We start from the raw sequence: 57,298 nt of genomic DNA, 5'->3' as shown, positions 1-57,298 counted from the left end.
CACGAGCCCTCTCGTCACGTACTGCCAGAAGATCGGCATGTTCATCACGCTCATACCGTTGACGATGCTCGCCATGATGAGCGACCCCACGAGGGCGCCGAAGATCGTCCCCTCGCCGCCCATGAGGCTCGTGCCGCCGATGACGCACGAGGCGATGGTATCGAGCTCGTAGTTGATACCGCCGTTGACCGTTCCCGCCGCCACGTATCCCGTGAGCACCACGCCCGCCACACCGGCGAGCAGGCCCATGAGGACGTGCACCTGAAAGACCGTCTTTCGGATATTAATCCCCGAGAGCCTCGTCGCCTCCCTGTTACCACCCACCGCATACACGTAGCGTCCGAAGCGGGTATTGTTCGCCACGTAGGAGATGATGAGCGCCACCACCGCCAGGAGGAGCACAGGGAGCTGGACCCCCCGATACATGTTCATGAGCACCACGTAGAGGATCACCAGGAAGGAGAAAAACCCCGCCTTTGCGAGATCCTTCCAGAGAGGCGGCACCTCGAACCCGTACTCCACCTTCTTGCGCCTCGAGGTGAGGGTGGAGAGGAAGATGAGCACCACCACCACCGCTGCCAGGAGGAGGCCCACCGTGGGCGAGAGATACCCCTGCGCGATGTAGACCAGGGACTCCTCCACCGGCACGATGGTCTTCCCCTCGGTCACACCCAGCACACCACCGCGAAAGATGAGCATGCCTCCCAGGGTCACGATGAACGCGGGGATCCCGCCGTAGGCGATGAGACCTCCCTGGAACAGCCCTATGACGATCCCCACCAGGAGGGCCACCACGATGGCGATCACCGTGGAGAGGATCCCGATCGTCCCCTGAGGAAGGGACGGGAACAGGGAAGGCAGGACGTTCGCGAGGATACGCGCCTGGAGAAAGGCGGTCACCGCGCTTATGAAACCGGTCACCGACCCCACCGAGAGGTCGATGTTCCCCAAGACGATCACGAGCACCATACCCGTCGCGAGGAACGAGATGATCGTCATCTGTCTGAAGAGGTTGGAGAGGTTTCTGGGAGAGAAGAAGATCCCCCCGGTGAGCACTCCGAAGAGGAACCAGATGAGGAGAAGGGCGATGATCATGGTGTAGGTCTTGGCATTCACCTGCACCGCCCGCTTCAGACGATTCATAAGGTCATTCATTCCTTACGTCCTCCTACACATCAATGGAATAGCTTCGTCGCCAGGCTCATGATCCGTTCCTGGTCGAACTCTTCCCGTTCGAGGATGCCGGTGGCATGCCCCTCACACATCACGAGGATCCTGTCGCTCATGCCCATCACCTCCTCGAGCTCCGAAGAGATGAGTATGACGGAGACTCCTGACGCCACCAGTTGGTTGATGAGCTTGTAGATCTCGTACTTGGCCCCCACGTCGATCCCCCTCGTGGGATCGTCCAGGATGAGCACCTTCGGCTCCTTCATGAGCCACTTGGAGATCACCACCTTCTGCTGGTTTCCGCCGCTCAAGGTGTCCACCGGCGCGTGGAGCGAGGGGGTCTTCACCGTGAGCCGGGTGGAGTACTCGCTACAGAGCTTGAGCTCCTTGTTCTTATCGATGTAGCCGAACCCGGAGAACATCTCCATGTTGGGAAGGGCCATGTTCTGGAGAATGGTCTGGCGGAGGATGAGCCCCTGCTTCTTCCTGTCTTCCGGCACCAGGCTTATACCGTGAGAGATCGCATCACGCGCCGACCTTATGAAGAGTTCCCTTCCCTCGAGGAACACACGCCCCCTCACCACGCGGCCGTATTCCCCGAAGAGCGACATCACCAGCTCGGTCCGCCCTGAGCCCATGAGCCCCGCGATCCCGAGCACCTCGCCCTTGCGGAGGGAAAACGAGACATCGTGTATCACCACCTTGCCCGGACGCTCGGGATCCTCGACCGTCCAGCCTTCCACGGAGAAGATCTCCTCACCGGGGATCACGCTCCTCGAGGGGAACCGTTCCTTCATCTCGCGCCCCACCATCAGTGAAATGAGATGCTCCACGTTCGTCTCGCTCGTCTTGAGGGTGTCGATCACCTTGCCGTCCCGGAGCACCGTGATGGAATCCGTGATCCTGAAGAACTCGTTGAGCCTGTGTGTGATGAAGATACACGTGACCCCTCGTTCCTTCAACGTGGCGAGGATACGCATGAGGGTCTCCACCTCGGCGTCACTCAAGGCGGAAGTGGGCTCGTCGAGGATGAGGACCTTGGCGTTCTCCGACAGGGCCCGGGCGATCTCAACCATCTGCTGCTTCCCCACGCTCAGGTCCTCCACCTTGGCGGAGAAGTGGATATCCAGTCCGAACTCGTCGAGCAGGGCCTTGGTGTCGGCGTAGAGTCTGTCCCAGTCGATAGTACCCGCCGGTGTACGCGGTTCTCTCCCGAGAAAGATGTTCTCACCCACCGTCATCTTGGGTACCAACGCGAGCTCCTGATAGACGATCGCGATGCCCTTCTCTATCGCCTGACGGATGGCCCCCTGTTCGAACCGGATCTCCTCTCCATCGAGAAAGACATTCCCCTCATACGTACCGTGGGGATACACCCCTGCGAGAATCTTCATGAGGGTCGATTTTCCGGCCCCGTTCTCCCCGCACAGTCCGTGGATCTCTCCCCGCCTCACCGAGAACGACACATCGTCCAGGGCTCTCACCCCCGGGAAATCCTTGGTCACATGCTCTATTCGAAGAATGTAGTCGTCACCCATACCGCATTCCTCCGGAAATGAAGAGGGGGAGAGCCCCTCGAGGGGCTCTCCCGGTGTACTCACTTAGGGACGGGGCGGCCGCTGATCCTCGGGGATGTCGCGGTAGACCTCGTCGTAGGGCTGGAACCCGCTCTTTATCACTTCCTCGTACACGTTGGTCTTGTCCACTTCCACCACAGGGAGGAAGTAGCAGGGGACCTTCTTGCCGCGGAAGGACTCGTCGAGTGTGAGATCGGCGAGATCGTAGTCCTTGATCTCAGGATACTTCTGCCTGATGTCCTCTCCCTTTGCGAGGGCGAGGGCAAGCTCGAAGGCGAGCGGGGTGAGCTTACGGATGTCCTTGAACACCGTCATGGTGAGCTCACCCTCCACGATGGACTTACAGCCGGCGAGCGTGGCATCCTGCCCGGAGATGGGCACCTTGCCGGCGAGCCCCTGGGCCTTGAGGGCCTGGAGCGCACCCAGCGCGGTTCCGTCGTTGGAAGCCACCACCGCGTCGATCTTGTTGTCGGTGGCGGTGAGGATGTTCTCCATGATCTTCAGGGCGTTCGCGGGATCCCAGTTCTCCACCCACTGATCAGCGACGATCTCGATCTGACCCTTGTCGATGTACGGCTGAAGGACCTCCATCTGGCCCTTGCGGAAGAGGATGGCGTTGTTGTCCGTGGGGCTTCCGCCGAGGAGCACGAACCGACCGCGGTCTTTCACCTTGAGCACGCCGCGGGCCTGAGCCCTACCGACCTCCACGTTGTCGAAGGAGAGATAGGCGGCGATCTTGTCGGTCTTCACGAGCCGGTCGTAGGCGATCACGGGCACCCCTTCACGGGCCGCAGCCTCGGCGGCCGTGGCGGCGGCGTCCCCATCCTGGGCGATCACCACGATCACGTCGGCGCCCTGGAGCACCATGTTCTCGATCTGATCGTTCTGGAGTTTGGGATCCTGGTTCGCCACCTGGACGATCACCTGTACACCGTTCTCCTGACCGAGCTTGGTGAAGAGAGCGGCCTCGTTCGGCCAGCGCTCGGTCGCGAAATCGGAGAAGGACACCCCGATGACGATCCTGTCGTCCCCCTGTCCCTGCCCCTGGGCGAAGAGCCCGGTCACAGCGATCAGAAGGATGAGCGCGGAAAGTAGAATACGCTTCATAGGACCTCCTGAAAAGAGTATGTATGTGTATACCATATAGCAACAGGCATGCCATCTTGCGCATCATCGACTATAACTTTACCATGTAAACAAAAGGAGACTCGGCGGACTCCACGTAACGCCCCGGAATGTGCACTATCCGCCACGTTTTCCTCCCCGATCGTGCACGAATCGACACATTCCGGGCTGCACCCGAAGAATCTCCACAAAATCCCATTCTATGCTATAATCTTCGTAATGGGAGAACAGAAACGATTCTCGCTCCTCATCGTGGACGACGAGGCTGCCCTCTGCGAATCGCTCAGCGAGTACTTCTCCGCCCTCGGGTACGAGACATACACCGCCCAGCGGGTCGAAGACGTACGACGGATCCTCTCCCGGATCCATGTGGACCTCATCCTCATGGACATCCGGATGCCGGAGAAGGACGGCATCACCCTCCTTCGGGAACTCAAGACCTCCCACTCGTCCACCCCCGTGATCATGATCTCCGCCTATGTGTCGGTCGAGAACATCGTGCGCTCCATGAAGTACGGGGCCATCAACTTCTACGAGAAACCCCTCGACCTCAGGCGCCTGTCTCGTGAAGTGGCGCAGATCGCCGCCGCCCGTGCGGCACGGGCACCCCAGGGCCCCACGGTGCCGCTCATCCACGAGAGCGCGGCCATGCAAGACATCCTCGCCACCATAGAAAAGGTCGCGCCCACCGACGCCCCGGTCCTCATCACCGGAGAGAGCGGCACGGGCAAGGAACTCGTGGCCCATGCCATCCATCACAGAAGCGAGCGGGCCCGTGGCCCCTTCCTCAAGCTCAACTGCGCCGCCATACCCGAGACGCTCCTCGAGTCGGAGCTCTTCGGCTACGAGAAAGGCGCCTTCACCGGAGCGGTGACCCAGCACAAGGGAAAGTTCGAGCAGGCCCAGAGCGGTACCATCTTCTTCGACGAGATAGGGGACATGCACCTGGGGACCCAGGCGAAGCTCCTGCGCGTCCTCCAGGAAAAGGAGTTTCAGCGCCTCGGCGGATCGGAGGTCCTCTACGCCGACGTACGCATCATCGCGGCCACCCACCAGTACCTGCCCGGCCTCATCGAAGAGCATCGCTTCAGGGAAGATCTCTACTACCGCCTCTCGGTGATCACCATACACATCCCCCCCCTCCGGGACAGGAGGGATGATATCCTCCCCCTCACCCGTTACTACATCGACTACTTCTCGAAACTCTACGGAAAGAGGGTGGAAGGGCTCTCCCCCGAGGTGGAGCGACTCTTCCTCTCCCACTCATGGCCCGGGAACGTGCGGGAACTCAAGAACACCATAGAACGGGCCGTCATCTTCACCGAGGGCGAGCGTCTCACCATGGACGACCTCCCTCCTCAGTACCGGGAGACCGTATTCCTGGAGCCCGTACCGGAGGGTGACCTTTCCACCGCAATGGATCACCTCTCCCGGGAGATCATCCTCAAGGCACTCGAGAAGGCCGGAGGGAAGAAGCAGAAGGCGGCCGAGCTCCTGGGTATCCACCGGAAGACCCTCTACAACAAGATGAAGAAACTGGGGCTCCTCTGATGGAAGACGAGATCCGCCTCCTCATGCGCACCATCCACTACCATGAAGGGAACCAGGAGATCCTGAAGGGAGTGGACTTCGAACTCAGGAAGGGGGAGATACACGCCCTGGTGGGTGAGCACCGGTGCGGGAAGAGCACCCTCATGCACCTCCTGGTAGGCGAGAAACGGCTCCAGAAAGGGGAGATCCTCTTCAACGGGAGGCGGATCCAACCCCAGGACCCCTCCGATGCCTACAGGCTGGGCATCGCCATGGTGCACCAGACCCCCCAGGTGATCCCCTCCCTCAATGCCGTGGAGAATATCTTCGCCACCAGGCTCCCCCCTTTCTGGTCGGGCCTTCCACAGTACTATCGTTACATCAGGGAGACGAGACGTCTCCTCGCACTCCTCGGCAAGGAATTCGACGTCCTCATCCCTCTCAAGCTCCTTCCCGCCACCGACCAGCAGGCCGTGGACATCGCCCGCGCACTCTCCTACGATCCGGACATCCTCATACTCGACGAGATCTCCAACAGGCAGACCCCCGAGGAACTGGAGAGACTCTTCGCCATCCTCAAAGACATGACGAGCAAGGGCAAGAGCATCATCTACGTGACTCCCCACATCGACGAGATCTTCTCGATCGCGGACAGGGTCACGGTCCTCAAGAACGGCTACCGGCAGAGCACCGAGGACGTACACCAGATAAGCAGTCTCAGGCTCTTCAGACTCGCCTACTCCCTCATTTCAGAGATCGAACCGGACGAGAGTGCAATCTCGCACCCCCTCATCTCATCCCGACTCTACAGCGAACACTTCCTCCGGGAGCTGCCGGTGGGCATCATCCTCCTCAACGAAACCCATTCGGTCTACTACCTCAACCCTGCGGCCGAGTCCATACTCGACCTACCGGCACACGACGTCTCGGGCCGCCCCATCCACACCGTCATCACGCCCGAACAGTGCCCTCACGCCACCGCCCTCCTCAGCGCCGTCTACCACGGCAAGAAGAGGAAGTGGCGGGGTGTCCCTTTCGGCAAGGCCCTCTATTCCGAGGTGCACATCTACCCGCTCCGCGAAGGGGACGAACTGGTAGGAACGGTGATCATGATCGAGGACAGGTCCCTGGACCACCACATAAAGGAATACCTCTCCTCCACCGAGAGGCGGATCGCCACCGCCGAGGTGGCGGCGGAGGTGGCCCACGAGATCAACAACCCCTTGGGCATCATCTCCGCCTACATAGAGGTACTCAAGCTCCAGGACCTCTCCCCCGAGATCTCCAGGAAGCTGGAGAAGATACAGAACGAGATCACCCGTATCCAGAACTTCGTCTCCTCGCTGGGGAGACTGGCGGACGCCTCACGGATGGAATGGGGGACGGTGGACCTGGTGGAGATGGTGAAGGACGTGCTCCTCCTCTTCCAGCACCTCTTCCAGGAGAAGCGGATCACGGTGTACACGGACCTGCCGGAAACCCCGGTGAAGATCGAAGGGGATGCAGGGAGGCTCAAACAGCTCCTCATCAACCTGGTGCTCAACAGCGTGGAGGCCCTGCTCCACGGTGGGTGGATCCGCATCCGGCTGGAGCGAAAAGAGGGGAAGATCGTCCTCTCGGTGAGCGACAACGGGCACGGGATCCCCAAGGAGATCCAGGACAGGATCTTCCGACCCTTCTTCAGCACCAAGGCCGGGAAGCAGAGCACGGGGCTGGGCCTCGCCATCTGCGAGCACATCGCAAAGCTCCACGGAGGAGAGATCGGCTTTACCAGCACACCGGGCGAGATCACCACCTTCACGGTGACCTTTCCCGCAAGGCCTGTCTTGTCCCCTCCGGGGAAGGTGGGTTACCATCGGCCTGATGAGTGACCGTTTCCCCCTCAGGCGCTACGGTGCGGCCGTCTTCTCCGCCGTGCTCTTCTCGCTTGCAATACCGAACGAGGTCTTCCAGTGGGGGATGCCGCTGCTCTCCCCCTTCATCCTCACCCCCCTCTTCTGGGGCCTTGAGGGGGCGTCCCTCCCCCAGGCCCGGAGGATGCTCGTGCTCTTCGGGCTCGTCTTCACCCTCACCTCCAACTACTGGCTCGCCTTCTTCGGCGACTACAGCATCTGGACCATAGGGGGCGTGACCCTCGGCTACATCCCCTACTACCTCTTCCTCTCGCACTTCCTCTGGGACGCGGCGAGGCGCCCCCTCCCCCTCCGTCCCCTCCTGCTCGCGGCGGTGTGGACCGTCTTCGAGTACTGCAAGTCGTCGGGGTACCTGGGCTACCCCTGGGGGCTCCTCCCCTACCCCCTCCACGGGATACTCCCCCTCATCCAGGTGAGCGACCTCCTGGGGATCTGGCCCCTCACCTTTCTCCTCGCCTGGATGAGCGCCCTGCTCGCCGACATCCTCTCCCCCCCTGCCCCCCCGACCCCCTCCCGCCCCACCCCCTCACCCCTCCCCCAGCTTGCCGCCGCAGGGCTGCTCCTTGCGGTCTTCCTCGCCTACGGCCTCGTGCGGATGTACCTCATCCCCCTCCCCGAGCGGGGGGCCTTCACTGCAGCCCTCATCCAGCACAACGCCGACTCCTGGGACGAATCCCCCGATGCGGACGAAGAGAGCATCCTCACGGCCGAGCGCCTCTCCCTGGAGGCGATCCGCACGACGCCGGAGGTGGACCTGGTGGTCTGGAGCGAGACCGTGCTCACCTACCCCTACAACTACCGCCCCGCCTTCTACGAACGCCGCCCCGCGGAGAAGCCCTTCTTCGCCTTCCTCGTGGAACTGAACAGGCCCCTCCTCACCGGGAGTCCCTACCGTGAGAAGGTGGGCGAGGAGGTACGCTACTACAACAGCGTCCTCCTCATCGGCCCGGACGGTGCCATACAGGGCGCCTACAAGAAGAAACACCTCGTCCCCATGGCCGAGCACATCCCCTTCTGGGACGTGCCGCTCATCCAGCACTTCTTCCGCGGCACCATCCGGCTCTACGGCACCTGGGAGCCGGGCAAGGAGAACACCGTCTTCACCCTCCCTCTCGAGGACGGCACCCTCGTGCGCTTCGGCACCCCCATCTGCTTCGAGGACGCCTTCACCGTGATCAACCGGGCCCTCGTGCGCGCGGGTGCCGAGGTCCTCATCAACCTCACCAACGACAGCTGGTCGCGCACGGTCTCCGCCCAGGTCCAGCACTTCGTGGCGGCGCGGTTCCAGGCCGCAGCGCTCAAGACCACCATGGTGCGCAGCACCAACAGCGGCTACACCTGCGTGATCGACCCCTGGGGGAGGGTGCGCGCAGACCTGCCCATGTTCACCCCCGCCTACCTCACCGCCCGGGTACCCCTCTACGACCGTCCACCCACCCTCTATGCCCTGGCAGGCGACCTCCTCCCCCGCCTCCTCTTCCTGTGGGTCATCGCCCTGCTCCTCTGGGAGCGAGGAAGGGGAGGGATGAGGACTCCCCACGGGTGAACACCCTTCCCACAAAAAACCGCCGCCGGAGAGGCGGCGGTCGCTCGGCTCATCGTGATCAGTTTATCTTCGTCGCCCCTGCGAGGGCCTCGTCCAACTCATCGGTGGACGAGGGTTCGCACGTGTAGCTCACCTCCACCAGTACGTCGGTGAGGTACTCCTCCACCGTGAGTACGAGGTTCTCGTCCTCGAAGGTGTACGAGGCCTCGCGTCCATCCTCGAACGTGATGCGCTTCATCGACTTGTCGAGGTCGCTCACATTCTCGGAACGGATCGTGTAGACCACCTCACCCTTCGTGTACATCCCGCCGTCCGAGGAGTCCTCCAGCAGGGTGTAGATCTCGTAGTAGGCCACGGTGAGGAAGGAGATGCGGATGTACTCCTCCTTGAGGACATCCTCCCTGGTACCGTCCCCATCCACGTCCTTGGTGGTCATCTGCGGAAGGGACGTGACAGAGGAACCGATCTCCACCTCGGTCACCTTCCAGACCCCCTCGGGATCGTAGAAGAGGAGCTCACATCCAGCGAGGAGGACAACGGCCACCATACCGAACACGAGCGCGCGCACATACGCCTTCATACATCACCTCCACTCAGATTCGAGATACATCACTCTTCTTCAAGTATAGCCCACGAACAGGAATTATTCAGGGTCATCCGGAGGGATCAGACGCTCTCCCAGCCTGCCACACCCACACGGCCTCTTCCATGATCGTCCGCCACATCCGCGCCCCGCCGGAGGAGAGGGCCTCCCACTCCTCCAAGGTGTACACAAGCACGTCTGCCGGCACGGGAAGGTCGAGCACATCCCACTCCGTCCCCCGCCGCTCATACGGGAGGGAGGAGGCCTCCACGATGACCACGATGTCCACATCGCTCCCCACGCCCCAGTCCCCGCGTGCATAGGAGCCGAAGTAGCCGATGCGGACCACTCCCTCCTTCTCCCGCGCCACACGGTCTGCCCACTCCCTCACCGCCCGGTCCACCTCATCCTTCGAGGGCCATCGCTTTACCGACGAACGCGAGTATGTCACGGGCATACCGTATCGCCTCCTCGCTCTGGAGCGGGCCGTAGTGCTCGAAGGGTGCCCCCTCGGGATGGCCGTTGGGGTACCGGGTGGGGATGTAGAAGTTGTCGAGCACCTTTGCCTTCTCTATGAGCTCCTCAGGCACGGCGCAGAGAGGCGGAAGGTCCTCAAGGAGCTTCGCCACCACGTGGCCCCACCCTTCCTGGTGGTGGTAGAGGTGCAGGGCCTTCACCGCCTTCTCCGCGGCCTGGTGTGCCGCGAAACAGGCCCACTCGTGCCGCTCCGCCTTCCGCGAGTCCTCTGCCTGCTCCAGATCCCGCTTCGCCTGGACGAACCAGTCGAAGGCTCTGTTCATGGGCCTCAGTATACCGACTGGCTCACGAGCCTCACAAGCCCCTAGCCTTCCAGCACCCGCTTTATCCTCTCGGGCTCGAGCCGGAAGGGCGAGCCCTTGCCCTCGAGGAAGTGGTAGCGCTCGAGGAGGTGGAGGTTGAGGTCGGTGAAGACCAGCGTCTCGCCATTCCTCAGGTTGGTCACCTCGGTGTTCACCTTGCGGAAGATCCCGTCCTCGAAGGGAGAGGGGAGGTGGCCCCTCGCATCGTCCACCCTCACGAGCCACTTCCCCTCCACGGTGACCGGTTCTCCGAGGCCCTTCTTCCCCTCATCGCGGAGGGCCTTGAGCCGTGCGGCCACCTCCTCGAACGAGAGCCCCAGCCGGGCGAACTCCTCTTCGTCGGCCTCGATGATGTCGGCCAGCGTACGCGGGTCGTCTCCCAGGAAGCCCTCCGCGGTGATCACCCCCGGCTTCATGTTCTCGTATGCCTTGGCATAGTGCGGGTCGGTCTTCATACACCCTCCTTCAAGCGAACTTGTCGAAGTAGATCTTGTCCTCGGGTATGCCGTACCGGCGCATCACGTTCATGCACGCGTCGAGCATGCCCGGACTCCCGCAGAGGTAGCCCTCCTTGGGCGCCTCCCTGTCCATGGTGGTCTCGATATAGCGTGCGAGCACCTCGGTGATGAGCCCCTTCTCGCCCTCGTAGTCGGGGTCTTCGGAGAGGGCGGGGACGAACCTGAAGACCGGCCACTTCTCCTCGAGGTCCCTCCAGAGGTCCACGTAGAATAGGTCACGCCGGGTACGGGCCCCGAAGAAGAACCACACCTGTCGGTTGTTCACCCCCCTCCGGTACATGTCGAGGAGGATCGACTTGAAGGGGGCCATGCCGCTCCCCCCCGCCACACAGAGCATCACCGCGTCGGTCTCCCTGAGGTAGAAGTCGCCGAACGGGCCGATGAGGGCGAGGCGCTCCCCTTCCTTCATGTGTTCGTGGACATAGGTGGTGGCGATCCCGCCGGGTACCTTGCGGATGAGGAGCTCGATCTCCTCCTCGTCGGGGAGGGAAGAGATGGAGTAGGCCCGCTGGGTGGGTTCCTTTATCTTGGCGTAGGGCGGCACCTCCAGCTGGACGTACTGGCCGGGCTTGAAGGGGATCCGCTCTCCCTCGGGGAGGCGGAAGCGCACCTCCTTGATGTCGTGGGTGAGGTCGCGGATGGAGGAGACCTCCGCCACTACCCGCCGCACGAGGAAGAGCTCCTCCGGCACCTCGATCGAGAGGTCGTGCTTCACCTTGACCTGGCACGAGAGCCGCACGTTGCGGGCCCGCTCTTCCTCGGTGAGGTAGGGGACCTCGGTGGGGAGGTGCGGTCCTATGTCGGTCTCCACCCTCACCTTGCAGGCCCCGCAGCTCCCCCTTCCCCCACACGCGGAGGGGATGAAGATCTGCTCCTGGGCGAGGGTGAGGAGGAGCGGGCTTCCCCCTTTGACGGTGAGGGTCTTCTTGCCGCCGTTGATGGAGATGGTGACCGTGCCGTAGTTGTTGACCACCCTGTCGGTGAGCCAGATGAGGAGGGCCAGGGCGGCGGTGATCCCTCCTACGGCGAGCGGTGCGATGACGAGTGCGCTCATCCCGTTCCTCCTTACTGAACCGCGACCATGCCGGAGAAGCCGATGAAGGCCATGGCCATGAATCCTATGGTGATGAGGGTGATCCCCGGGCCTTTGAGGCCGGCGGGTACCGGGGCTCGTTCGATCTTCTTGCGTATGGCGGCGAGGAGCATGATGGCGAGCCACCAGCCGAGGCCGGAGCCGAGGCCGTAGACCACGGACTGGAGCAGGGAGTAGCCGCGTATCTCGATGAAGAGGGCCACGCCGAGGATGGCGCAGTTGACCGTGATGAGGGGGAGGAAGATCCCCAGGGCCATGTAGAGCGAGGGCGAGATCCGGTCGATGATCATCTCGAGTATCTGGACCACGGCCGCGATCACGATGATGAAGACGATAAACCTGAGGTAGACGAGGTCGAGGGGGATGAGGACATAGTGGAGCACGAGCCAGTTGATGGCGCTGGTGATGGTGAGCACCACGGTCACGGCGAGACCGAGGCCGTTCGAGGAGGAGAGGTCCTTGGAGATGGAGATGAAGGAGCACATCCCCAGGAAGTTGGCGAGGAGGATGTTGCTCGTGAAGATCGATGCCACGAAGAGGGCGAGGGGAGAGATGTCGGGGGTCATGCGGCCTCCTTGTTCATGAGGGTCTTTGCGGCCCAGAGGACCATGGCGAGGATGAAGAAGGCGCTGGGGGCCATGACCATGATGGTCCAGGGTTCGAAGCCTTCAGGGAGCACCCGGATGTTGAAGAGGGTGCCGAAGCCCAAAAGCTCACGGATCAGGGCGATGAGCATGAGGACCCACATGTACCCGAGGCCCGAGGTGAGGCCGTCCCAGAGGGAGAGGAGGGGCGGGTTGCTCTGGGCAAAGGCCTCGGCCCGGCCCATGATGATGCAGTTGGTGATGATGAGACCCACGTAGGGTCCCAGGCTCTTGTGGATCTCCGGGAGATAGGCCTTGAGCAGGATGTCCACGATGATGACGTAGAAGGAGATGATGAGGGTCTGGGTGATCATCCTCACCCGGTGGGGGATGAGGGTCTTGAGGAGCGAGACGGTGAGGCTCGAGAAGCCGGTGACAAAGGTGACGCCCAGGGTCATGATGAGGGTGTTGGTGAGGTTGTTGGTGACGGCGAGGGTGGAACAGATGCCGAGGATCTGGATGAAGATGGGGTTGTTGGTCCAGGTGTTCTCGGCGAGGATCCGACGGGGTGTGGCTGCCATCAGCGGCTCCTTTCATCGTCAGGGGATGTCCGAGGCCGAGGGGCCTCGACAGGGGCGAAGTCCTCCTCGGAGAGGGTGGGGAGGGCCTCCTTGAGGGTGATGACGGCCCGGTCAACCAGGGTCTCGATGGCCTGGCTCGTGCGGGTGGCGCCGGTGATGCCGTCCACCTGGCTGTTGTCGGGGTCGGGGTCGCCCGAGCGGCCGGTCTGGCGCACGGCGATGCCGTCGGGACCTATGCGTTCGGCTTCGAATTGCGAGAGGAACCAGGGCTCGGTGATGCGGCCGCCGAGGCCCGGGGTCTCGTTCTGCTCGAGGATGGCGAGGCCCAGGATGCGGGAAAGGTCGCCCGAGATGCCCACCACGGCGCGGATGGTGCCCCAGAGGCCGGGTCCTGAAAGCTCGACGGCGTAGGAGCGGGGCTCGGGGGTGCGGTAGATGCGGGTACCGTCGGGGAGGGCGGCGACGGAGAGGCGGGCGAAGGTGCGCCGGGCCTCCTCCCCGGAGGCGGGGGTCTTGAGGGCGTGGAGCACGGCTTCCCGGAGCCGGCGCTCCTCGGCGAGGAGGACGCGCTCCCTGGTGCCGAGGTGGGCGGCGGCGAGGATGGTGACGAAGAGCGCGGTGACGATGAAGGAGAAGAGCACCACGTAGGGGAGGGAGTTGCGGTTCATGCGGCGCCTCCTTTCGGGGCCGGGCGGCGGGCGGCCGCCGGGCGGCGTGGGAGAAGCTCGTCGAGGAGCGGGGCGACGGCGTTGGCGAGGAGCACGGCGAAGCTGGTGCCCTCCGAGAAGAGGGAGAAGGTGCGGACGAGGACCACCACCGCACCGATGAGCAGGCCGTAGAGCCAGTGGGCGCGGGGGTTGTTGGGGGCGGTGACGGGGTCGGTGGCCATGAAGACCGCCACGAAGAGGAGACTGCCGGCGAGGAGGGTGTAGTGGGGCGGGACGGCGCCGGGGACGCCGGCGTAGTAGAGGCCGGCGGAGAGGAGGAGGGCGCCTCCCAGGGTGGAGAGCATGATCCGCCAGCTCGCGGTCCTGGTGGCCACGAGGTAGATGCCCGCGAGGAGGATGAGGGGGAGGGCCGACTCGCCCATGCTGCCGGGGTGCAGGCCGAGGAGCATGTCGGGGAGCGGGGGGAGGGTGCCGGCTCGGAGGGCGTCGAGGGGGGTGGCCGAGGTGAGGGCGTCGGGGAGGAGACCGAAGGCGCCGGGCTTCAGCCAGGAGCGGGTCATGAGGGTGGGGAAGGTGATGTAGACGAAGAGCCTGCCTGCGATGGCCGGGTTGAAGACATTGCGGCCGAACCCTCCGTAGACCTCCTTCGCCATGAACACGCCGAAGGCGATCCCGATGGCCGCCACCCAGAGCGGGACGGCGGGCGGGAGGGAGAGGAGGAAGAGGCTGCAGGTCACCAGGACCGCTTCACTCACCTTCCTCCCCCTCCGCCTCTCCATGAGGTACTCCACCGCCACACCCACGGGAAACACCACCAGGGCGAGGGCGGCGAGCCGTACGCCGTAGAAGTACGCGGCCCACAGGAAGATGGGAACGAGCGAGAGGAGCACCTTCCTCATGGGCGGCTGTTTCTGAAAGATCTTCAGGTCCACAGGGCCTCCTTACTACTACCATCATGCGACATCCGCGCGCATGGTGCAATACCAATCGATATGATAATAGCAAATATTACGTTTTTAGTCAGCTATCTCCCCAAAAAAACCCACCCCGAAGGGTGGTTCACGCCGGACCGACGTCCCCCAGCATCCGGACGGTCTCCTCGGCGTGGTAGCTCGAGCGGACCTTGGGGCCCGCGCTGCAGGCGATGAACCCCAGGGAGAGGGCGTAGTCCCTCAGCCGGTCGAACTCCTCGGGGCTCCAGTAGCGCGCCACGGGGAGGTGCTCCTTCGTGGGCTGGAGGTACTGGCCTATGTTCACCATCTGCACGCCCGCGGCCCGGAGGTCGCGGAGGGTCTCCTTCACCTCCTCCTCGGTCTCCCCGAGCCCCACCATGAAGCTCGACTTGAGGAACCCGCCGTACGCCCTCACCCGCAGTCCCGCCTCCCTGAGGAAGGCGAGGGAGCGCTCGTAGCTCGCACCGGAGCGCACCCTGGGGGTGAGCCTGCGCACGGTCTCCACGTTGTGGCTCATGATCTCGGGCCGGCTCTCGAGCACCGTCTCGAGGGCCGCGAGATCCCCTCTGAAGTCCGAGGTGAGGATCTCCACCCTCACACCAGGAGAGGCCTTCCGCACCTCTCTCACCGCGGCCGCCACATGCCCCGCCCCACCGTCCGGCAGGTCGTCCCTCGTCACCATGGTGAGCACCACGTGCCGAATCCCGAGCCGGGCCACCACCTGTGCCACCCGGGCCGGCTCCTCCGGGTCGGGCGGGCACGGCCTGCCGTGGCCCACGGCACAGAACCTGCACCGCCGGGTGCACACCTCTCCCAGGAGCAGGAACGTGGCCGTGCGGTAGCGGCCCCAGCACTCGTGCAGGTTGGGGCACCGCGCCTCCTCACAGACCGTGTGGAGCCCGTGCCGGGCGAGCTCACGCCTCACCTTCTTGTGCTCGGGCGACAGGCCGAGCTCTATCTTGAGCCACTCGGGCTTTCGTCTCTCGTCCATCTCGTCCTCCCACCCCCATCATGCCCCACCCCCCACCCCCCGTGCAACCCCATCCCCCTTGCCCGCCCCCACCCCCCTGGGCTACCCTTACCCCCATGTCCGGCCCCCTCATCGTACAGAGCGACGGCACCATCCTCCTCGAAGTCTCGCACCCCGAGGCCGACGAGGCCCGGAACGCCATCACCCCCTTCACCGAGCTCCTCACCTCCCCTGAGTACATCCACACCTACCGCATCACCCCCATCTCCCTCTGGAACGCCGCCTCCGCAGGCCTCACCTACGACCAGATCACCACGCGCCTCTCCCGCTACGCCCGCTACCCCGTGCCCCCCACCCTCCTCGACACCATTCGCCACACTCTCAAACGCGCCGGCACCCTCACCCTCCTCCCCACCCCCTCACCCCACACCCTCCTCCTCAGCATCCGCCCCCCTGCGAGCCGCCAAGAACTCCTCTCCTACCGGCAGCTCGCCCGCCTCCTCGAACCCTCCACACCCGACCTCCCACCCCGGGACGACGCCCTCTACGTGCCCCTCATCCACCGTGGCACCATCAAGCAGCTCCTCATCGACCTCGGCTACCCCGTCACCGACCTCGTCCCCCTCCAGGAAGGCGAACCCCTCCCCCTCTCGCTCCGCACCACCACCCGCTCCGGCCGCCCCTTCGCCCTCCGCCCCTACCAGGAAGCCGCGGTCAAGGCCTTCACCGGCGACGACGGACCCGGCACCGGCTACGGCACCATCGTCATGCCCTGCGGCGCAGGCAAGACCGTGGTGGGCCTCGCCCTCATGGCCCACTACCGGACGAGCACCCTCATCCTCACCCCCAACGTCGCCGCCGCCCACCAGTGGATCGACGAGATCCTCGACAAGACCACCCTCACCGAGGACCAGATCGCCGAGTACACCGGCGAGTCCAAGGACATAAAACCCGTCACCGTCGCCACCTACCACATCCTCACCTGGCGACCCGACCAGACCCAGGAGCACTACCCCCACTTCGACCTCTTCCTCGCCCGCAACTGGGGCCTCATCATCTACGACGAAGTCCACCTCCTCCCCGCCCCGGTCTTCCGCATCACCGCAGAACTCCAGGCGAAACGCCGCTGCGGCCTCACCGCCACCCTGGTGCGCGAAGACGGCAAGGAACGCCACCTCTTCGCCCTCGTGGGACCCAAGCGCCACGACATCCCCTGGAAAGAAGTGGAAGCCCAGGGCTGGATCGCCGAGGCCCTCTGCTACGAGATCCGCATCCCCCTCCCCGAGGACCTCCGACTCGCCTACATCGCCGCAGACCAGCGGAAGAAGCACACCATCGCGAGCACCAACCCCCTCAAGGACCGCGTCGTGGCCGTGCTCCTCGAGCGACACCCCGACCTCCCCACCCTCATCATAGGCCAGTACCTCGACCAGCTCGAACGCATCGCCCGCACCCTCGGCCTTCCCCTCATCACCGGCCGTACCCCCAACAGGGAACGCGAACGCCTCTACCGCGAGTTCAAGGAAGGCCGCATCACGCGCCTCGTGGTCTCCCGCGTCGCCAACTTCTCCATCGACCTCCCCGACGCCGCGGTCGCCATTCAGGTCTCCGGCACCTTCGGATCCCGCCAGGAGGAGGCCCAGCGCCTCGGCCGCATCCTGAGACCGAAACACCACCACGCCTACTTCTATACGATTGTGACGCGTGATACACTGGAAGAACACTTCGCCGCCAACCGGCAGCGATTCCTCACCGAACAGGGCTACCGCTACCAGATGGAGCTATGGAGCGAAGACGAGCTGACATAGACCGTTTCACCGCCTACCTCCTCACCCTTCCCGACAGGGACTTCCTCCGCCTCATACGCAACTACCTCGGCAGGATCGAGACCCCCTACCACAAACCCCAGCTCGTCGAACGCCTCTACCGCTTCCTGGAATCGCCTCGGATACAGGAGGCGATCCTCGCCCTCCTCACCCCTCACGACAGGGCCCACCTCTCGCTCATCGCGGCCCTCGGCGAACCCCCACCCGAGGTCTTCACCTCGTTCCTGGAGGAAGAAGGGGAGGAAGACCCCCACCTCATCCTCCACCGCCTCAGGGACCGCCTCCTCGTCTACCTCGACACCGCGGACGAGCCCCCACGCATCCGCTTCACCCCTCCCCTCCGTCCCCTGCTCGAGACCCGCGTCCTCTCGCTCGAGGCCGTCCTCCCGCCCGAAGGCCCCACCCCCCCCTCCTCCCCGCCCCACCCCTGGCTCACCGACCCCCTCCTCGGCGCCCTCCTCTCCCTCCTCACCGACGACCCGTCCCTCCTCGACACCAGGGACGGCACCCCCACCTCGCGGGCACGCACCCGCATCGCATCCCGCATCCCCCACTTCTCCCACCACCCCGACCACCTCCCCCTCCTCGTCCGGGCCCTCACCCGCCTCTCCCTCATCCCCGCCCCCACCCCGGCCGCCCTCCTCGCCCGGTTCCGCGCCCTCGCCGACCTTCCCCCCTCCACCCGCCTCCCCCTCCTCTGGGCTGCGGCCATCGCCCCCGACGGGGCCGACCCCCACCCCCTCGCCGCCGCCCTCCTCGCCCTCCCCGACCTCCTCCCCCCCACCCACACCTACACCCCCTCCACCATCACCCGTGCCCTCCGCCTCGCCCTCACCCTCCACACCCAACCCCACACCCAACCCCACACCCCCCCACCCATCGAGGACCTCGCCTCGCTCGGCCTCCTCGTCCCCCACGAAACCACCCTCTCCCTCACCCCCCACATCCCCACACTCCTCAACCCGCCGGAGACCCCTCCGTTCAAGGTGGAGGCCTCGGGCCACCTCATCGTACATCCCCACGCCGTGCTCTCAGACCTCCTCGTCCCCTGTGCGGCCCTCTCCCTCATACGCCACGACACCGTCTCCCGCTACGAACTCACCAAGCCCGCCCTGCGCCGCGGCCTGGAGACAGGGATTGAGATTGCCGAGCTCCGCCTCGCCCTCACCGTGGGAAGCGGCCACCCCGTCCCCCAACCGGTCGCCGCCACCCTCACCCTCTGGCAGGAGGAGGCCGAGCGGGCCCGCCACCTCCGGGGAATCGTGGCGATCCTGGAACCCGAGTACGCCCGGATCGTCCGACAGAGCCCCCAATTCTCCGCCTGTGTGTGGGAGACCCTCGGAGAGACCATCTTTCTCGTCAGGGAGGAACGGTGGGAGGAGTGGAAGACCCTCCTGGAACACGCCGGGATAGGCCTCCTCGGCCCCGTGGAGGAAGAGACCCCTCCCTCGGAGGGGCCGCTCCCCCTCCCGACCCACCTCGCCCCCCCGGTGGTACCCGTGCTCCCGGAAGCCCTCACCGCCCCGCCCCCCGACCTCAGGCCCGCCCTCCTCGAGGCCCTGGAACGTACCCCCCTCTCTGAGGAGGCGCGCCACCTCCTCAAGGCACGCATCGAGGAAGGCTACATCCTCACCCCCGCCCAACTCTCCGGAGAAACAGCGGACACCGAGCTCCTCGAATCCGACGGACTCGACTACCACGGCAAGCTCAGGGTCCTCGAAGAGGCACTCTCCCACGCAGGCGACCTGGTGGAGGTGTGCATCCTCGGACACAAGGACCCCACCACCCTCCTCGTGCGCCCCCTCGCCCTCAAAAAGAAGGGGGCCTCCCACTACCTCGAAGCGATCCCCGAGGGAGAAGAGGCCCCGCTCCACATCCCGGTCCGCACCATCCAGCACGTCCGCCGCATCCCTCGCACACTCACGGGCTAGCTTCACTCCACCATCACCCGCATCCCCATCCCCAGCCCCCACTCGGTGCTCTCCATACCGCTCTTCCCGTCCGCAGCCTGGTACCACGTTCCCTCTTCCTTGAAGTACGAATCCCCCTTTGCCATGGAGACGAGTCTGTACCACCCCCTCCCGTAGAGGGAAAGACCTTTCCACAGGAAGACCTGGAGCTCACCGGAGACATCGAGGAGCACCCCCCCCGCCATCTTGTCGAGAAAGAGAATATCGCGAAGCACGTGTTCGTCGAGGGTCACAGCGAGGGGATACGGCGACCACATCACCGAGGTTTCGGCCTCGAGCCGGGTGCTCGGCCGCATCCCGCACCGGAAGAGGAGCACCGGACCCATCACCTCCTGCTCATAGGTGATGACCTCGCCGTCGAAAGAAGACTTCGGCTCATCCCCTGTCCACTCGGGGTAGGGCCACCCCGTACCGGAGGAAGGATCATAGGGGTCCCCCACCCCACTCGGGTACTGGGCGTAGCCGTCGTGGGCCGACCAGTACCGGTGGAGGTACTCCCACCCGGCTCCCAGCGAGATCCTCACCGCCGAGCGGTCCACGATCCGGAACGAGAGGCCCCCTCCTATCTCGCGGTACGGGCCCAGCTCCACAGGGTGGGTGGAAAAGTGCGTGGGATCGGGATCACCCAGGTTCATGTAGTCGTAGTCCTCCATCCACGCACCGGGCTCACGGCCGCCCACGAGGAAGGCATACCAGCCCTCGATCCCCACCCTCCACCAGGAGAGGCCGGCCTCTGCCTCGAGGAGCCAGCCTTCCGCCGGCCACACGAGCCGGCTGAGGAGGTGATCCCCCTCGTCCCACTTCTGGTAGACCAGCTCGTGGGCCTCTCCGGTGAACCACGAGGTCTCAAGAGAGGACGAGAAGGCCCAGCCGTCAAGGGCCCAGAGCCCACCCACCCCCACACTCACAAGCCACACGAACACGCAGAAGGGACGCATAACGGGAAGTATAGCACACAGGGCACGATCCTTCTATAACGCGCACCGGTCAACGCATCCCCAGCTCCCGCATCCTCCTCATGAGGTTCGAGGGGGCCATGCCGAGCTTGCGCGCCGTCCTGGAGACATTCCCCCCACACCGGGAGAGGTGATAGGCGATGTAGGCCCGTTCGAACTCCCGCCGCGCCTCGCCGAGGGGGCGGGGAGCGAGGAGGAGGTCCTCTACGAAGGCCTTCCTCCCCTCATCCCTCACCTTCCCCACCACTTCGGGCCCGATCACCGGCCCCTCGGAGAGGAGGGCCGCCCGCCATACGAGGTGCTGGAGCTCCCGCACATTGCCCGGATACTCGCCCTCCATGAGCACCGAGAGGGTCTCCCGGGAGAAGCTCCGCCCCTGCCCCAGCTCCTCGCACACCCGTCTGAGAAAGACCTGTGCGAGGAGCGGGATATCCTCCCTCCGCTCCCTGAGTGGGGGGACGTGGATCCTCAAGACCCCCAGCCTGTAGTAGAGATCTGCCCGGAACGATCCCTCCCTCACCATGGCTTCGAGGTCCCTGTTCGTGGCGCACACCACCCGCACATCGGCCCTCCGCGGCCTCTCGGCCCCCACGGGATAGTACTCCCCCGTCTCGAGGACCCGCAGGAGCTTCGCCTGCTGGGAGGCCGGCAGCTCCCCCACCTCGTCCAGAAAGAGCGTCCCTCCCCTCGCCTCCTCGATCCTCCCCTTGCGCCGCCTCTCGGCCCCGGTGAAGCTCCCCTTCTCGTGTCCGAAGATCTCACTCTCAAAGAGATCCGCAGGGACTGCAGCGCAGTTGAGGGCCACGAGCGGCCCCCGGGCTCGCCTGCTCAAGAGGTGGAGGAGTCGCGCCACGTGCTCCTTCCCCGTGCCGCTCTCACCGGTGACCAGCACGGGGACCTCCACCCGGGCCGCCTTCTCGACGAGCCGCCGCACCTCCCGAATGGCCTCAGATTCCCCGAGGAGGGCGTACCGCTCCCTCTCCTGCTCCACCACCTTCCGGGCGAAGACCTCGCTTGCCGTCCGCTCGGCCACGATTCTCACCTTCTGTAAGGAGAGCGGCTTCTCCAGGAAGTCCACCGCCCCCCGCCGCAGTGCCTCCACCGCTCGCTCCACCGTGCCATAGGCCGAGATCATCACACACGGAAGCTCCGGCCAGCGCTCCTTTATACGCCCCAGGAGGGCAAGCCCGTCCTCTCTCCCGAGCCTCACGTCGAGGAACACCAGGTCCACGGGCTCGGCCTCCAGCACCCTCAGGGCCTCCGCACCAGACCCGGCCCCCCTCACCTCCCACTCGGGGAAGGCCATGCGGAACCCCTCCACCACGTCGCGCTCGTCGTCCACCACCAGTACCGTCATACCCCCTCCCACCCGGGAAGCCGCACCTCCACCCGCGTCCCCTCCCCCACACGCGACCACATCACCACCCTCCCCCCCATCTCCCCCACCAGGAGCCGCACCAACGCCAGTCCGAGCCCCATCCCCCCCTCCTTCCCGCTCACCCCCGGCTCCCAGACCCGCTCCTGCTCCTCCTCCGGGATCCCCGGTCCCCTGTCCCACACCTCCACCACCCCCTCCTCCCCCTCACCCCACACCCTCACCCCTGCCGGCGCCCCCGTATCCCTCGCGTTCGCACACAGGTTGCGTACCACCTCGGCGAGGAGCACCCCATCCGCACGCACCACCACCTCCCCACACACCTCGCACCCCATCCCCGGAAACTCCCCCACCACCTCCCTCACCACCTCGCCCACCACCACCCGACCGGGCCTCGCCTCCGGAAGGTGCGCCAGGTCGCGCAGGCGGGCGAGCACCCCGTCCACCTCACCCAGCTTGCGGAGCACGAACCCCAGCCGCTCCCCGCAGAGCCCCTCCCCCACGGAAAGCCCCTGCTCCACCACCATACGGACCGGCGAGAGGAGGTTCCGCACCTCGTGGACGCAGACCCGCGCCATCTCCTTCCAGCCCCTGAACCGCGCCAGATCCCCCACCTCCTGCTCGTACCGCTCGAGCCTCCGGAGCATCCCCGTATAGGCCGCAACGAGCCGCCTCACCTCGTACACCCCCCCTCCCGCCGGCACCTCGCCCCCGCGGAACTCCTCCATGAGCCGGGCGAGCTCCAACACCGGCCTCCGCACCCTCCTCACATAGAAGAAAACCACAAGCCCACTCAACACCACCTCACCGGCGAGCACCGCGAACATCGCCCGAAGCACCTCCACCCTTCTCCGCTCCTGTAGGAGTCGCACCCCCTCGAGCACCCCACTGAGAAGACGCGCATCCTCATCCGAGAACCGTCCCTTCACCCCTTCTATCGCAGACATGAGAGCACCCTCCACCCGATCGTACACCGCCACCACCACCCCTGTCGCCATCACCCAGAGGAGGAGGACGAGCACCACCACCAGCAACATCCACACCCATCCCCTCACCGCTCATCCCCCCTCACACGGAGCCAGGCCCCCACCGCCCCCACAAACCCCACCACACACCAGACCACAAGCCCCCAGGCGGCACGCCCCCATCCCACCTCACCCCTCCACGCCCCCTGCAACACCACCACCAGGTGCCGCATCGGGAAGAGCTCCCCCACCGCCCTGAGCCCCGGGGGCACCATATCCCACGGGAAGGTCGCGCCCGAGAGAAACAGCTGGGGAAAGAAACACACCATCCCCACAATGGAGGCGGTGCGTGCCCGCCTGAAGACCAGTCCCACCACCGCCCCCCACATGAGGAAGCAGAGCGCCCCAAGGAAGAACCCCACCCCAAACCCCACACCGTTCACCGGCCCCCTCATCCCGTAGCCCACCATCGCCACCACGTAGAGGAGGAGTCCGCCCAGCACGGTCACCACCAGGTACACCACACTCCAGGCCACGGGATACCCCCACGAAGGAAGAGGCGTCATCCGGAGCCGCTTCAGAACCCCCTCCTCCTTCTCCTGCCCAATCCCGGAAGGGATCCCCATCATCCCCATCGTGAGAATCACCATCGCAAAAAGCGACGGCACCTCATACTCCAGATACCCCTCGTACGAGCCGAACATCGCACCATAGAGCACGAGCAACAGAGAAGGAAAGACAAAGGTAAAGAAGACCGCCACCGGTTCCCGAAGGAACAGGGACAGCTCCACCTTTGCAAGCTCATACACCCCTCTCATCCTCATACCTCCCCGTGAGTGAGAGAAACACATCCTCAAGAGAAGGACGGCGAATCGAAAGCCCGCCTATCCCCTCAGCGTGCACAAGCCGACGGACCACCTCCACCACCTGCTCCTTCCCACCCCTACAGACCACCACCCCATCCCGCCACTCCACCCCATCCATGCCCATCCCCTTGACCACATCCCCCACCTCACCTTCAGGCGCTATCACGTAGCCTCCCCCGTACGCCTCCACCAATTCCCCCGGACTCCCCATGGCCACTACCCTTCCCTGGTGGAGGAGGACCACCCTGTCACAGAGGACCTCCGCCTCCTCCATGTAGTGGGTGGTGAGCACCACCGTGGTCCCCATCTCCTTCACCCTCCGGATGAGGTGCCACACCTCCCGCCTCCCATGAGGATCAAGCCCGGAGGTCAGCTCATCCAGGAAGACCAGGCGCGGCCTATGCAGGAGCGCGAGCGCGAGGAGGAGACGCTGTCGCAACCCTCCCGAGAGCTCCTCCCACCGCGCATCCTCCCTCCCCCCAAGACCGCACACCGAAAGCACCTCCTCCCACCACGCCCGGTCCTCACTCCCGTAGATCGCGGCAAAGAGCCTCACCGCCTCCCTCACCTTCATCCCCCTGGGGAGCGCATCATCCTGGAGCTGGCACCCTATCGTGCTCCGCACCCCCCTCCCCTCCCTGCTCCAGGGAACCACCCCCCACACACGGATGAGCCCCCTCTCGGGACGACGAAGGCCCTCCATACACTCAAGGAGGGTGGTCTTCCCCGCCCCGTTCGGCCCCACTATACCACACACCTCCCCCTCCTGCACCATGAGGGAGACGCCCGCGAGTGCCTCCCTCTCACCGTATCGCTTCACCACATCACGGACCTCAATCACCACCATCGTCACCTCCCTCTGGGACAACCCACCTTCCCTCGGTCATCGGGTTGTTCCCCCAAAGATCCTGCACAGGCGAGAACACAGAAGAATAGAGCGCGAGGGAGATCCTCACCCGGACCTCACTCCCCCGGTACCGCTCGACCTCCTCGAGCACCCTCACCTCACACAGAGAAAACACATCCTCCACATCCTCGCGAGAGAGAGGCCTCTCCCCCTCCACCGCGTAGAACTCCCCCACGCGCTCCACCCTCTGGGAGACGGCAAACCGCCTCACAAGACGCTCATCCACCCATACCTCCACCCTGGTCACCACCGTCACAGGGACATAGGCATCGATGAGCGAGAAGAGCTGATCATTGATCACCCCGGAGGCACGAACCTTCACAAAGAGCCCTCCTTCCTCCATATGGAAAGAGGGCTCCGAAAGCCACACCTCGGGAAACGGGCTCGCCAGTCCCAGCACCAACCCGAGGATACGAATGATACGCTGCACGCACCCTCCTTATACCTTCACTATACCACACCGCCGTGCGTGCTACTCCTCCTCCCACTCCGCCCAGCCCCGGTCGTTCACCTTCCCCCTCTCCGAGAACACGCCACCGAAGCCCACCCCTACCCCGAGGAAGAACCGGTGAGGAGAGGAGGAGGGCACGCCCTCCACCGGATAGGTGTACTCACCCGGCCCCATGATGCTCCAACTCTGGTACGGCACGTAGAAGTAGTAGGCCTTTACGAGAAACCCTGCCACACCGGGCATCCACAGGAACTGAAGACCTACCCCTACCCTGATCTCGGAAGAGGTGAGCCGTACCCCTACCCTGGGATCATCGAGCAGATCATCGAACGAGGCCGAACCGCCCGGAGGATCGATGAGCTCGATCTCAGTTCCTCCTGCACCCACCGTTCCCACCGGCATGAAGATCACCTGACCAAGGCTGAGCGGCACGCCGACCTCCAGCCCCCCATAACCGCTCGTCCGACTGAGGAGCTTCCCATCAGGCCCTTTGCTCTCGGCAAAGAACCCCTCACCACCACCCCATCCCCCGATATACACGCTGCCGAGAAAAGCACCGCCACCTCCCCCCATACCGAACGTGAACGGCGAGAGCTCATCGTACCCATGTGCGCTCAAGGTACCATTGAGGGGAAGCGTGTCACCGGGAAGCCCCTCCATCACACCTGAGGCCATCACGTACCCGACCCCCCCCCACGCTTCGGCGGTAATCACCGAAGAAGCCAGGCACAAGAGGAGCAGAGAGAACACAACCCTTTTCATGTCTTACCTCCACACGTCGTAGTCTTCCAAGGAAGACTAGCAAATACCGTACCATATCGACCGGAGAAGACGAAATCGACTCCTCGACATAACATCCTTACAGGGAAGGACTTGAGACACGCACCTCTCCTCCCCGGAAGATGGGATGCAGGGAGACCGCTCATGCTGTATCACTTTCGATATATCGATTTCGACAGATTCCTAGCCCGTCTGCCTGCCGTTCCCGTCCCGCTGCCTGGTATAGAGGAAACGGCGGATCTTGTGGGTGGCCGTCTTCTCGAGCGGCTCCTCCCGGATCTCGACCTTCCGTATGCGGGAAAACCCCGGCAGCCGGCGGTTCACCATCGCGACCAGCTCCTTCACCACGTCCTCCACTCCTTTCCTCACCTGCTCCGTCCCTTCCTTTGCAGCCGAAGCCACCTGTTGGACAAGCTCACCCACCTCCCTCGTCACCTCGTGCACCCCCTCCTGGGCCGCCCTCCCAGCCTCCTTTATCCCGTCTTCGAGCGCGGCGTAGAGGGTCTTCGCCCTCTCGCTCAACACGATGAGGGCCACGAGTTCTCCCTTCTCGCCCTCGTACACCAGGGATTCTTCCACATAGTCGGAGAGGTTGAGGAGCGACTCGATCTCCTCGGGGTAGATGTTCTCCCCGGAAGGCCCCACGATCACCGACTTGAGCCTCCCCTTGATGAAGAGCCGGCCCTTGCGGTCCATGGCCCCCAGATCCCCGGTCCTGAACCACCCGTCCTCGGTGAAGGCCTCTCTGGTCCGCTCCGGATCGCGATAGTAGCCCTTCATCACGTTGGGACCCCGGACCTGGATCTCTCCTTCAGCACCGGGCCGGGCATCCCTCGGCGCCCCCACGCCCCCCACGACCCTCCCCTCTTGATCCACGATCCTCACCTCCACCCCTTTGAGGGCAGGTCCGGTGGACCGGAGCACCGTCTTGCCCACCGAGGAACCTGCCACCAGCGGGGCGGTCTCGGTGAGCCCATAGCCTATGGCATAGGGGAAGCCCGAGGCCTTCAGGAACGCCTCCACATCCGGGGCGAGCGCCGCCCCCCCGATCCCGAAGAACCGGATCGCCCCGCCAAGGGAGGCCAGGAGTTTCCGGCCTGCGATCTTCGTCGCGAGCGGACGGGTGAGGGGAAACCGATAGAGGGGATGGGACTCGAGGGATGGTTTCACCTTGGTGCGGTAGATCTTCTCTATGATGAGAGGCACGGTGAGCATCACCGTGGGACGCACCTCACGCAAGGCGGGGAGGAGGACGCTCGCCGTGGGTGGCCTTCCGAGATAGGTGGTACGCGCCCCGCTCGCCGTGGCGATGAGCATCCCGATGGTACACTCGTAGGTGTGAGCGAGAGGAAGGACCGAGAAGAACCTGTCCCTGGGATACACCTTGAAGATGGAACGAGAGGCCTCCACCTCGAAGATCAGGCTGGCGTGGGAGAGCATCACACCCTTACTGTGCCCCGTGGTGCCCGAGGTGTAAATGAGGGAAGCGGTCTCATCCGGATCGGGGAAGACCGGAGTGAAGTCTGGCGCGTACTCCCTGTGTTTCCGGTCTCCTCCTTCGAGGACTTCGAGGCCGGCATCGTCCATCCTGTCGATGAGGAGCACGGGGAGATCACCCTCGAGGAGGCCTGCCTCACGCAGCTTCTCGAGTGACCGCTCCGTGGCACACACCACGCGTACCCCTGCGTGGGAGGCCACCTCCCTCACCTGGTCGGTGGAGAAGTCGAGGAGCACCGGCACGGATATCCCGCCTGCCAAGGAGATACCAAAATAGGCCACAGGCCAGCCCGGCCTGTTCTCGGCGAGGATCATCACCCGGTCCCCCGGCCCGACGCCCAGGTCACGGAGCACAGAGGCCACCCCCGCGCTCCTCGCACCCAGCTGGGCGTACGTCACCGGCTCCTCGATGCGCCCGTTCCAGAACAGGTCGAAGGCCGGCCGCTCCGCGTACTCCCTCGCTGCTGCGAGGACCAGGTCGCTCAAGGTCTTTCTCTCGATGTGCACCATCAAGGAACCCTCCGCGCTCTTTCCCCATATTGTACTGAATCCCGGCCGATAAAGCAAACCGCACCGGCCTACCGCCGGGGCGGATGCCGGAAGACGATCCCCATCACCTGGTAGACCAGGCGCGCGGCCACGAAGGCGCCCACGTGACTCCCCTTCGCAGGGGCCAGCTCGACCACGTCGAAGCCCACGACGGTGTGGGCCTCGGCCACCCGCTCGATGAAGTCGAGCACCTCGTACCAGAAGAGGCCGCCCGGCTCAGGGGTACCGGTCTCCCACACCACCGAAGGATCGAACCCATCCACGTCGATGGTGAGGTATACGTTCGAAGGGAAGTCGGGAGGAAGCGCGAGGGGCGCACCGGTCCTTCTCAGTTCTGGAGCGTCCTTCCAGAACACCTGCCTCCCCGCCAACTCTCTCCGGAGCGCCACCTCCCCGGGAGAGAGGCTCCTCACCCCTGCCTGGAAGATACTGAAGCCGTGGTCGAGCGCCCTGCGCATCACGCACGCATGACTGAAGCGGGATCCCTCGTAGGTGTCACGCAGGTCGGCGTGGGCGTCGATCTGGACGATCCCGACCTGTCCGGGACCATAGACCTCCTTGAGGGCCTCCCACGCCCCCACCGAGACCGTGTGCTCGCCTCCGAGGAGGACGGGCACCCGCCCCGAACGGAGAACCGGCCGCATCCGAGCCGCCACCTCCCGGGCCATCCGCTCAGGGGTACGGGCCTTCACGGGCCCGCCGGTGTGGATCCCCACCTCTGCCGGGATGCCCCGCCCGTCCCACACCTCGAGCTGGCCGGAGGCCTCGAGGATCGCAGACGGCCCCCGGGCCGCCCCCTTGCCGAAGGATGTGGTGCGCTCATAGGGCACCGGGATCACGTGAAAGAAGGCCTCCTCCGGTGAGGCATTGGGGATCTCGCTGTGGAGGAAGTGGGGATACCGCATGAGGCCTCCTGTACACGTCGCCGAGGTCTTACGAGAGGCGCCGCTTGAACTCCTCATACTCGAACGAACGGACGAGGGTGAAGGACTGCTCCTTCGAACTCCATATCCCGATCGAGGGGAGCTTCACACCGTTGAACGTGGTGGTCTTCACCATGGTGTAGTGGGCCATGTCGTCGAACACGAGGCGGTCGCCCACCTCGAGGGGCCTGTCGAAGCTGTAGTCCCCTATCACATCGCCGGCGAGGCACGAGATGCCACCGAGGCGGTAGGTGTACGGCCTCTCGCCGGGGAGTCCCGCGCCCCACACCTCGGGTCGGTAGGGCATCTCGAGCACATCGGGCATGTGGGTGGTCGCCGAGGTATCGAGCACCGCGATCCGCATCCCGTTTTCGACGATATCGACCACCTCGGCGACGAGCACCCCCGTCCCCAGGGCGATGGCTTCACCGGGCTCCAGATAGACGTCGACCCCGTAGCGGGATCTGAAGTCCCTCACCAGGTCGATGAGCCTGTCCACGTCATAGTCGGGCCGGGTGATGTGGTGTCCCCCTCCCCAGTTCACCCACCTCATGCGGGGCACAAACTCGCCAAACCGCTCTTCAAAGGCCTGGAGCACCGCCTCCAGGGCGTCCACGTTCTGTTCACAGAGGGTGTGGAAGTGGAGCCCGCTGATCCCATCCAGGAGCTCAGGCCTGAACCGGCTGCGCACCACCCCAAGCCGTGAGTTGGGGCCGGAGGGATCGTAGATGGCGGCCGGGGCCCCCGAGCGCTCGGGGTTCACCCTGATCCCCGCCTCCACCCGGCGGGGAGCCGACCCGACGAGGGGGCCAAACCGCTCCCACTGGGAGAAGGAGTTGAAGATGAGATGATCGGTGAGGGTGAGAAGCTCCCTCACCTCGTCCTCTTTGTAGGCAGGACCGTAGGTGGACACGATGCCCCCGAAACACTCCCTCCCCAGACGGGCCTCCCACACCCCTGAGGCGCACGTACCGGAGAGGTACGACGAGACGAGAGGCGCGAGGCTCCACATCGCAAACCCCTTCAGGGCGAGGAGCACCCGCGCCCCGCCCTCCCTCTGCACCCTGTCGAGGATCTTGAGATTCTCCTCCACCGCATCGCGGTCCACCACAAAGCACGGGCTCGGGACCGCCTGCGGATCGAACCCCTGGAATGCCCCCTCTCTCATGCCTCGGGATCCAGCTCCACCACCTTCCAGGGAAGGCCGTACTCGCCGATCCTCTCCATGAAGGGATCGGGATCGAACTCCTCAGGGGTGTACACCCCCGGCTTCTTCCAGGCGCCATCGAGGACGAGGGCGGCGCCGAGCACAGGAGGCACGCCCGCGGTATAGCTCACCGCCTGAGCTCCCGTTTCCTTGTAGGCCTCCTGGTGGTCGCAGATATTGTAGATGAAGATCCTCCGCTTCTTGCCGTCCTTGATACCGGTCATGATGTTCCCGATACAGGTCTTCCCCTTGGTACGGGGCCCGAGCTCCGCAGGATCGGGGAGGACCTTCCTCAGGAAGTCGAGAGGGGAGATCTTCACCGGCCCGAGGTCCACCGGCTCGATGCTCGTCATGCCGATCCTCTGGAGGGTCCGCAGGGTCTGGAGGTACTCGTCCGAGAACTTCATCCAGAAGGTGGCCTTCTTGATCGTGGGGAAGTTCCTCACCAGGGTCTCGAGTTCCTCGTGGTACATGAGGTAGACCGGATAGGTGCCCAGTCCTTCCGGACACTCGAAGTCCCTCTTCTCCGAGAGCGGAGGGGTCACCTTGAACTCCCCACCCTCCCAGTGGCGGGCCGGGAGGGTGATCTCCCTGATGTTCACCTCGGGGTTGAAGTTGGTGGCGAAGGGAAGACCGTGGTCACCGGCATTCACGTCCACGATCTCGAGTTCGTGTATCTCGTCGAAGTAGTGCTTTGCGGCATAGGCCACGTACACGTTGGTCACCCCTGGGTCGAACCCGCAGCCAAGAAGGCCCACGAGCCCCTGCCCTCGGTACGGCTCCTTGTACGCCTTGAGCTGCCAGTCGTAGGAGAAGGACTTCTCATCCTTCGGTTCGTAAGCCGCCGTATCCACGTAATGCACGCCCTCACGCAGGCAGGCCTCCATGATGGCCATGTTCTGATAGGGAAGCGCCACGTTGATCACGATGTCGGGCTTGAAGTCCTTGATGAGCGCCTGCACCTGTTCCGGGTAGTCCGCATCAACCTGGGCGGTGCGAATGGGCCTCTCGATCTCGCTGGCGATCTTCTCGCACTTCGAGACCGTCCTGCTCGCGAGCATGATCTCGGAGAAGATCTCAGGATACTGCGCACACTTGTGCGTGGCCACACGTCCTACACCGCCTGCCCCGATGATGAGCACCCGTGCCATGAGCGTCCTCCTCTTGTCCTGGGATAGCGAGACTCAAACAGGAACAAGAGTATAGCAGATCGGGCCGCGGGGGGGAACCCCCGTCCTCCTACCCCCGCAACTCCCTGTATCGGGCGGCGAAGAGCCTCATCTGTTCCTCGGCCTGTGCCTCGAGCATCCTGTCGCCCGTGATGATCCGGCATCCCGCCCGCCGGGCAGCTTCGAGAAAGGGGGTGATGCGAGGGGTGTAGACGATGTCGTAGCAGATCTCGTCGCCCTCGAAACGATACCACGGGACAGGGCTGGCCGGTTCCTTTCCCTCCATACCCACACTCGTGGTCTGGACGATGAGCCCCCTGAACTCCCTCATGCGCTCCGCACTCTCCGGGGAAAGGGCCCCCCAGTCCACCCCGAACTCCCCGGCGAGGACCCGCGCCCGCTCCTCCGTGCGATTGAGGACGAGGACCCTGAACCCTTCCTGGACGAGTCCGTACACCACCGCACGGGCGGCGCCCCCCGCCCCCAGCACCACCGCCGCCTTCATCACGGGATCCCCACCCCGAGCGATCTCCTCGCGGAGCGGCCTGAGGAAGCCCTCCACGTCCGTGCTCGTCCCGAACCACCCGCCGTCCCTCCTCACCATGGTGTTGCACGAACCCACCGCCTGGACCACGGGGTCGCAGACGGTCAAGAAGGGAATCACCCCCTCCTTGTGAGGGATGGTCACCGAAAGGCCCTGGAGGGGAAGCTCGTCGGCGAGGTCCATGAACGACGCGAGCTCGTCCACCTGGATGGGGAGGTACACCGCATCCATCCCCTCTCTCCTGTACACGGGGTTGTGGAGGTGAGGAGAACGGGAATGGAGCACAGGGTTCCCGATCACGCCGAAGAGCACCGTGGATTCGGAGAGTTCCCGCACCCGGTAGAGATCCGCCATGACGCCGGGGTCGAGGTGCCCCGGCGCCGCGGTCCTCCCCGGATCAGAGGTGAAGGTGAGGAGACTCCCCCATGCGAGGGAGAGGATCCGTGTGGGCACACCGTAGGGACCCATGCCGAGGAGGATGTAGGAACCGGGGGGAAGCCCCCTCGCAGTGAGGCGCCGGTGGAGCCGCACGAGGCGGAGCAGGTCCTCCGTGCCCCCGAGCATGCAGGCCGCCTTGGGGACGAGCCCCTGACCTACCGTCTCGACCATCCAGTCCTCGAGGTCCTCCGGCACCCCATCCATCACGTGCCGCGATCGTATCACGTACATCCCACGCCGTCGGGCCTCGTCCACCAGCCAGTCGGCCGCCCACGCCTCCACGTCCACGTACGCCCATCCCCCTTGACGGATGAGCTCCCCCAGGGCCTCGTCGTGCACGTCCTCCGTGCCCTCGAAGAACCCACCGTCCCTGTCGGACCTGAGCGTGAGGATGGCGGGGAGCCCGAGACCGGACGCCCACTCCCCCAGCCCCTCCCACTCGCCCTCGTCCATGCAATCCGCCCGCACTTCCAGGAGATCCACTTCCTCCCGCCAGCGGGCGAGCTGCGTCTCCGCCTCTTTCCTCGTTCTCCCGGTGAGAGAAAGACAGACGCCGCCCCTCATCAGGCCTCCTTGCGCCGGATGTTATCGCAACCGGTCATCCATGACCGGACGCCATGCTAGAAGTCCGCCCGATAGACGTACACACCCTCGATCCTCCCCGCTTTCCGCAGCACCTGCATCCTCACCGGGAAGCCCCTGTCGGGGAGCTCGAACACCGCGATCTCCCCCTCCTCCTGGAGGAGTCTCCCCTCCACCGAGGCCTCCGCCTCTTCCCACGCCATCCCCACCTCGATCCCCGCCACTCCACCCCCGTACCCCTCCCCCACGAACACCTGCCACACCCTCTCACGCCAGAAGAAGAGGACAAGGCCCTCACCGTACACGAAGGCCACGTCGTCCTGCCAGGCCTCCTCGCCCCTCACCGCCTCCACCCGCTCCGGCACGCCCAGTTCCTCGAAGGCCCGGGCGAGATCCCAGCCAAGCATTCCCACCGGGTCGGGGCCTCCCTGTGCCCACGCCCCTGCAACACCCACCACGAGGAGACAGATCACCCACGGGCTCCGCACGCTCATCACCTTAACCACACCACGGACCCGGCCTCGAGGTCAAGCCCGAGCGACGCGGACCCCTTCCCTGAGAAGCCGCTCGAAGTCCTCGGGCGGCACCGGTCTCGCGAAGTAGAACCCCTGGAACATCTCGCACCCCTCGGCCATGAGAAAGTCGAGCTGCCGTTCGTTCTCCACCCCCTCGGCGAGGGTGCTGATCCCCAGCGCCCTCGCCACTCCGATGATGGCCCGGACGATACCCTGCAGCGAGGGATCGTCCTCCACCCCCACGACGAACGACCTGTCTATCTTGAGGGTATCGAAAGGGAACCGGCGCAGGTACCCGAGCGACGAATATCCCGTACCGAAGTCATCGATGCACAACTTCACCCCCATGGCCCGAAGCTCGTTCATCTTCTCCACCGCCTCCTCGGGGTGATCCATGAGCACCCCCTCGGTGACCTCCAGCTTGAGAAACTTGCCTTCGAAGGCGAGGGACTTGAGGATCCCGGCCACCCGGAAGGCGAGGTCGTGAAGCTTGAACTGCGGCGGCGAGAGATTCACCGAGATGAAGAGCTCCCTGAAACCCCGGGCGTGCCAGAGTGAGAGCTGCTTGCAGGCCCGGTAGAGCACCCATTGTCCGATCGCCATAATGTCCCCCGTGGACTCCGCGAGGGGTATGAACCGGGCCGGCGAGACACTCCCCAATGCGGGATTGTCCCACCGTATGAGGGCCTCGGCTCCCACGATGGAGAGAGACCTGTCCACGATGGGCTGGTAGGCGAGGTGGAACTCCTCGAACCCATCCCTGAGGACCCGGCGCATGTGTTCGAGCACCAGTTCCTCCTCGAAGTGCCGTCGACCGATCTCCCCCGTGTAGAGGACCGCGCGCTCCTTCTCCCGCATGGCCTCGGCGACGGCGATGTGGAGCATCTCGAAGAGGGCGGGCCACTCCTCCCCGTGATCGGGGAAGAGCACGATCCCCACATAGCAGCCGAACTGGATGTCCTCCGCCGGAGGATCCTGGGGCACCATCACCACATCCGAGATCTCCTTGCCCAGGCTCACCGCCTCCTCGCCCCCGCTCACGAGCCGCGCTCCCAGGAACTCCTCCGGCCTGTCTCCCTGGTAGAGTCCGGGGAGCACCCTCCTTATGCGACGGGCGGTCTTGAAGAGGAGGACCCTGCTCCTGTCCCTGCTGTTCTCTATGCGCTCGTACTTCTCGTCGAGCCGAATCAGGAAGAGGGCGAGCTTCTTCCCCTCACGGGAGGCCTCCTCCGTGAGTCGCGAGAAGTCCTGTTCCAACCCCTTCCGCACGGGGAGCCCTGTATCAGGGCTCTGATCCACCAGACGCCTCACCTGGCGATATTCCTCCTTGAGTTTCTCGAGGGCGTCCTTCGTCCGTTTCGCCGCCACCAGGGTCTTCAGGATGTGCTGGACCACGGCATCGGGGACCCCGTGATCCCTGAGGGTCTGTTCCACCTCGGAGAGTGTCATACCACACAGTATAACAGGTGATCCGGAGGATTACAAATGAACGGCGACACCTGCGCCTTCCGAGGTGTGAGGGATTTCCTTGACTTACCGGGTGTAAGACATGATAATGGTCTCATGGGTGCGCTACCTCTCCTGCTTCCCGCGGCCATCGTCCTCGTCGGCCTGGTGATACTGACCGTGTATTTCAACCTCTACGTCCTCTCCGACCCCGAGAAAAAGGCGGAGCGAAAGAAGAGGCGCGACAGGCAGACGATCCTCAAGAAGGCCCAGCGAAGGCTCGTCCAGAACCCTCGTGATCCCGAGGCCCTCGTGGTACTCGCCGAGGCCTACTTCGAGGACCAGGAGTGGGAGAAGGCGCTGAAGCTCTACCAGGTGCTCGCCGAAGGGGTCACCGACAGGACCAAGGTCGACGAGTACGAGGTCCAGGTGCGAAGAGGGGTGTGCGCCTTCAGGCTGGGCCGCCACGAGGAGGCCTACCAGGCCTTCGCCGTGGCCTACAGCCTCAAGCCGGAGGCCTTCGAGGTGCGCTTCCACATGGGGGCGCTGGAGTACCTGCGGGGGGCCTACGAGCATGCGGTGAAACTCCTCTCTGCCGCGGCGGCCCAGCAACCCGAACACCCCGAGACGAGACGTTACCTCTCCCTCGCCCTCCACCGGAGCGGGAAATACAAGGAGGCCCTCCCCTCCATCAGGGCCATCCTCAACGAGATGCCCGACGACAAGGAGCTCCTCTTCGCCTATGCCGACTGTCTCGCGAACCTGGGCCAGAAGGAACAGGCCCTCTCCATCTTCACCCACCTCAGGGTGGATGAACAGTGGGGACCGCAGGCGTGCTTCAGGGCCGGACTGATCAACCTGGGTCTCCACAGGTACGAGCGGGCGATCAAGGACCTCGAGATAGGAGTCCGCCACCGCGGTATGGACAACCAGCTCAGGCTCGAGATGGAGTACCGGCTTGCACAGGCCTACATCCACCAGAAGGAGATCCGCAAGGCGGTGGAACACCTGAGGGCCGTCCAACGCACGAATCCGCACTACAAGGACGTGGAGGCCCTCCTCAAGAAGTACGGAGAGCTCCAGCAGAACCAGAACCTGCAGACCTACCTCCTCGCCTCGCCGCCCGATTTCCTCACCCTCTGCAGGAAGCTGGTGGTGGCCTTCTTTCCCGGCGCATACGTACGGATCCTCAACATGAGCATAGAACGTTCCGAGTATGCGGACCTGCTCTGCGAGGTGGAGACGAGCCAGTGGCAGGATACGGTCCTCTTCCGCTTCGTCCGCACCACCGGGACCACCGGCGAGCTCGCAGTGCGGGACTTCCACGCCCGGCTCAAGGAGACGCGGGCGGACCGGGGCATCTGCGTGAGCGCAGGATCGTTCTCGGATGAGGCGAAGCGGTTCGTGGAGGCGAGGCTCATCGACCTGGTGGGGAAAGAGGACCTCATGGGCTATCTCAGGAAAGTGGACTCACTCAATCCCGTATGAGCATGAGACGTCACACGAGGAGTCTGCCCCTGGCTGCGATGAGGCTGCGGGGCGCATCGAGGAACGGGACCGAAACGGGAAGGACTTCCACCTCCTCGAAATGAGGGCGGAGCAGGCGGGCCTCCTCCTGCGCGGTCTCGAGCCTTCCCTTGTAGAGGAGGAGGTGTGCACCGGGGGAGAGGGGGTGGAGGTAGAGGGGGAGGGTGTCGGGCGAGAGGGGGAGAAAGGCGCGCGCAACGGCACAGGGTACGTGGAGCGGGAGGTCCTCGAGGCGGGCGTGGAGGACGGTACACCGCGCGAGGTCGACGGAGAGGAGGACGTGCTCGAGGAACACGGCCCGCTTCCCGCGTGCCTCCACGAGGAGAACCTCCAGGTGGGGGTTCATGATGGCGAGAGGGATGCCCGGAAGGCCCGCACCGCTCCCCAGGTCGGCGAGGGGGGAGGAGAGGAGCGCGCGGAGGTGGGGGAGGGGAGCGAGGGAGTCCAGCAGGTGGACCGCGAGGGCCTCGGGCGAAGGGTCGGCGACCAGATCGATGCGTGCACCCCACTCCGCGAGGAGGTGGAGGTAGGAGAGGAGGGCGGCGCGCTGGGAGGGGGTGGGCGAGAGGCCGAGGAGGGCGAGCCCGCGGTCGAGGAGGGAGGCGGGATCCTGCATCACCGGGCCTTCCTCGATCGGGAGAGATACACCATGAGGACCGCGATGTCGGAACTCCGGATCCCCGAGATGCGCGAGGCCTGTCCCAGGGAGAGGGGGCGTATCGTCGAGAGCTTCTCCCTCGCCTCGGAGGAAAGGCCCTCCACCTCCGAGTAGTCGAAGTGGTCGGGGATCCTCATGTCCTCCATCTTCCTGAACTTCTCCACCATCTGCTGTTCCCTGAGGAGATACCCCTCGTACTTCACGTCGATCTCGGCGGTCCGCACCCACGGACGGGGATACTTCGAGAGTTCGGGTACGAGGAAGGCCAGATCGTCCAGCGTGACACGGGGATCCTTGAGCACCTGGTAGAGCGGCTTGCCCACGTGGGGGGCGAGCTGGGGGAGCCTCCGCTGCTCGGCCTCTTCCTGGGCGAGCCGTCGCTGACGGAGGAGTTCCTTTATCGCATCGAGGACATGGATCTTCTCCTGTAGTCGCTCGAACATCTCGCGGGATTGCAGACCGATCCTGTAGGCCTTCTCCAGGAGACGGATGTCGGCCGTGTCGTGACGCAGGGCGAGACGGTACTCGGCGCGCGAGGTGAACATCCGATAGGGCTCCTTCGTCCCCTTGGTGACCAGATCGTCGATGAGGACTCCTATGTAGGCCTCGTCCCTTCCCAGGACGAGGGGGGGCTCTCCCCTGCACGCGAGTGCAGCGTTGATCCCCGCGACGAGCCCCTGGCCTCCCGCCTCCTCGTACCCCGAGGTGCCGTTGGTCTGACCTGCGATGTAGAGTCCCCGGATGCGCTTGGTCTCCAACGTGGGATAGAGCTGGGTGGGCTCCACGTAGTCGTACTCCACGGCATACCCGGGGCGCATGATGACCGCATGCTCCAGTCCGGGGATGGTGTGGATGAAGGCCTCCTGCACTTCCTCGGGGAGCGAGGACGAAATGCCATTCAGGTACATCTCCTCGGTCGAGAGTCCCTCGGGCTCCACGAACACCTGATGCCTGTCCCGGTCGGGGAAGCGCACCACCTTGTCCTCGAGGGAAGGGCAGTACCTCGGCCCCCTCCCCACGATCCTCCCGCCGTAGAGGGGCGACCTATGGAGATTCTCCCTGATGATCCTGTGGGTCTCGGGCGTGGTAAAGGTGATGTAGCAGGGGACCTGACGGACCTCGAGGGTGTCATGGGAGAAGGAGAAGGGGATGATCTCCTCGTCACCGGGCTGTTCCTGCATCTTGGAGAAGTCGAGGGAGCTTCGAAGGACCCGGGCAGGGGTTCCCGTCTTGAGCCTCCCCACGGTGAACCCGAGACGGCGGAGCACGCCCCCCAGTCCACACGCGGCCGGCTCGCCGAGCCTTCCCCCCGGCGTCTCGTACTCACCGATGAAGATCTTCGCCTCCATGAAGGTCCCTGTGGTGAGGACCACCTTCCTCGCATGGAATCGTCTCCCGCGTTCGGTCACCACCCCGCGGATCTCCCTTCCCGCCTCGTCGAGCACGAAGTCCACCACCGTGTCCTGGAAGAGGAAGAGCCCCTTCTGCTGCTCGAGGCTCCACTTGGCACGCTGCGCATAGGCCTGTTTGTCCGCCTGCGCCCGGGGGCACTGGACCGCCGGTCCCCTGCTCCTGTTGAGCATACGGAACTGGATCATGGTCCGGTCGATGAGCCTCCCCATCTCGCCGCCCAGGGCATCCACCTCGCGCACGATGTTCCCCTTGGCGAGTCCCCCGACGGCCGGATTGCAGGACATCTTCCCGATGGTGTCCAGGAGCTGCGTGATGAGCACGGTGCTGCACCCCAACCTGCTCGCCGCCAGGGCGGCCTCTATCCCCGCATGGCCGCCCCCTATGACGATGACATCAGCGTCCATGATCCCTCACTTTCCCACACAGAAACACGAGAAGATCCGTTCCAGGATGTCCTCGCGGGTCACCTCGCCCGTGATCTCTCCGAGGGCCTCCATGGCGTCGTGGAGGTACACGGCAAGGGCGTCGAGCGGCGCTCCCCGGGAGAGGGCATCGAGCCCCCCCTCGAGGGAGTCCCTGCAGCGCACGAGGGCATCCCTCTGCCGCTCGGAATCGATCACCACCTCGGCTCCTCCCCCCTCCGCTTCGGGGAAGACACGATGGAGGGTCTCCTCGAGCCGGGCAAAGCCCTCACCCGTACGACAGCTCAGCGGGATGAACCCCTCCGGCGGGGGGAGCACGGCCGAGGCATCCACCTTGTTCCACACCGGGATCAAGGGCCGCTCTGCACCCAACTCCGCGATGAGCGCTTCCTCCCCCTCGGAGAAGCCCTCGGTGCCGTCCACCAGATAGATCACCGCGTCCGCATGGGAGAGGATCTCCCTCGTCCGCCGGATCCCCTCCGTTTCCACAGGATCCCCCCCGTCGCGGATCCCTGCTGTGTCGTAGAGGAGCACCGGCACGCCCTTGAGCGAGATCCATCCTTCGAGGTAGTCACGCGTGGTGCCGTGCACCTCCGAGACGATGGCCCGGTCCTCCCTCATAAAGAGGTTGAAGAGCGAGGACTTTCCCGCGTTGGTCCTTCCGGCGAGCACCACACGGACCCCCTCCCGGTAGAGCCTTCCCACCCGATACGTGGCGAGCAACCCGTCCACCTCGTGCAATGCCTCCTGGATGAGGTGGGCGCTCACCGGGTGCTCGACGTCCTCTTCCGGGTAGTCGAGTTGCACCTCCACCTCGGCCACTACGGAAGCGATCTTCTCCTTTATCGCATCGATGCGTGCGTGGAGCCTCCCCTCCAGCCGGTGAAGGGCGAGGGTGTGCGCGTTCGCCGTACGAGCCGAAACGACCTCGTGCACCGCCTCCGCCTCGGTGAGATCCACCTTCCCGTTGAGGAAGGCCCTCAAGGTGAACTCCCCAGGCTCGGCGGCCCGAAACCCATGGGCGAGCAAGGTCCGCATGATCCGCTCCACTCCGGCGGGGCTGCCGTGACAGGATATCTCCGCCGCATCCTCCCCCGTATAGCTGTGAGGCGCCCTGAACACCGCGAGGAGCACCTCGTCCAGCATCTCCCCGGTCCCGGGATCCACAAGGGCACCATGGGCGAGGGAGTAGCCTCTCATGGAAGAAGGCCTCTTCCTCCCCCTGAAGAGCGGATCGAGCGCCTCGAGGCATCCGACACCGGAGGTCCTGATCACCGCGATGGCGCTCCTACCCCACGGCGTGGCGAGTGCCACGATACGATCATCGAGTCGATACATAGACACACCCCCGGATGTACCACAAAGATACGAAAAAACCGGGGGTGTGTCATCGGAGGGAATCTACGGGAGCGAGGCGAGGACCTTCTCGCCCAGAACCTCCCCCAGGCTCGCGAAGGCCGCGGCGAGGGCGGCCTCGACCGATCTCCCCCGAGCCCGCTTGAAGGCCTCGGCGGTGGCGATCACCCGACCGGTCACGAGATCCACGACCTTCACATATCCACTCACCCGGACCATCACCCCGTCGCCATCCTCGGAGAACTCGTCGATCCTCGCATTCCCCACGATCACCCTCGCGATGTCCCTGCGCGCGCGGGCCCACGAAACGAAGGCCTCATCCCCCTGTTTCGAGAGCGTCTCCACGCCCTCGGGGATACCCTTGAGGGAGAAACCCTCCTGCGAGAGGAGCCTCATGAGCCCTCTCTCGGTGCCGCGCTCCTTGAGGAGTCCTCCGGAGGAATCGAGGTCGAGGATGAGCACCCCCGTGGGCACCGTCTTGCTGCGCGATTCCACCCTGTAGTGGAACACCGCCTGCTTGGAGAGCACCACCTTCTTCACCGCATCCGCGGCCTCCCGGAAGGTTCCGGGGAGGTCTTCCAGGAGCTCGAGTGCCGACGAGAGATCGAGCCGCACCGTGATCTCCCCGCTCCCCGGCACCTGCATCACGGGGAGCGAGAACGAAAATCCACCGCCATCCCCCGTGACCACGGGGACGGTACGGACCCGCATCCTCCCTGCGGACGTAGTCTCGCGATAGGAGACGAGCAGGGTGGCACCCACGACCCCCTCTCCCTCTCGCACCACCCTCCCCTGGAACTCAGCAGGGAACGCTTCACCCACATATGTGGTGAGATTGTCCCGCAGCACCTCTATCTCGAGCGGTTGCAAGGCCCGCACGGCCTTGTCCAGGTTCCGCTGGAACCGCACCTCGCGGTTCTCGAGGGAACTCGAGGCCGCAGCCCGCGCCGCATCGAGGAAGGCAACCGCAGCCTCGGCGTATCGTCCCTCCATGAGAAGGCGTTCACCCCGCCGTTCGGGTCCGGAAATGGCCTCCTCCGCCTCCTTGAAGAGAGCTTCGAGCCGTGCCTTCTCCTCGAGAAGGGCATCGCGTTCGTACCTGGCAAGGATGTAGACCGTGATACCGTTCTCGTCCTCGTACCAGTATCTGTCCACCACCTTGAACCCCGAGACCCGGGCGCTCCCCTCCTCCTTCACGGTCCTGCCAAGGGCCACTGAGAACTCTTCCAGGGAGGCCTGTGCTTCGCCCGTGGTCTCGGCGGTGATACGGACCCCCATGAAACGCATGATCTCGGAGATGAGGGCCTGCGTGGCCGCATCCTCGGCCTTCACCCTGCTCGAAGGATCGACCGCGTACCCCACGAAGTACTCGTAGCGGTCGTCACCTTGGGGCGGAGAGAGGACCCAATCCGGAGGGGCCTCTTTCCTGGCAGATCCAGGAGAGGTGCACGCGGAGAAAAAGAGTACGGCGAGTGCCGCATAGAACCAACCGCTCACGTGTCTCATGGTACGCTCCTCTTTCTCATCTTCGACAGATCGTCGCATATGCAACACACCAGAAAAGAGGCCCCACCCTTTCGGGGTGGGGCGTCGATCTTTTCGTATCAGAAGCCTTCCTCGAAGGCCTCCTTCACCCTGTCCCTCGCGGTCTTCTCTTCCTCGCTTCTGGGCTTCACCTGCTCGTCCGCGTTCTCGAGGGCCCTCCGCACCAGCTCATCCAGGGTGCGCCGTTCCACACCGTAGAGGGCCACGTACGTATAGGCGTCCTCTTCCACGGACCCGTCCTCCCTGTAGTACCTCATGAGCACCCAGTAGTCGTCGAGCTTCTTGAATCCCACGATGGTGGCCTGGGCGAGGGTCTTCACCACGGTCTCCATGTAGGTCTCGAGCCTGTCGAGATCGCCGGCCGCCGCACCCGCGAACTTCTGCTGCACCCTCAGGCTCACCTGCCGCGCGATCTCCGTGGCCGCCTGCATGTTCTCCACGTAGAGGCGGGCCCCCTCGAGATCCTTGGCCCTGGGGGACTCGAACTTGAACAGGTAGAGGTCCTTGTACTCGGGAAGCTGTTCCAGCTCCGCGACATCCATGAGGACCCAATCGGGGACGTCCTTCCCCCACTTGTAGTTCTTGTGATCGATGATGTCGGGCTTCTTCGCCACGGGCTTCACCTCGACCTGGGGCTTGGGCTCCTGCGGCTTCTCCTCCGGCGCTCCCTTACACCCGGCGACTGCCAGTACGACCAGGGCGAGGACCGCGAGCATGACCATTACTCCTCGTCTCATACGTTCCCCCTTACATGTGGAAGTATCATTCCGGACTCATTCCAGTCCGGTGTTGAAAGTCAACGACTTTCCTCGTATCAACACGGGCTCGAGGTACTCGAGGCCCGCAACGGTATCCGCCACTTCGTAGACGAGCTCCTCGAGCTCCTCCGTTCTCCCTAGAAAATATACCGCAAACTTCGTCTCTTCTCTGGTCTGATACACGGTCTGGATGTCCTTCACCCGTTCCTCTTTCCGCAAGGCCGACCTGAAGGCCGCCACCACCCTCGCGTCGGGCGTACCCTCGAGCACCAGGTCGTAACGGATCCCCCGGCTGTAGGCCCTGGCGAGGAGCTGCTTCGCCTGCCCCACCGCCACGGGCATGGCCTTGTAGATCGTGGACTGCAGGGCGTTGGAGACGGCGTCGAACTGCGAGACCCGGCTGAACGTCCGGGGGCTGCTGTAGGGAACCGAACCAAGGAGCGCACCCGTCGACGGGTCGAAGATCTTGACGGTGACCTTGGCGCTCCCGTAGTGGTTCTCGCCCTTCGTCTCCCCCTCGGTGACCGCGTCGATCTCGAGGTAGACATCTGCATTCAGCCGCTGGGCGATCCACTGGATGATGGACACCGCCTCGCCGGTCTCCTCCTCGTAGACCATGCGCTGCTCCTCCTTGAGCCGCTCGATCTGATCGATGTCGATGAGCGAGAAGCCCTGCGAGGCCAGGTAGCTGTTCGCCATGGAGACTGCCGACTTCATGAGGAACGGGTCCTCCTTCGAGTCCTCGGAGAAGTATACCATGTAGGTGAGCCGCTCGAGGTACTGTTCGAGGAAACGTTGTTCCTCAGGCGTCAAACCGGCCCCTCCGGATGCAGTCCCCTGCACCTCTCCCGTGGAAGGTCGAGGGGCTTCGGCCGCCGGGGCTCCGGACCCACCCGGTATCCCGTTCGCATCGAGCACTTTCTGGATGGCGTCGAGCTTCACCCGCACCCTCAGATCGTACACGTATCGAGGCTCGTCGATACTCCCCACGTTCTCCTTCCTGAGGTTCTCGAGCGTCTCCATGTGGAGGAAGGCGTTCGGGTTGCTCGTGCGATAGAGCACCTCTTCGAGCCTCGCCCTGTGCGCCTGCTCCACCTCCGGTCCGAGAAGGACGATCACCCCTCGTCTGATCGCATCCACCTTCGCGGCAGAGAGCGCCTCCCCGAGGGTCGCCCCCTCTCCGTGGGCCTCCACCACGTCGCGGGGGACCTGGGCAGGAGCACCACCCGAGGCGCGCTGCGAGGCACACCCCGCGGTCAGGACGATCCCGAAGACCAACAGGAAGGCGACCCCACCTATGGTCGACACCTTTCTCATACTCACTCCTCCTTGCAAAGATTCCTCACTGTTTGAACGTCACCGCGAGCGAGAACGACGGCCCGTAGTACGTCCGTGCCACATCGATGAGATCACCCAGCGCCTCGTCGGCGAGACCGAACCACAACGAGAAACCCGGCTCAACCGTGAGCTTCACGTCCCTCGAGACGAGGTAGCTGAGCGAGAGAAAGGCCTTCCCGCCGAAATGGGTCATCACGAGGAATCCCTCGTCACGCTCCTCCTCCTCGAGAGGGAAGAGCCCTCCGGCTCCCACCACCAGGGTGGGGGCGATCTGGAGACGGCCGAGGTACCAGTTGGTGATCTCCGCACCCACGTACGTCTGGATCGGGATGTAATCGAAGATCATCGCCACGAGGGCCCACATCCTGAAGGGGAACTCGAATCCCACCGTGGGCCTGAAATCGAAAAACCCTCGCGAGACCGTGGCCCTGACGCCGAAGGAGGCAACGTTCTCGTCGCGTTCCGCGGACTGGGGGGATACCACATAGTTGAGGTACGGGAGCACCTCCACCCCCACCCGGGGAACCTCCTGGAGCTGATCGCCCACCGTGGGCCGTCGTGCGGCATAGAGGGGGATGGCCACGCTGTAGTCCTCCTGCACCTCCTTGACGAGGAGGAGCCCCGACTCCCGCACCCGCTCCCTTCCCAGGGGAGAGATGTCGGCGAGGAGGAGCACGAACTCATCCCCCACCTGAAGGCCCATGTTCCTTCCGAATTCGAGGTAGATCTCCCCTCCCTCCACCTCGAGCACCGTAGTACGCACCACGAAGGCCTTCCTGAGCTCGTACTCGAGAAACGTGGGGACCATGTCGAGGGCCTCGGTGAGGGCCTCGGTCCTGGTCTTCGACGCCCCATCCGCCTCGATGGAGAACTGTGACTCCACGCTGTCATCCGCCACGTTGTACACCGTGACATCGAGCCGGAGATAGCTCTTGTAACCGGCCCGCGTCCTCTCAAGCTCGAAAAGCGAGAGCTGAGGTACGATCACCATGAAGGATCCCAGGAGCCGCCTGAAATCCGCCTCGGTGAAGGCCTCGTGGCCCATGAGCACCTCCTCCGGTATCTCGGCCGCGGCCTCCTTGTACTCCTTGAGCCGGGCGATGAACGAATCGAGGTCCCCGGACGAGATGCTCTGGGAGTAGCCTATCACATCGAACCTTCCCATCTTCACCACCGTGGCCCGCACCATCTCGGAGAGGGAGGCGATCACCTCCTCGGGCACGTTGCCCGCGGCGTTGTACACCTTGAAGACCGCCACCTCCTGCCTGGTGGAGAGTTCCTGGGCGGAGAGAGAGATGATCCCCGCGAGGAGGAGTACGACACATAGAGAGAACTTCGGCCTTCGGTCGATCATGGAGCGATCCCTCCTTGACAGAAAGTATAGTACACTCTCGGCACAATATCAGGGAGTTTCCGTAGAACTGTGAGAACTGTTTTCCATGCGGAGCCCCAGCTCGTCGACGAGGAACCGGGTCCCCCCATCCTGAAGTACCACCCGGCGCGGCCGGAACCCCGGAACTCGAGCCTTCACCTCCTCCGTACCCTCCAGGCTCACCACATAGTCCCCCGTGGAATAGGCGAAGTCGAGGACGAGGGACGAGCCCGCCATCGTGAGCGTCGCGAGGTCATTCGTCCCGGATGGGTCCCTCTGTCGCAGGACCAGCGTCCCCCCTCCGCCCCATACCTCGAGACGCGCCCCACTCCCCTCCACCAGGACGAAGGGCGCGCGCTCCTCTCCTTCGGGAGCAGCCTTCACGAGCCCCCTCATCTCGAACTTCCATGCGGACGACTGGAGAGAGGAGGAAATCGGGAAGACCAGTCGGGAGTCCCCCCCTATGAGATAGCCGAGGGTCCCATCCTCGTACGAGAGCAGGGGCTTCCCTTCCACCTGGAGAGCGGTCCCATCCGGCTCGTCTCCCGCGGAGCCGTCGTTCACGAAATCACCCCTGAAGTGATAGAGGAAGAGATAGTCGGCATTGGGCCCCAGTTCCCCGGGAAGGGCCTCGCCCACCTCACCCACCACGATGGAACCGCGTGAGCTGAGCGAAGAGGAGAACTCGGGGTACGCTTCTTCGCTCCAGAGGGGGAAGAGTTCCATGGTGAGCGTATAGGCTCCCTCTTCCTCGGGAACCTGCCATCTGAGGACCTGAGCCCCCTCGGAGTACCACCCCTCCTGGACGACCTTCTCCCCGGCCTTCCACCGTATCCATGCGTCGGCATCCTCGGGAAGCCGGACTCTGCCTTCCACGAGCACCTCGGCCTTCGGTCTCGCGATGGGAGGGTGGGCCTCTATCCTCAGGATCCCGTACTCCTCGGGCGAGGAGGCATAGAAGATCCACCGTTCGACCTCCTCCCCTCTCACTCCGTTCTCGAGGTAGACGAACCTGAGGCGGTACCATCCTTCTTCCATATCGTCGGGAAATGCGACATCCAATGCCCACTGATGTTCATCGTTCTCGGGAAGGACCTGCGTTGAAGAGAGGAGGATCTCCCCATCGATCCGGAGGAGTTCGATGGAGAGCTCCCTCTCCGGCGGGGAGGTCTCCTCCTCGGCGGATTCCACCAGCACCAGCACGGATACCCCCTGATGCGAGACCACCTCTCCGTCGCTGACCCCCGAGATCTCCACCTTGCTCTCCTGGAGGAAGCCGTACGAACACCCTCCCCCCGCTCCGACGAGGAGGAGGAGTCCTGCCACGAGAAAGGCACTGTATCCGCGGGCCCGCCCTTTCATGTTCCCTCTATACTATAGTGTACCACTATTTTCGGAATCTGTCCAAAGGGAAATGAGTCTCAGGACCACCGCCGCCGCACGTTCCATGACCGGAAGCGCCACCCACTCATGGGTGGAATGCATGAGCATCGCCCCGGTGAAGAGGTTGGGTACCGGCTGCCCGAGCCGTTCGGCGATCCTCGCCCCGTCGGTCCCCCCCCTGATCCTGCGCACCTTCACCTCACCGCACACGTCCTCCACCGCCCTCCGGGCATAGTCCACGATGCGGGGATCCCCTCCTTCTACCTCGCCCATGTTCCGGTACTGTTCCTCGAAGGAGAGGGACACCCCGCCACCCGGAAAGGCCGCCTCCACCGCACGGGCGAGGGCCCGTAGGGCCTCCTTCCTCCGGTCCATCTCCCCGCTCTCGAAGTCCCTGAGGAGGATCTCCACCCTGGCCCGGTGCACCTCACCCTCGATTCCCAACGGATAGTAGAAACCGTACTCACCGTCGGTCGCCTCGGGACTCTCGTTACGTGGGAGGAGGGAGACGAGGAGGGACGCCATGCTCACTGCATTGACGAGCTTCCCCCGTGCGGTCCCCGGATGCACCGGACGACCCGTGCATTCCGCCACCACCTTCCAGGCGTGAAAACACTCGGTCTCCAACGAGCCCTCCTCTCCTCCGTCCACGGTGTAACAGACCCTCCCTACGATCCGATCGAAGTCGAGCCCCTCGGTCCCCCTCCCCACCTCCTCGTCGGTGGTGAAGACGAGCATGACCGGGCCGTGCGCCACCTCAGGATGGCGCACCAGGGTCTCCACGGCGCTCATCACCTCGGCGATCCCCGCCTTGTCGTCCGCACCGAGGAGGGTCGTCCCGTCCGAGGTGACGATCGGCGCGCCTGCATAACGGGCGAGCTCGGGCGCCTCCTCGAGGGTGATACGACCGTGGGGGAGCCGGAGATCGCCCCCCCGGTACCCACGATGCACGACAGGAGTCACGCCCTCTCCCGGGGCATCCTCAGAGGTGTCCACATGGGTGAAGAAACAGAGGGGCGTGCTGTCCTCACACCCCGGTGTGGGGGGAAGCTCGGCGTAGAGACATCCCCGATCGCTCAACGAGATCTCCAGGCCCAGCCCCTCGCACTCCCTCTCGAGGAGCCGAAGGAGGTCCCACTGGGAGGGGGTGCTCGGCGAGGAAGCACTCTTCCTGTCGGACGAGGTCCCCACCCTCACATACGTGAGGAAGCGTTCGAGCAACCGCTGGGAGTCTATCTCGATATCCTCGATATCCTTGTGAAACCTGTTCCCGTTCATGAGGCCACCATACCGCAGGGCCCTCCACCGAGTAAAGTATTCCCTTTACGGGAAGGCGGGTTTTTCATATTGTATAGATATGGCTGAATATACCGGTTCCCTCACCAGCGACATCCAGACGGAAGTCCCCTCGTATCCCGAGTGGGGCCCCCTCGATCTCTCCATGCGGCCCCTCCTCCATCCCCGGCTCGTGATGATCCCCGAGGGGATCTCGGAGTTCACCTTCGCCGACCTGTACCTCTTCCGTCACACCTATTCCTACCGCATCACCATGCTCCCCGGAGGAACCTTCGCCATCTCGGGGCACAAGGAGGGGAAACGCTTCTTCATGCTCCCCTGCGGGCTTCCGGAATGGGACGTGCTCGAGGACCTCTTCCGGACCCACGACTTCCTCAAGAACCTCTCGGAGTCCCACTGTCGGGAGTTCCGGACCCGACTCGAGGAGAAGGGATACGTGGTGGAGGAGGACAGAGACAACTTCGACTACCTCTACCGGAGGGAGGATCTCGCCGACCTCTCGGGCCGCAAGTATCACAAGAAGCGGAACATGATCAAGGCCTTCATCAACAACTACACCTACGAGGAGGTTCCCATCACCAAGGCGAGAATCGAAGACGCCCTTGCGGTGCTCGAGGCATGGAAGGAGGAGAAGGGTGAGGAAGGAGACTACGAGGCGGCCAGGGAGGCACTCATCCTCTGCCGCACCCTCCGTCTCAGGGGGTACCTCTACTATGTGGACGGCCGTCCTGCGGCCTACACCCTGGGCGAACCCGTGGCACGGGGGAGGATGTTCGCCGTACACTTCGAGAAGGCCCTCTCCGGCTACAAGGGGATCTACCAGTTCATCAATCACGCCTTTGCGGCCACCCTCCCGAAACACTACAGGTACATCAACAGGGAACAGGACCTCGGCCTACCGGGACTCAGGCAGGCGAAGATGAGCTACCATCCCTGCGGATTCGTGAGGAAGTACAAAGTCACGAAAAAGTAGGAAAATCTATCAAGATCCTACATTTTCGTAGAACACATCCCCCTCCTCTCCCCTCGCATCGTCCATCATACTGTGGTATGGTCATGATATAGAAGTTCCTGACGAGTTGGTACGGATATTGCTTGACAATAATTACGTCGGGGCACTTCTATACAGACAATACTTTGTAGGGAGGAATACGAATGATTCCAGCCAAGACACCAAAAGAGCTCATGGCCTTCGTGGAGAGGGAGAAGGTCGAGATCGTGGACTTCCGTTTCATGGATTTCCCCGGCCTCTGGCAGCACTTCTCCATCCCTGCCCGCGAGCTCTCCGAAAAGACCTTCGAGGAGGGGCTCGGGTTCGACGGGTCGAGCATCCGGGGATGGCAGGCCATCAACGAGTCGGACATGCTCGTGATCCCCGTGCTCGAGAGCGCCTTCCTCGATCCGTTCACCCAGCACAAGACCCTGGTGCTCATCTGTAACATCCACGATCCCGTGACCCACGAGGCCTACACCAAGGACCCCCGCAACATCGCCCGCAAGGCCGAGGCCTACCTCAAGTCCTCGGGGATCGGCACCACGGCCTACTTCGGCCCCGAGGCCGAGTTCTTCGTGTTCGACGACATCAGGTTCGATCAGACCGTGAACGCAGGTTACTATTACATCGACTCCATGGAGGGGCGATGGAACTCGGGCCGCGAGGAGAACCCGAATCTGGGGTACAAGCCTCGCTACAAAGAAGGGTATTTCCCCGTGCCGCCCACCGATTCGCTCCAGGATCTGAGGAGCGAGATGACGCTCATCCTCGAGAGCATCGGGGTGCCCATCGAGGCTCAGCACCACGAGGTGGCCACCGGAGGGCAGTGCGAGATCGACATGCGCTTCGACTCGCTCGTCACCATGGCCGACAAGCTCCTCAAGTACAAGTACGCGATCAAGAACACGGCACGGAAGTACAACAAGACCGTGACCTTCATGCCCAAGCCCCTCTTCGGCGACAACGGGTCGGGGATGCACGTGCACGTCTCCATCTGGAAGGACGACAAGAACCTCTTCGCCGGTAACGGGTATGCCGGACTCTCCGAGACCGCCCTCTATGCGATCGGGGGTATCCTCAAGCACGCCCCCGCGATCCTCGCCTTCACCAACCCCACGACCAACAGCTACAAGCGGCTCGTGCCGGGGTTCGAGGCGCCCGTGAACCTCGCCTACTCCAGCAGGAACCGGAGCGCGGCGGTCCGCATCCCCATGTACTCCGACAGTCCCAAGGCGAAGCGCATCGAGTTCCGCTGTCCCGACCCCTCCTGTAACCCCTACCTCGCCTTCTCGGCCATCCTCATGGCCGCCATCGACGGCATCCAGAACAAGATCGATCCGGGCCAGCCGCTGGACAAGAACATCTACGACCTGCCGCCCGAAGAGGCCGCCCAGGTTCCGCAGACGCCGGGCTCGCTTCGTGAGGCCCTCAAGGCCCTCGAGGAGGACCACGACTTCCTGCTCAAGGGAGACGTGTTCACCGAGGACGTGATCGAGACATGGATCTCCTACAAGATGCAGAACGAGGTGCTCGCGGTGGAGACGAGGCCCCATCCCTGGGAGTTCGCCCTCTACTACGACATCTGAACGGCATCTCTCCTGCATACCGAGGGCTGTCCTCACGGACAGCCCTTTTCGGTTATGGAAAGGCCTAGGAGGAGCGGGGGGTTTTCAGTATATTGAAGGGGATGATACGGCACATACTCCTCGACCTCGACGACACCCTCTATGAAGGCTCCGAACACCTCTCGAGTGTGGTCGACGCACGGATGACCGAGTTCGTCGCACGTCTCCTGGAGGTACCGGAGGATCAGGCCCTCAGGATGCGTAGGTACTACGCCTCCCGGTACGGCTCCACCCTCACCTGGCTCTCCGAAGGATGCGGACTCCCGGCCCCCTTGCTCGACGCCTTCCTGGAGTACGTCCACCCGGAGGACATCCGGCCTTTCATCCTGAGACCGGAGGTCGACGAAACCTGGCTCGCCGGCCTCGAGGCACCCTTCTCCATCTTCACCAACGCCCCCCTCGAGCACGCACTCAGGGTCCTCTCCGCCATCGATGTCTCCCCCGGTCTCTTCACCCGGATCTTCGACGTCCGGGCCTGCGGCTACCGGGGAAAGCCCCACGCCTCCGCCTACCAGCACGTCCTCTCTTCGCTCGGCATCCCGGCCTCGGCATCTCTCCTCGTGGACGACAGGGAGGAGAATGTACGGGCCCTCGCCGGCCTGGGCGGCTACGGCGTGCTCCTCCTGCGGGATGGACAGGAAGGCCCCTATCCCTTCCCTACGATACGCTCGCTCAGAGAACTCCCCCGGATCCTGGAGGAATTGGATGGACGTCTCGCTCGTCTATAGGCGCCCCGACGCCTCCACGCGGACCCTCTCCGTCCCCCTCTGGCTCAGGATGAGCGCCGGAGCGGCCCTCGCGGTCCTGGGAGCCATGCTGCTCCTCTTCCCCCCACCCACATGGATCTCGGGCCCGCTCGGCCTCCTGCTCCTCTTCACCCTCGGCTACAGGGAGACGTGGCGGTTCAACGGCCACACGGGAACCGTACACCATCTCCACGGATGGGGGCCGCTCCTCTGGAGGCGTCTCGCCTTCCGCTTCTCGGAGATCGAATCCATAGAGGTGGAACTCTCACCCTACCCCTCCTCCCTCTCCGACCGACACCGTATCCCGCCACGCCGCTACGGACGACTGGTCCTCACCCGATCCGGGGGGGAGCGTCACATCCTCGATGTCCGCTCCTCACGCGACCACGGCCTCCTGTTTCAGTGGGCGGAGGATCTCGCGAGGCTCTGCGGCCTTCCGGGCGCCGGCTCCTCCTCGGCCTCGTCTCCGTAGAGGAAACACGCCACCTGGTGCCCCTCCTCGCGGTCTACCAGGCGGGGGATCCGCTCGCGACACACATCCATCCTCCGGGGACACCTGTCGTAGAAGTAGCACCCCTTTCGCTCCACGTCGGGCGAGGGCACGTCGCCCGAGAGGATGATGCGCTTCCGCTTCGCCTCCACCTGCGGATCGGGGATGGGTATGGCGGAGAGGAGGGCCTGGGTGTAGGGGTGGAGGGGGTTCCTGTAGAGCTCCTCGCTCCGGGCCACCTCCATGATCTTCCCCAGGTACATGACGGCCACCCTGTGGCTCACATACTCGATCACCGCGAGGTCGTGGGCGATGAACAGATAGGAAAGCCCGTACTCCTCCTGAAGGTCCTTGAGCAGGTTGAGGATCTGCGACTGGATGGAGACGTCCAGGGCGCTCACCGGCTCGTCGGCGAGGATCAGACGGGGATTGAGGGCCAGGGCGCGGGCGATCCCGATCCGCTGGCGCTGCCCTCCCGAGAACTCGTGCGGATAGCGGTTCTTGTAGAGCGGGGACAGGCCCACCCGGTCCATGAGGCCCTCCACGCGCTCGTCGATCTCCTTCTTCGACATCGAGAGGAGGCCCCGCTGCACATAGATCTCGAGCGGCTCGGCGATGATATCCCTCACCACCATCCGGGGATTGAGGGAGGCATAGGGGTCCTGGAAGATCATCTGGATGTCCTTGCGCACCGCGAGGAGATCCTTGAGGGAGAGGGACGTGAGGTCCTTCCCCTCGAAGATCACCTTCCCCGCCGTGGGCCGGTAGAGTTGATTGATGGCCCTGATGGTGGTCGATTTCCCGCAGCCGGACTCTCCCACCAGCCCCAGCGTTTCACCGGAACCGAGCGAGAAGGAGACGCCGTCCACGGCGCGTATGTAACCCACGGTCTTCTTCACGATGATCCCCTCCTGGAGGGGGAAGTGGACCTTCAGGTTTTCGACCGTGAGGAGAGATTCGCTTCGATCCATCATCGACTCCCTTCTTCGGCATAGAGCCAGCACTTCACCGTGTGGCCGTCTTCCAACACCGTCTCCGGAGGATATGCCCTCTTGCAGACGTCCATGGCCTTCGGGCACCTGGGGTAGAACGGACAACACTCCGGCAGATCGATGAGGTTGGGCGGCTGTCCGGGGATCGAGAAGAGACGCCTCCCCCGGGGTTTGTCGAGACGGGGCACCGAGTTGATGAGGGCCGACGTGTACGGGTGGGCGGCAGAGGCGAAGAGCCTGTCCACGGGCGCCTCCTCCACGATGCGTCCTGCGTACATGACGTGCACCCTGTTGCACATACCGGCCACCACCCCCAGGTCGTGGGTGATGAGGATCACCGAGGTGCCGAACCTGTGGGCGAGATCCTTCATGAGGTCGAGGATCTGTGCCTGTATGGTCACGTCGAGAGCCGTGGTAGGCTCGTCCGCGATGAGGATCTTCGGGTTGCACGAGAGGGCCATGGCGATCATCACCCGCTGACGCATCCCCCCCGAGAACTGGTGGGGATAGGCGTCGATGCGCTTGTGAGGCGAAGGGATACCCACGAGAGAGAGCATCTCCACGGCCTTCTCACGGGCCGCCTTCGCCTCGAGCCCCTGGTGGAGCCGGATCGTCTCGATCATCTGCGTGGAGATCCGCAGGAAAGGGTTGAGGGAGGTCATCGGGTCCTGGAAAATCATGGAGATATCCTTTCCCCTGATCCCCCGCATCTCCTTCTCCGGAAGCTCGAGGAGATCCTTCCCCTGGAAGAGGATCCTCCCCCCCACGATCTTCCCCGGAGGAGAGGGGACGAGTCTCATCACGGAGAGGCTCGTCACCGACTTGCCGCATCCCGATTCACCCACGATCCCCACGATCTCGCCCGCACGCACCGAGAACGAGACCCCGTCCACCGCCTTCACCACTCCGTCGTCGGTTCTGAAATACGTGCGCAGATCTTCCACCTGTAGTACCGTATCGCTCATATCCACATTCCTCACAACGCGTTTTTGCTCTTCGGATCAAAGGCGTCCCTCAGTCCATCCCCCAGGAAATTCATGGCGAAAAGGAAGAGGGTCATGGCGAGCGCGGGGAAGAACAGACGCCAGGGGTAGAGGGTCATCCCCTCCACACCGTCCCGGATGAGGGATCCCCAGGAGGCATAGGGGGCCGAGATGCCGAGCCCGAGGAAGGAGAGAAAGGCCTCCATCATGATGAACGAGGGGATCCTGAGGCTGGAGAAGACGATGATCACGCCCAGGGTGTTCGGGACGAGGTGTCGGAAGATGATCCGGGACGTGGGTGCCCCCATGGCCCGCGCGGCTTCGACGAACTCCGCATTCTTGAGGGAAATGATCTGGCCCCTCACCACCCGGGCCACGGTGAGCCAGCTCACCAGGGCGAGGGCGAAGAAGAGGTTGAACATGTTGTTGCCGAAGATCGCCATGAGGATGATCACGATGAGCATGTAGGGGAGTCCGTACATCACGTCCACGATCCTCATGAGGATGTAGTCCACCCGCCCCCCGAGATACCCGGCGATGGCCCCCACCAGGATCCCGATGAGCACGCTCGTCAACGTACCGATGACTCCGATGGCGATCGATATCTGGCCGCCGTAGATGATCCGGGCGAGCATGTCGCGGCCCAGGTAGTCCGTGCCGAGTACGTACACCCTCGTGTGCGGGTTGATCTCCTTGCCGTCCACCACGATGCGGTCATGTTCGATCCGGTAGCGGATCTCCTCGAGATGGGCCTTCTCCTCCTCGGTGAGTTCGGAACGCCCCTCGGCGGCCGCCTTCTTCAGGAGGTACTCGTACTCCGTGTCGTACCAGACTTCACCCGCCGGCCTGAGCGAAGGCGGAAGGTTCTGATGCACCGGGACCTGGAAGTCATACCTGTGGATGGGGAGGATGGGGGCGAGCAGCGATATGAGGACGTAGAAGGTCACGATCCCGAGACCCACCATCGCCATCCTGTGTTTCTTGAGCCTCCTCCAGGCGTCCTTCGTGAGGCTCGTACCCTTTGACGGTATGTTCGAAAGCCCGTGCTCCTCCGCCTGAGCCGCGGTGTCCGATGTAGATACTCGCTCCTGTGCCATGCGTCTACTCCCTGTATGAGATACGCGGATCGAGAAGTCCGTAGATGATGTCCACCACGAAGTTCATGAGTACCAGGATCACCGAATAGACGATCACCGTCCCCAGGATGAGGGTGTAGTCCCTGTTGAAGGCGGACTGCACGAAGTACCGTCCGAGGCCCGGTATCCGGAATATGGTCTCCACCACCACCGAACCGGTGACGATCCCCGCGAAGGCAGGTCCAAGGTAGCTCACCACCGGGATGGAAGCCCCCTTGAACACGTGCCTGAAGAGGATGACCGGGGTGGAGAGACCCTTCGCCCTCGCGGTGCGGATGTAGTCGCTCTGGAGCACCTCGAGGACGCTCGCGCGGAAGAGCCGCGCGATGTTCGCATAGTAGGGGAAGGCCAGTGTGAGGGCAGGCATGATGAGGGTCTTGAGACCTTCCCTACCCGTGATCCATCCCGACGTGGGCAGGACCTTCCATTTGATGGCGAGGAAGTACATGAGCACCGGGCCGGTGACGAAGAGGGGCACGGAGATCCCTATGATGGCGATGGACATGGAAGTGTAGTCCACCCAGGTGTTGCGATAGAGTGCGGAGACGGCCCCTGTACCCATCCCCAGCACCACGGCGATAAGGAGAGAGACGGCTCCCAGGATGAGGGAGTTGGGGAGGCTGGTGAAGATGTAGTAATTCACGTCGTGATCCTGGTACTTGAACGACGGCCCGAGATCCCCCCTCAGCACCAGGTCCCCCATGTACCTGAGGTACTGCATGAGGATCGTCTCGTCCATGTGATACTTCTTCTCGATGTTCTCCAGGATCTGCTTGGGAAGGGCCTTCTCTGCATCGAACGGCCCGCCCGGAGCAAACCTGATGATGAAGAAACTCAAGGTGACGATGATGAAAAGGGTGGGGATGAGCCCCAGAAAACGTCGAACGATATACTTTCCCATCCGCAACCATCCTTACGCCGAGAGTCCAGAAGACACACATTCCCACATGTGGATTGTCGTACGACCGTTATACCATGGAAAAGGGCCCGGAGGCTATACCTCCAGGCCCCGGGATACACTGCTACTGCTTGAGATAGATGTTCTTCACAGGATGGATGTCCATCACGTTGGGGTACCATCCTCCCCACTTGTCGGTATCGATGAGGTTGATCGTCACGTAGAAGTAGAGGGGCATGATCGCATGATCCTGGGTGATGAGGAGCTCCTCGGCCTGCATGAGGACGTCGAAGCGCTCAGGACCCGGTTCCATGGTGGCGGCCTTGTGGATGAGGGCATCGTATTCGGGATTGCTGTAGAAGGCGTCGTTCATGTCACCACCGGTCACGAACATGTCGAGGAAGGTGTTGGGATCCTGGTAGTCCCCCACCCATCCGGCGCGTGCAATCTCGAAATCTCCGGCCCGTCTGGTGGCGAGGTAGGTCTTCCACTCCTGGTTCATGAGCTTCACCTCGATACCCAGGTTGACCTTCCACTGCTGCTGGATGAACTCGGCGATCTTCTTGTGTCCCTCGGAGGTGTTGTAGAGGATCGTGAGTTCGGGGAACCCTTCCCCATTGGGATAGCCAGCCTCTGCGAGCAGGGCCTTCGCCCTCTCGAGGTCTTCACCGAGCCCCTTGACGCCTGCATACCCTTCCATGGGCGGCACGATTCCATAGGCTGGAATCTGACCCGCCTGGGTCACACGCTCCACCAGTTCCTTGCGGTTCACGGCCATGGAGAGGGCCTTCCTCACGCGGGGATCGTCAAGAGGCTTTCTCTTATTATTGAAGATGTAGTAGTACGTCGCGAGAATGGGGTTCACATGGTAATCCGCACGCAGCTGAGCTTCCTTGATCCTGTCGGTAGGGACGGTGGTCTGCCAGTCGAGCTCGCCATTGAGGTACATGTTGTACGAGGTGTTGTTGTCGTCGATCGGCAGGAAGGCCACGCGGTCGAGCTTCACCGCGTCCCGGTCCCAGTACTTCTCGTTGGGGACACAGGTGATCTTCTCCTGCGGGTTCCAGGCCTCGAGCACGAACGGTCCGTTGCCCACGAAGTTCTCGGGCCTGGTCCATTCGTTGCCGTACTTCTCTATGGCGTGGAGGGGCACCACGGCGAACGAGTAGTGGGCGAAGGCGTCCAGGGCATAGGGGAGCGGCCCCACCAGGTCCACCTTCAGGGTGTAGTCGTCGATCACCTCGACCCCCAGGGCCTCAGGTCCTGCTTCGCCGCTGTTGTACTCGGCTGCGCCCTTGAGGAACATCGCGGGGAACCAGGCATAGGGAGCGGCGGTCTCGGGGTCGAGCATCCGGATCCACGAATCCTTCACGGTCTGGGCCGTGATGGGCGTACCGTCGGACCACGTGGTCTTCCTGAGTTTGAAGGTGATGGATGTCCGGTCCGGACTGAACTCCCAGCTCTCGGCCAGACCCGGCACCGCACGGGCGGTCTCGGGATCATAGGCCACAAGTCCCTCGAACAGGGCCATGTAGATCCTGTGCTCCGGCACACCAGAGATGAGATGCGGATCCAAGGACTCGGGTTCCGCACCGTTGTTGAGGATGAACTCCACGGCCTTCGCCTCCTTCTTCGCACAGCCGGTGAAGACCGCAACGGTGATGAGCAGGACGAGTCCCACTCCTATGAGCAGCGTTCGTCTCACGTTGGACCTCCTCTTCACGATATGGGCCTGTTCATGACAAGCCGA

Annotated in this window: 51 protein-coding genes (1 of these 51 only partly in view); 10 read left to right on the top strand and 41 right to left on the bottom strand. The window is 63.9% G+C overall.

What is annotated here, in order from left to right:
- From STHERM_RS01635 to STHERM_RS01625, 3 genes are all read right to left on the bottom strand, one after another.
- Positions 1 to 1,155: the 5' portion of a sugar ABC transporter permease gene (locus STHERM_RS01635; protein WP_013313140.1), read on the bottom strand. The gene continues 51 nt to the left of window position 1, outside the view; 1,155 of the gene's 1,206 nt are visible here — the first part of the coding sequence; its start codon is at positions 1,153 to 1,155; its stop codon lies beyond the left edge, outside the window.
- A gap of 20 nt (positions 1,156 to 1,175) precedes the next feature.
- The gene (locus tag STHERM_RS01630) at positions 1,176 to 2,708 is read right to left on the bottom strand and encodes a sugar ABC transporter ATP-binding protein (protein WP_013313139.1); all 1,533 of its coding nucleotides are present in this window, start codon (positions 2,706 to 2,708) and stop codon (positions 1,176 to 1,178) included.
- Between the two features lie 63 nt (positions 2,709 to 2,771).
- Complete coding sequence (locus STHERM_RS01625) at positions 2,772 to 3,854, bottom strand: substrate-binding domain-containing protein (protein ID WP_041623147.1); 1,083 nt, start codon at positions 3,852 to 3,854, stop codon at positions 2,772 to 2,774.
- Between the two features lie 237 nt (positions 3,855 to 4,091).
- On the opposite strand from STHERM_RS01625, the gene STHERM_RS01620 reads away from it, so the two are divergent.
- Genes STHERM_RS01620 through lnt form a run of 3 tightly spaced genes read left to right on the top strand, consistent with a single transcriptional unit; the run spans position 4,092 to position 8,861 of the window.
- A complete protein-coding gene (locus STHERM_RS01620) occupies positions 4,092 to 5,423 on the top strand; it encodes a sigma-54-dependent transcriptional regulator (RefSeq protein WP_041623145.1) in 1,332 nt (443 codons plus the stop codon).
- On the top strand, positions 5,423 to 7,273 hold the full coding sequence (locus tag STHERM_RS01615) for an ATP-binding protein (RefSeq protein ID WP_013313136.1): 1,851 nt from the start codon (positions 5,423 to 5,425) through the stop codon (positions 7,271 to 7,273). Before STHERM_RS01620 ends, STHERM_RS01615 begins: the two co-directional genes overlap by 1 nt.
- Positions 7,266 to 8,861: an apolipoprotein N-acyltransferase gene (lnt, locus tag STHERM_RS01610; protein ID WP_013313135.1), complete on the top strand. Its 1,596-nt coding sequence runs from the start codon at positions 7,266 to 7,268 to the stop codon at positions 8,859 to 8,861. Before STHERM_RS01615 ends, lnt begins: the two co-directional genes overlap by 8 nt.
- Before the next feature lie 58 nt (positions 8,862 to 8,919).
- Here lnt and STHERM_RS01605 read toward each other — a convergent pair whose 3' ends face one another.
- The 10 genes from STHERM_RS01605 to lipA form a co-directional block, all read right to left on the bottom strand.
- On the bottom strand, positions 8,920 to 9,441 hold the full coding sequence (locus STHERM_RS01605) for a hypothetical protein (RefSeq protein ID WP_013313134.1): 522 nt from the start codon (positions 9,439 to 9,441) through the stop codon (positions 8,920 to 8,922).
- Between the two features lie 73 nt (positions 9,442 to 9,514).
- Positions 9,515 to 9,901, bottom strand: coding sequence for a nucleotidyltransferase domain-containing protein (locus tag STHERM_RS01600; protein WP_013313133.1), 387 nt, complete (start codon positions 9,899 to 9,901; stop codon positions 9,515 to 9,517).
- Positions 9,849 to 10,244 carry a HEPN domain-containing protein gene (locus STHERM_RS01595; RefSeq protein ID WP_013313132.1) on the bottom strand — a complete coding sequence of 132 codons (396 nt, stop codon included), beginning with the start codon at positions 10,242 to 10,244 and terminating at the stop codon, positions 9,849 to 9,851. Before STHERM_RS01595 ends, STHERM_RS01600 begins: the two co-directional genes overlap by 53 nt.
- 41 nt (positions 10,245 to 10,285) lie before the next feature.
- Positions 10,286 to 10,738 (bottom strand): hypothetical protein, encoded by a 453-nt coding sequence (locus STHERM_RS01590; RefSeq protein WP_013313131.1) that lies wholly within the window; start codon positions 10,736 to 10,738, stop codon positions 10,286 to 10,288.
- A 10-nt stretch (positions 10,739 to 10,748) separates the two neighbouring features.
- A complete protein-coding gene (locus STHERM_RS01585; RefSeq protein WP_013313130.1) occupies positions 10,749 to 11,855 on the bottom strand; it encodes an NADH:ubiquinone reductase (Na(+)-transporting) subunit F in 1,107 nt (368 codons plus the stop codon).
- Between the two features lie 11 nt (positions 11,856 to 11,866).
- A complete protein-coding gene (locus STHERM_RS01580) occupies positions 11,867 to 12,460 on the bottom strand; it encodes an NADH:ubiquinone reductase (Na(+)-transporting) subunit E (RefSeq protein WP_013313129.1) in 594 nt (197 codons plus the stop codon).
- The gene (gene nqrD, locus STHERM_RS01575) at positions 12,457 to 13,059 is read right to left on the bottom strand and encodes an NADH:ubiquinone reductase (Na(+)-transporting) subunit D (protein ID WP_013313128.1); all 603 of its coding nucleotides are present in this window, start codon (positions 13,057 to 13,059) and stop codon (positions 12,457 to 12,459) included. The genes STHERM_RS01580 and nqrD overlap by 4 nt, the downstream gene beginning before the upstream one ends.
- Complete coding sequence (locus STHERM_RS01570) at positions 13,059 to 13,727, bottom strand: FMN-binding protein (protein WP_013313127.1); 669 nt, start codon at positions 13,725 to 13,727, stop codon at positions 13,059 to 13,061. The genes nqrD and STHERM_RS01570 overlap by 1 nt, the downstream gene beginning before the upstream one ends.
- Entirely contained in the window at positions 13,724 to 14,659 is a 936-nt protein-coding gene (locus STHERM_RS01565) for an RnfABCDGE type electron transport complex subunit D (RefSeq protein ID WP_013313126.1), read from the bottom strand. Before STHERM_RS01565 ends, STHERM_RS01570 begins: the two co-directional genes overlap by 4 nt.
- 127 nt (positions 14,660 to 14,786) lie before the next feature.
- On the bottom strand, positions 14,787 to 15,671 hold the full coding sequence (lipA, locus tag STHERM_RS01560; RefSeq protein WP_013313125.1) for a lipoyl synthase: 885 nt from the start codon (positions 15,669 to 15,671) through the stop codon (positions 14,787 to 14,789).
- A 95-nt stretch (positions 15,672 to 15,766) separates the two neighbouring features.
- Between lipA and STHERM_RS01555 the strand changes: the two genes are divergently transcribed.
- Positions 15,767 to 17,458, top strand: coding sequence for a DNA repair helicase XPB (locus STHERM_RS01555; protein ID WP_041623143.1), 1,692 nt, complete (start codon positions 15,767 to 15,769; stop codon positions 17,456 to 17,458).
- Positions 17,434 to 19,407, top strand: coding sequence for a hypothetical protein (locus tag STHERM_RS01550; RefSeq protein ID WP_013313123.1), 1,974 nt, complete (start codon positions 17,434 to 17,436; stop codon positions 19,405 to 19,407). Before STHERM_RS01555 ends, STHERM_RS01550 begins: the two co-directional genes overlap by 25 nt.
- 2 nt (positions 19,408 to 19,409) lie before the next feature.
- On the opposite strand, the gene STHERM_RS01545 is transcribed toward STHERM_RS01550, so the two are convergent.
- The 14 genes from STHERM_RS01545 to STHERM_RS01480 form a co-directional block, all read right to left on the bottom strand.
- Positions 19,410 to 20,384 carry an omptin family outer membrane protease gene (locus STHERM_RS01545; protein ID WP_013313122.1) on the bottom strand — a complete coding sequence of 325 codons (975 nt, stop codon included), beginning with the start codon at positions 20,382 to 20,384 and terminating at the stop codon, positions 19,410 to 19,412.
- Between the two features lie 49 nt (positions 20,385 to 20,433).
- The gene (locus STHERM_RS01540; protein ID WP_013313121.1) at positions 20,434 to 21,759 is read right to left on the bottom strand and encodes a sigma-54-dependent transcriptional regulator; all 1,326 of its coding nucleotides are present in this window, start codon (positions 21,757 to 21,759) and stop codon (positions 20,434 to 20,436) included.
- On the bottom strand, positions 21,756 to 22,832 hold the full coding sequence (locus tag STHERM_RS12615) for a sensor histidine kinase (protein WP_148223845.1): 1,077 nt from the start codon (positions 22,830 to 22,832) through the stop codon (positions 21,756 to 21,758). Before STHERM_RS12615 ends, STHERM_RS01540 begins: the two co-directional genes overlap by 4 nt.
- Entirely contained in the window at positions 22,829 to 23,560 is a 732-nt protein-coding gene (locus tag STHERM_RS01530; protein ID WP_013313119.1) for an ABC transporter permease, read from the bottom strand. Before STHERM_RS01530 ends, STHERM_RS12615 begins: the two co-directional genes overlap by 4 nt.
- Entirely contained in the window at positions 23,544 to 24,455 is a 912-nt protein-coding gene (locus STHERM_RS12500; RefSeq protein WP_013313118.1) for an ABC transporter ATP-binding protein, read from the bottom strand. Before STHERM_RS12500 ends, STHERM_RS01530 begins: the two co-directional genes overlap by 17 nt.
- Complete coding sequence (locus STHERM_RS01520) at positions 24,442 to 24,945, bottom strand: hypothetical protein (protein WP_013313117.1); 504 nt, start codon at positions 24,943 to 24,945, stop codon at positions 24,442 to 24,444. The genes STHERM_RS12500 and STHERM_RS01520 overlap by 14 nt, the downstream gene beginning before the upstream one ends.
- Before the next feature lie 42 nt (positions 24,946 to 24,987).
- Complete coding sequence (locus STHERM_RS01515) at positions 24,988 to 25,728, bottom strand: hypothetical protein (RefSeq protein WP_013313116.1); 741 nt, start codon at positions 25,726 to 25,728, stop codon at positions 24,988 to 24,990.
- Between the two features lie 201 nt (positions 25,729 to 25,929).
- A complete protein-coding gene (locus STHERM_RS01510) occupies positions 25,930 to 27,753 on the bottom strand; it encodes an AMP-binding protein (protein WP_013313115.1) in 1,824 nt (607 codons plus the stop codon).
- Between the two features lie 68 nt (positions 27,754 to 27,821).
- A complete protein-coding gene (speB, locus tag STHERM_RS01505) occupies positions 27,822 to 28,697 on the bottom strand; it encodes an agmatinase (protein ID WP_013313114.1) in 876 nt (291 codons plus the stop codon).
- A 28-nt stretch (positions 28,698 to 28,725) separates the two neighbouring features.
- On the bottom strand, positions 28,726 to 29,883 hold the full coding sequence (gene nspC / locus STHERM_RS01500; RefSeq protein ID WP_013313113.1) for a carboxynorspermidine decarboxylase: 1,158 nt from the start codon (positions 29,881 to 29,883) through the stop codon (positions 28,726 to 28,728).
- Complete coding sequence (locus tag STHERM_RS01495) at positions 29,880 to 31,073, bottom strand: saccharopine dehydrogenase family protein (RefSeq protein ID WP_013313112.1); 1,194 nt, start codon at positions 31,071 to 31,073, stop codon at positions 29,880 to 29,882. Before STHERM_RS01495 ends, nspC begins: the two co-directional genes overlap by 4 nt.
- A gap of 88 nt (positions 31,074 to 31,161) precedes the next feature.
- On the bottom strand, positions 31,162 to 32,637 hold the full coding sequence (locus tag STHERM_RS01490; RefSeq protein ID WP_013313111.1) for a type I 3-dehydroquinate dehydratase: 1,476 nt from the start codon (positions 32,635 to 32,637) through the stop codon (positions 31,162 to 31,164).
- A 56-nt stretch (positions 32,638 to 32,693) separates the two neighbouring features.
- On the bottom strand, positions 32,694 to 33,161 hold the full coding sequence (locus STHERM_RS01485) for a hypothetical protein (RefSeq protein WP_013313110.1): 468 nt from the start codon (positions 33,159 to 33,161) through the stop codon (positions 32,694 to 32,696).
- Between the two features lie 21 nt (positions 33,162 to 33,182).
- Complete coding sequence (locus STHERM_RS01480) at positions 33,183 to 34,619, bottom strand: putative bifunctional diguanylate cyclase/phosphodiesterase (RefSeq protein ID WP_013313109.1); 1,437 nt, start codon at positions 34,617 to 34,619, stop codon at positions 33,183 to 33,185.
- Between the two features lie 114 nt (positions 34,620 to 34,733).
- Between STHERM_RS01480 and STHERM_RS01475 the strand changes: the two genes are divergently transcribed.
- Positions 34,734 to 36,104, top strand: coding sequence for a tetratricopeptide repeat protein (locus STHERM_RS01475; protein WP_041623139.1), 1,371 nt, complete (start codon positions 34,734 to 34,736; stop codon positions 36,102 to 36,104).
- Positions 36,105 to 36,114: 10 nt separating this feature from the next.
- On the opposite strand, the gene STHERM_RS01470 is transcribed toward STHERM_RS01475, so the two are convergent.
- The 9 genes from STHERM_RS01470 to pepT form a co-directional block, all read right to left on the bottom strand.
- Positions 36,115 to 36,759, bottom strand: a complete 645-nt coding sequence (locus tag STHERM_RS01470) for a 16S rRNA (guanine(527)-N(7))-methyltransferase RsmG (protein ID WP_013313107.1) — start codon at positions 36,757 to 36,759, stop codon at positions 36,115 to 36,117.
- Positions 36,759 to 38,618 carry a tRNA uridine-5-carboxymethylaminomethyl(34) synthesis enzyme MnmG gene (gene mnmG / locus STHERM_RS01465; protein ID WP_013313106.1) on the bottom strand — a complete coding sequence of 620 codons (1,860 nt, stop codon included), beginning with the start codon at positions 38,616 to 38,618 and terminating at the stop codon, positions 36,759 to 36,761. Before mnmG ends, STHERM_RS01470 begins: the two co-directional genes overlap by 1 nt.
- A 6-nt stretch (positions 38,619 to 38,624) precedes the next feature.
- On the bottom strand, positions 38,625 to 39,974 hold the full coding sequence (gene mnmE / locus STHERM_RS01460) for a tRNA uridine-5-carboxymethylaminomethyl(34) synthesis GTPase MnmE (protein ID WP_013313105.1): 1,350 nt from the start codon (positions 39,972 to 39,974) through the stop codon (positions 38,625 to 38,627).
- A 63-nt stretch (positions 39,975 to 40,037) separates the two neighbouring features.
- Positions 40,038 to 41,498, bottom strand: a complete 1,461-nt coding sequence (locus STHERM_RS01455; protein WP_013313104.1) for a hypothetical protein — start codon at positions 41,496 to 41,498, stop codon at positions 40,038 to 40,040.
- 98 nt (positions 41,499 to 41,596) lie between these two features.
- Positions 41,597 to 42,274, bottom strand: a complete 678-nt coding sequence (locus STHERM_RS01450; protein ID WP_013313103.1) for a hypothetical protein — start codon at positions 42,272 to 42,274, stop codon at positions 41,597 to 41,599.
- A 36-nt stretch (positions 42,275 to 42,310) separates the two neighbouring features.
- Positions 42,311 to 43,612, bottom strand: coding sequence for a DUF6175 family protein (locus STHERM_RS01445; RefSeq protein ID WP_013313102.1), 1,302 nt, complete (start codon positions 43,610 to 43,612; stop codon positions 42,311 to 42,313).
- A gap of 25 nt (positions 43,613 to 43,637) precedes the next feature.
- A complete protein-coding gene (locus STHERM_RS01440; RefSeq protein WP_013313101.1) occupies positions 43,638 to 44,987 on the bottom strand; it encodes a hypothetical protein in 1,350 nt (449 codons plus the stop codon).
- Positions 44,988 to 45,035: 48 nt separating this feature from the next.
- Complete coding sequence (locus STHERM_RS01435) at positions 45,036 to 46,367, bottom strand: hypothetical protein (RefSeq protein WP_013313100.1); 1,332 nt, start codon at positions 46,365 to 46,367, stop codon at positions 45,036 to 45,038.
- 12 nt (positions 46,368 to 46,379) lie between these two features.
- Positions 46,380 to 47,666 (bottom strand): peptidase T, encoded by a 1,287-nt coding sequence (pepT, locus tag STHERM_RS01430; RefSeq protein ID WP_013313098.1) that lies wholly within the window; start codon positions 47,664 to 47,666, stop codon positions 46,380 to 46,382.
- A gap of 79 nt (positions 47,667 to 47,745) precedes the next feature.
- Here pepT and STHERM_RS01425 point away from each other — a divergent pair, with 79 nt between their 5' ends.
- From STHERM_RS01425 to STHERM_RS01410, 4 genes are all read left to right on the top strand, one after another.
- Positions 47,746 to 48,657, top strand: coding sequence for a DUF2156 domain-containing protein (locus STHERM_RS01425; protein ID WP_148223844.1), 912 nt, complete (start codon positions 47,746 to 47,748; stop codon positions 48,655 to 48,657).
- Positions 48,658 to 48,839: 182 nt separating this feature from the next.
- Entirely contained in the window at positions 48,840 to 50,264 is a 1,425-nt protein-coding gene (glnA, locus tag STHERM_RS01420; RefSeq protein WP_013313097.1) for a type I glutamate--ammonia ligase, read from the top strand.
- Between the two features lie 101 nt (positions 50,265 to 50,365).
- Entirely contained in the window at positions 50,366 to 51,031 is a 666-nt protein-coding gene (locus STHERM_RS01415) for an HAD-IA family hydrolase (protein WP_041623136.1), read from the top strand.
- Positions 51,009 to 51,521, top strand: coding sequence for a hypothetical protein (locus tag STHERM_RS01410; protein ID WP_013313095.1), 513 nt, complete (start codon positions 51,009 to 51,011; stop codon positions 51,519 to 51,521). The genes STHERM_RS01415 and STHERM_RS01410 overlap by 23 nt, the downstream gene beginning before the upstream one ends.
- Here STHERM_RS01410 and STHERM_RS01405 read toward each other — a convergent pair.
- The 5 genes from STHERM_RS01405 to STHERM_RS01385 form a co-directional block, all read right to left on the bottom strand.
- The gene (locus STHERM_RS01405) at positions 51,449 to 52,513 is read right to left on the bottom strand and encodes an ABC transporter ATP-binding protein (RefSeq protein ID WP_041623134.1); all 1,065 of its coding nucleotides are present in this window, start codon (positions 52,511 to 52,513) and stop codon (positions 51,449 to 51,451) included. The genes STHERM_RS01410 and STHERM_RS01405 overlap by 73 nt on opposite strands.
- Complete coding sequence (locus STHERM_RS01400; protein ID WP_013313093.1) at positions 52,510 to 53,496, bottom strand: ABC transporter ATP-binding protein; 987 nt, start codon at positions 53,494 to 53,496, stop codon at positions 52,510 to 52,512. The genes STHERM_RS01405 and STHERM_RS01400 overlap by 4 nt, the downstream gene beginning before the upstream one ends.
- Before the next feature lie 11 nt (positions 53,497 to 53,507).
- Positions 53,508 to 54,611: an ABC transporter permease gene (locus tag STHERM_RS01395; RefSeq protein ID WP_013313092.1), complete on the bottom strand. Its 1,104-nt coding sequence runs from the start codon at positions 54,609 to 54,611 to the stop codon at positions 53,508 to 53,510.
- 4 nt (positions 54,612 to 54,615) lie between these two features.
- The gene (locus STHERM_RS01390; RefSeq protein WP_013313091.1) at positions 54,616 to 55,551 is read right to left on the bottom strand and encodes an ABC transporter permease; all 936 of its coding nucleotides are present in this window, start codon (positions 55,549 to 55,551) and stop codon (positions 54,616 to 54,618) included.
- A 121-nt stretch (positions 55,552 to 55,672) separates the two neighbouring features.
- Positions 55,673 to 57,253: a peptide ABC transporter substrate-binding protein gene (locus STHERM_RS01385; RefSeq protein ID WP_013313090.1), complete on the bottom strand. Its 1,581-nt coding sequence runs from the start codon at positions 57,251 to 57,253 to the stop codon at positions 55,673 to 55,675.
- Positions 57,254 to 57,298: the final 45 nt, after the last annotated feature.

It is taken from the genome of Spirochaeta thermophila DSM 6192 (assembly GCF_000147075.1).
GTDB lineage: Bacteria > Spirochaetota > Spirochaetia > Winmispirales > Winmispiraceae > Winmispira > Winmispira thermophila_A.
Note: the sequence above shows the minus strand (reverse complement) of the source record. Positions and strands in the feature narration are given on the sequence as shown.

What these genes read in the sequence shown, in the direction of transcription:
- STHERM_RS01550 (WP_013313123.1), top strand. Translation starts at nt 17,434, where the DNA reads ATGGAGCGAAGACGAGCTGACATAGACCGTTTCACCGCCTACCTCCTC.
- STHERM_RS01475 (WP_041623139.1), top strand. Translation starts at nt 34,734, where the DNA reads ATGGGTGCGCTACCTCTCCTGCTTCCCGCGGCCATCGTCCTCGTCGGC.
- STHERM_RS01400 (WP_013313093.1), bottom strand. Translation starts at nt 53,496, where the DNA reads ATGAGCGATACGGTACTACAGGTGGAAGATCTGCGCACGTATTTCAGA.
- STHERM_RS01480 (WP_013313109.1), bottom strand. Translation starts at nt 34,619, where the DNA reads ATGACACTCTCCGAGGTGGAACAGACCCTCAGGGATCACGGGGTCCCC.
- STHERM_RS01615 (WP_013313136.1), top strand. Translation starts at nt 5,423, where the DNA reads ATGGAAGACGAGATCCGCCTCCTCATGCGCACCATCCACTACCATGAA.
- mnmE (WP_013313105.1), bottom strand. Translation starts at nt 39,974, where the DNA reads ATGTATCGACTCGATGATCGTATCGTGGCACTCGCCACGCCGTGGGGT.
- mnmG (WP_013313106.1), bottom strand. Translation starts at nt 38,618, where the DNA reads ATGGACGCTGATGTCATCGTCATAGGGGGCGGCCATGCGGGGATAGAG.
- STHERM_RS01405 (WP_041623134.1), bottom strand. Translation starts at nt 52,513, where the DNA reads ATGATGGATCGAAGCGAATCTCTCCTCACGGTCGAAAACCTGAAGGTC.
- STHERM_RS01570 (WP_013313127.1), bottom strand. Translation starts at nt 13,727, where the DNA reads ATGAACCGCAACTCCCTCCCCTACGTGGTGCTCTTCTCCTTCATCGTC.
- STHERM_RS01390 (WP_013313091.1), bottom strand. Translation starts at nt 55,551, where the DNA reads ATGGGAAAGTATATCGTTCGACGTTTTCTGGGGCTCATCCCCACCCTT.
- STHERM_RS01410 (WP_013313095.1), top strand. Translation starts at nt 51,009, where the DNA reads ATGGACGTCTCGCTCGTCTATAGGCGCCCCGACGCCTCCACGCGGACC.
- STHERM_RS01395 (WP_013313092.1), bottom strand. Translation starts at nt 54,611, where the DNA reads ATGGCACAGGAGCGAGTATCTACATCGGACACCGCGGCTCAGGCGGAG.
- STHERM_RS01450 (WP_013313103.1), bottom strand. Translation starts at nt 42,274, where the DNA reads ATGAGACGAGGAGTAATGGTCATGCTCGCGGTCCTCGCCCTGGTCGTA.
- STHERM_RS01440 (WP_013313101.1), bottom strand. Translation starts at nt 44,987, where the DNA reads ATGATCGACCGAAGGCCGAAGTTCTCTCTATGTGTCGTACTCCTCCTC.
- STHERM_RS01510 (WP_013313115.1), bottom strand. Translation starts at nt 27,753, where the DNA reads ATGGTGCACATCGAGAGAAAGACCTTGAGCGACCTGGTCCTCGCAGCA.
- pepT (WP_013313098.1), bottom strand. Translation starts at nt 47,666, where the DNA reads ATGAACGGGAACAGGTTTCACAAGGATATCGAGGATATCGAGATAGAC.
- speB (WP_013313114.1), bottom strand. Translation starts at nt 28,697, where the DNA reads ATGCGGTATCCCCACTTCCTCCACAGCGAGATCCCCAATGCCTCACCG.
- STHERM_RS01415 (WP_041623136.1), top strand. Translation starts at nt 50,366, where the DNA reads ATGATACGGCACATACTCCTCGACCTCGACGACACCCTCTATGAAGGC.
- STHERM_RS01530 (WP_013313119.1), bottom strand. Translation starts at nt 23,560, where the DNA reads ATGAGAGGGGTGTATGAGCTTGCAAAGGTGGAGCTGTCCCTGTTCCTT.
- STHERM_RS01470 (WP_013313107.1), bottom strand. Translation starts at nt 36,759, where the DNA reads ATGCAGGATCCCGCCTCCCTCCTCGACCGCGGGCTCGCCCTCCTCGGC.
- STHERM_RS01580 (WP_013313129.1), bottom strand. Translation starts at nt 12,460, where the DNA reads ATGACCCCCGACATCTCTCCCCTCGCCCTCTTCGTGGCATCGATCTTC.
- STHERM_RS01555 (WP_041623143.1), top strand. Translation starts at nt 15,767, where the DNA reads ATGTCCGGCCCCCTCATCGTACAGAGCGACGGCACCATCCTCCTCGAA.
- nspC (WP_013313113.1), bottom strand. Translation starts at nt 29,883, where the DNA reads ATGAGAGAGGGGGCATTCCAGGGGTTCGATCCGCAGGCGGTCCCGAGC.
- glnA (WP_013313097.1), top strand. Translation starts at nt 48,840, where the DNA reads ATGATTCCAGCCAAGACACCAAAAGAGCTCATGGCCTTCGTGGAGAGG.
- lnt (WP_013313135.1), top strand. Translation starts at nt 7,266, where the DNA reads ATGAGTGACCGTTTCCCCCTCAGGCGCTACGGTGCGGCCGTCTTCTCC.
- STHERM_RS01545 (WP_013313122.1), bottom strand. Translation starts at nt 20,384, where the DNA reads ATGCGTCCCTTCTGCGTGTTCGTGTGGCTTGTGAGTGTGGGGGTGGGT.
- STHERM_RS01625 (WP_041623147.1), bottom strand. Translation starts at nt 3,854, where the DNA reads ATGAAGCGTATTCTACTTTCCGCGCTCATCCTTCTGATCGCTGTGACC.
- STHERM_RS01425 (WP_148223844.1), top strand. Translation starts at nt 47,746, where the DNA reads ATGGCTGAATATACCGGTTCCCTCACCAGCGACATCCAGACGGAAGTC.
- STHERM_RS01495 (WP_013313112.1), bottom strand. Translation starts at nt 31,073, where the DNA reads ATGGCACGGGTGCTCATCATCGGGGCAGGCGGTGTAGGACGTGTGGCC.
- STHERM_RS01455 (WP_013313104.1), bottom strand. Translation starts at nt 41,498, where the DNA reads ATGAGACACGTGAGCGGTTGGTTCTATGCGGCACTCGCCGTACTCTTT.
- STHERM_RS01490 (WP_013313111.1), bottom strand. Translation starts at nt 32,637, where the DNA reads ATGAGGGGCGGCGTCTGTCTTTCTCTCACCGGGAGAACGAGGAAAGAG.
- STHERM_RS01445 (WP_013313102.1), bottom strand. Translation starts at nt 43,612, where the DNA reads ATGAGAAAGGTGTCGACCATAGGTGGGGTCGCCTTCCTGTTGGTCTTC.
- STHERM_RS01620 (WP_041623145.1), top strand. Translation starts at nt 4,092, where the DNA reads ATGGGAGAACAGAAACGATTCTCGCTCCTCATCGTGGACGACGAGGCT.
- lipA (WP_013313125.1), bottom strand. Translation starts at nt 15,671, where the DNA reads ATGGACGAGAGACGAAAGCCCGAGTGGCTCAAGATAGAGCTCGGCCTG.
- STHERM_RS01515 (WP_013313116.1), bottom strand. Translation starts at nt 25,728, where the DNA reads ATGAAAAGGGTTGTGTTCTCTCTGCTCCTCTTGTGCCTGGCTTCTTCG.
- STHERM_RS01585 (WP_013313130.1), bottom strand. Translation starts at nt 11,855, where the DNA reads ATGAGCGCACTCGTCATCGCACCGCTCGCCGTAGGAGGGATCACCGCC.
- STHERM_RS12500 (WP_013313118.1), bottom strand. Translation starts at nt 24,455, where the DNA reads ATGGTGGTGATTGAGGTCCGTGATGTGGTGAAGCGATACGGTGAGAGG.
- STHERM_RS01540 (WP_013313121.1), bottom strand. Translation starts at nt 21,759, where the DNA reads ATGACGGTACTGGTGGTGGACGACGAGCGCGACGTGGTGGAGGGGTTC.
- STHERM_RS01630 (WP_013313139.1), bottom strand. Translation starts at nt 2,708, where the DNA reads ATGGGTGACGACTACATTCTTCGAATAGAGCATGTGACCAAGGATTTC.
- STHERM_RS01590 (WP_013313131.1), bottom strand. Translation starts at nt 10,738, where the DNA reads ATGAAGACCGACCCGCACTATGCCAAGGCATACGAGAACATGAAGCCG.
- nqrD (WP_013313128.1), bottom strand. Translation starts at nt 13,059, where the DNA reads ATGGCAGCCACACCCCGTCGGATCCTCGCCGAGAACACCTGGACCAAC.
- STHERM_RS01600 (WP_013313133.1), bottom strand. Translation starts at nt 9,901, where the DNA reads ATGCCCGTGACATACTCGCGTTCGTCGGTAAAGCGATGGCCCTCGAAG.
- STHERM_RS01435 (WP_013313100.1), bottom strand. Translation starts at nt 46,367, where the DNA reads ATGAAAGGGCGGGCCCGCGGATACAGTGCCTTTCTCGTGGCAGGACTC.
- STHERM_RS01605 (WP_013313134.1), bottom strand. Translation starts at nt 9,441, where the DNA reads ATGAAGGCGTATGTGCGCGCGCTCGTGTTCGGTATGGTGGCCGTTGTC.
- STHERM_RS01595 (WP_013313132.1), bottom strand. Translation starts at nt 10,244, where the DNA reads ATGAACAGAGCCTTCGACTGGTTCGTCCAGGCGAAGCGGGATCTGGAG.